Source organism: Singulisphaera chitinilytica (assembly GCF_049331405.1).
Taxonomy (GTDB): Bacteria; Planctomycetota; Planctomycetia; order Isosphaerales; family Isosphaeraceae; genus PoT.
The window spans coordinates 5,629,773-5,687,443 of sequence record NZ_CP186274.1; the positions used below are offsets into that span (position 1 = coordinate 5,629,773).

The window sequence follows — 57,671 nt, forward strand, 5'->3', positions numbered from 1 at the left end:
TGCACTGTTGTGGACGATAGGCATCGAATCCTTGACGGAGAGGTTCCCCATCTTCAGGGTGGAGCCCATATCTTCCGGATTCGGGTTGTATTCGAGGAGCTTGGAGGGATCGACGTGGGCCACGATGGACCGCATGTTCGGGCCGAACGGAGAGTTGGCGACGGTCCCCGGGGAATTCATCCGGGCGCTTCCCGATATCCCTCACACCGCCGGTGAGATGACATGAGCCGCCCATATCCTGCGAGAAATCGCGGTTCCGAGGCTTCCTGGCCAAGCTCCGGTTGAAACGATCGTGGCGGGCCCCAGGACACCGGCGGCCCGCCACGATTCCGGCCTCAAGGGCATATCGTGCGGTTACTTGGCGTCCAAATGCAGGACGTGCGGCCGGGGTTCGGAGTGGCCGCGGACGTCTTCGGATTGGGCGCGGACCTCGAAGGGCTTGCCGGCGGGGGCGTCGAGGGAGATCTCCCACTCGGCGAAGCTGTCGCGGGTCGAGCGCGCCGGGCGGCCGTTGACGGTGACGCGTCGCACGTCGCTGGCGTCGGCCGTCGAGCCCTTGACCACGAGCAGGTTGCCGTCGCGGACGGCGCTGGTGATGACCGTGACGGGCGGCATGTCGTCCCGGAAGCTCGAGAGCCCGCGGAAGGCCCCGCTCTCCCCCTCGGATTTCGAAGGGACGTAGCCCGAGCTGAGCGGGTTGTGGATGTCGTTGACCCGCATGTCGCTGGTCGTCATCCGGCGGAACCCGGAGCGATCCATGATCGACCGCCAGATCGCCACGTCCGAGCGGAAGACGTCCAGGCCGTCGATGAAGACGCCCGTCGTGCCGAGGTGGGTCGCCCAGTTCGCCTCCCAGCAGCGGAAGTCGCGGATCCAGAACGGGTGCTCCCCTTTGGGCATGGCCTCGGCGGCCTCGCGGGCCAGGGTCTCGTTCTGGCTGTAGAAGTCGAGGCCTCGGTCAGGCCGGGTGACGCCCCGGAGGTTGAGGCAGAAGAACTTCATCGTGTGGGCTTCGTTGCCCTGGAACCGGACGAACGGCATGATCCTCGAGTCCTCGGGCTGGATCGAGCCGTCGGGCTGTCGGATCGGTCGGATCGGGTCGTAATTCTCGGTCTTCTTGGTGTCGAAGCGGTAGCCGTACTCGGCGCACTCGACGGCCACGTTCCTGGTGAAGCTGTTCTGGCTGTTCGCCCACCAGAATCCGGCCCCTCGGTTGAGGTCGAAGGGGACATCCTGATCCTTCTGCGGCTTGCCGGGCATCACAAGCGCCGCGAGGTTGTGGTCGAGGATGTTGTTGATCTCGGTGCCGCTCTCGAGGAAGTAGCCGTGGCCGACGCTCTTGTAGCCGACGTTGTCGCGAATCACGAGGTCGTCGGTGCCGTGGATGGTGATCCAGCGGTTGTGGCTGTCCCAGATCGATGCACCGATGACCGAACTGCCCCGCATCGACTCGCCGGCCAGGTGGAAGTGGATGCTGTAGCGCCCCTTCTCGTCGCGCTTGCCGAGGTGCCGGAACTCCGCGTAGTTGATCGAGCCGGCCGAATTCTTGTGGTACATCGTGTGGCCGCGGACCCCGTTGGGATCGGCCGACTCGACGACCACGTTGCGCGTGAGGTTCGCGATCTCGGCGCGGAAGTTCCCCTCGGCGTAGTGCGAGAAGGCGAGCGGCCTGTCCAGCTTGACCGCGTAGCCGCCGGTGAAGTCCCGGGGCGAGAGGCCGGTGATCTGCCGCTCCTCGGTCTGGGCCCCTGCGAGGAAATCGCCACCGACACCGCGGCCGTCGCGCTGGCGGCGGGTGCTCGTGACGATGATCTTGTCCCCTTGCTTCCAGCCCTCGGCCCATTCATCGACGTAGACCGACGTCGCGCCGGCGTCGGCCGTCTTGCGGACCTTGAGCCAGGTCTGGGGCATCGGGGTGCCGTGGAACTCCATCCGGCCGCCGCAGCAGACGATGGCCGGGCACGAGACCTTATCCATCCCCTCGATGTAATGCAGCCGGATCGTCGCGGTGTGGTCGGGGGCGATCGGAGAGCCGGGCTTCCCCACGAGCAGGGCCGGGCGGCTCCCCTCCCCCATCCCCTTCATGTCACCCATCGAGGCGTGGCAGTCGAAGCCATCTTCCGACGGCTTATCGCTGCGGACGATCGTGAGCAGGCCGACCTCGAGCCGGGTGGTGCGATCCCTGGCGAACTCGAGCGTCCCGGCGACCTGGACGAGCCGGATGACCTCCTCGGAAGCGACGTCGTAGCCGACCTCGTGGCCGGACCGGATGACCACCCGGTCGCCCGCCTTCGGGACGCGGCCCACGTCCCAGGTCTCCTTCGCCGACCAGGGCCCCGATTTGGTGGAGCGGACCACCGGGGGCTCCTCGGCCCGGATGGTCGAGTTGAGCGTGAACAAGGTCGTCAGGACGACACCGATGCGGATCGAGAAACTTCTTATCATGAGTTGATCTCGAAAGTGAAAACAACGGCCGACGTGTATAAAGAGAGTGTGGTCCATCGACGAAGCCTCGCCGCCTGTGGCCGGCTCAGTCCTGGACGATCTCGCCGCCATTCCGGCTGACGAAGGACATCAGGGATGAGACGGTCATGGTTTGCCGGAACATCCTGACGCTGCCGTCCCCCATCGCGACGTTCGCCCCCGAAGGGTGGAATCCGAAGACCCCCTGCGAGTTGTTGCAGTTGATCGCGCAGGCGGTCCCGGCGGGGGTGCTCGTGTTCGTCGGCGGCGGGGCGTTGGAATACCCCTGGACCTGGAACGCACACCAACCGAGCCAGGCCCCCCAGGCTCCCGGCTGGTCGAGCGTCAGGTCGGTGTCCGGCATCGGCCAGCCCACGCCCTTGACGTAGTGCTTGTCATACCCCGCGTGCTCGAGGAACAAGGTGGTGTTCGAGAGCCCGTCGCTGACCATCGCCATCGTCGGCGTGGTGCCCTTGAGGATCGGGTCGGGCGCGGTGGCGCCGGGGTATAGCAAGGTGATGGTCGCCGCGCTGATGGCGTGGTTGACCCAGTAGTCGCAGACCCAGCCCGTCATGTTGGCGCCGTTGGCGTCGGTGATGAAGGCCCCATACGACTTCCCGGTCGAGCTGGCTTTCCGCAGTCGGATGGTCTGCTGGTTCGGATTCGATGGGCAGAGGAGGACCGACAGGTTCGTGTTCGAGACCGTCTGGTTGCCGGGGTCGGCGAATCCGCCCGAGAGCGTGACGTTGAACGCGTTGTTGAGCACCCCTTGCTCCAGGAACGGGAGCATCGTGACCATGTGGCCATACTGGGGCTTGCTGGACGGCCTGGCGGAAGGGAAACATCCGTTGACGTCGTGATAGTTGTGCGCGGCCAATGCGATCTGCTTCAGGTTGTTGACGCACTGGATCCGCCTCGCGGCCTCGCGTGCCGCCTGGACGGCCGGCAGCAGCAGGGCGATCAGCACCGCGATGATCGCGATGACCACGAGGAGCTCGATGAGCGTGAAGGCGCCACGGCGTCTTGGACGCCAAACAGGGGAATGCGACACGAGGCAGGATCTCCTTGAGGATGACGAACATCCGTGCCAACCAAACAAGACCGATCCCATGATCGATCACTGATTTCAGGTTGACTTAGTGTCCGAACCAAGGCCCCTAGCGGCCGAGTCGCACCGCACTTGCAATCGTCATACCATGCACCGCAGCCAACGGATCGGAGCGTACGCGCCTGAAGGAATCTACAAAAGACATCATTGGTGAGAGTTGGCCCAATCGATCGCGTGGACAGGAATTCGCCGAAGGAGGCGAATTCCTGTCCACGAGGGATCAAGCGTTGCGTCGAATGATTGGGGCGACGGCGGAAACACGTCCACATGAGTTGCGCTGGTGGAAATCGCCACAGCTCACGTTTTTTTTCGACCGCCGGCTTTGGACGCATTCAAGGCCACGGCATCCCGAATGAGGGTCTTCAGGGCCTCCTCATCCAGGGTGTCGCCCTCGCGGAAATCGATCGCGCGCCGAGTGTTGCCTTCGAGGCTGGAGTTGAAGAGGCCCGAAGGGTCCCCGAGCGAGGCCCCCTTGGCGAACGTCAACTTCACGGCGCCCTTGTACGTCTCGCCGGTGCAGACGATGCCGTCGTGCGAGAAGGTCGGGACCCCGGCCGGATTCGTCGGCTTGATCCACTTCCGCTCCTCGATCATCTCGGGGGCCGCGTCCATGATCAGGGTGCGGATCCGACTGAGCATCTCAACCCGCCAGTCGGCGGCGGGCTCGAGGCTCGCGTCGGCGGGTTCGGATGCAGACTCGGCGATCTTCGATGGGCCCTTCTTCACGCCCCTGCCTCCTTGGTAAAAAGGTTCAAGCCTTCGGCCGGTGCGCCTCCAGGAACCCCTCGACCCACGAGTGGTCGCCGGCCATCGAGCGGGCGACGAGCCCTGGCACAACAACGAAGTACCAGCCGAAATAGGTATCCTGGAACCACCCATCGCCCAGACGCACGCAGTCGCAACTGATCGCCATCCCGTCGGTCAGCTCGCCCGGGCGGGCGTCCTCGGGATCGACCCATTCGCACGCGCCATTCAGAGAGTCGTCGTCGATCTCCAGACCCGAGAGCTGCCGCAGACGTAGACCCTACCGTCGTAGGCATCGACGTTCACGCAGGGCTTGTCCTCGACCCGGAGGATCATCGCCTGAACCGCTTCGCGTTGCTTGGGCTCCCAGAAATCCATCGGCGAGTCCTCCGTCGGATCTCCACGCGCCGAGGCGAGTGGTCACTCCCCAGCTCCTTCGCCCGCATCCCTTCGTCCGCTGGGCGGATTCTACCCACCCGGCCTCTGCGGTTCGAGCGGGACTCCCCTTTGGATGAGGGGCGTCGGGCCGATCCCCACTCCGATGGCATCCCATTCGCTGATTTGATTTTGCGTCTGTATTATTCGTCGAGTCGTTGGAGCCGCGTTCGATGGCCGAGCCTACGGAAATCTTTGATGCGATCCTGATCGGTGCCGGGCAGGCAAACAACCCCCTTGCGCGATCGCTCGCGAGGTCGGGACGTCGCGTCGCCCTGATCGAGAAGGGCAAGATCGGCGGGACCTGCGTCAACACCGGTTGCACGCCGACCAAGACGATGGCCGCCAGCGCCCGAATCGCCTACCTGGCTCGACGCGCCGGCGAGTATGGCGTGCATCCCGGTGCGGTCGAGGTCCGGCTCGACGAGGCCCGGGATCGGACGCGGGCGATCGTCGAGCGGTTCAGCTCCGGGAGCGAGAGGAAGCTCGAGTCGACGGAAGGCCTGGAGCTGATCCGGGGGCGTGGCTCCTTCGCCGCCCCGCGCACGGTGCGCGTGGAGCTCAACGACGGCGGCACCCGCCTGCTCTCCGGCGAGGTGATCGTCATCGACACCGGCTGCCGCCCCGCCCGTCCCGAGATCCCCGGCCTGAATTCCGTCCCATGGCTCGACTCCTCGGGGGTCCTGGAGCTTGGCGAGATCCCCGAGCACCTGCTCGTCCTCGGCGGCGGCTATATCGGCGTCGAGTTCGCCCAGATGTTCCGCCGGTTCGGCAGCCGCGTGACGCTCTTCCAGAAGGGCGGGCAACTGCTCTCGCGAGAAGATCCGGACATGGCCGAGGCCCTCGCCGAGATCCTCCGCGAGGACGGGCTCGACGTCATCCTGAACGGCGAGGCCACGCGGGTCGGGGGTAGCGCCGGGGACATCCAACTGAGCGTGCGGTCGGACGGTCGAGTGCGAGAGGTGACCGGCTCGCACCTCCTTGTCGCCACCGGGCGCGTGCCGAACACGGAAGACCTGAACCTAACCGCCGCGGGGATTCGAGTGGACGACCGGGGCTTCATCCCGGTCGATGAACGTCTGGCGACCAACGTGCCTGGGATCTACGCCCTCGGCGACGTGAACGGCGGCCCGGCCTTCACCCACGTCTCCCACCACGACAACCAGATCCTGCGCGAGAACCTCTTGCACGACGCCGGCCGTACGACCTCCGGGCGCCTGATCCCCTTCACCGTGTTCACCGACCCCCAGTTCGGGCGGGTCGGCCTGACCGAGGAGGAGGCGCGCGAACGTGGACATCAGTTGCGGATCGCGAGGCTGCCCATGACCGACATTGCCAGGGCCGTCGAGATCGGCGAGTCGCGAGGTCTCCTCAAGGCGATCGTGGACGCCCGCACGGACCTCATCCTCGGCTGCACGGCACTCGGGATCGAGGGGGGCGAGATCATGGCGATGGTGCAAATCGCCATGATGGGAAGGCTCTCCTATCGGCGGATCCGCGACGATATGTTCGCCCACCCGACCCTGGCCAGGGGGCTCAATAACCTCTTCGCCCACCTGGAGGAATGATGGACGCCGAGGGCCGGGCGTCCTGGCTGTGTCACTCCTTCGCCTTGATGCCGCGGACGATCCGGTCGAGTTCGTGGGGGTCCGCCGGCTTGACCAGGTGGTGATCGAAACCGGCCTCGCGGGTCCGCCTCCGGTCCTCGTCCTGGCCCCAGCCGGTGAGCGCCGTCAGGATCACGCCGCGCAGTTCCGTGCTCTCGCGGATGCGGTGGGCGACCTCGTATCCGCTCATCCCGGGGAGGCCCAGGTCGAGCAGGATGAGCTGCGGCCGGAAGTTGGCCAGCAGGCGCAATGCTTCGGGCCCGTCGTGGGCGGTCTTGACGCGGTGCCCTCGCATCTTGAGCAGCCTGGCCAGCGTTACCGCCGAGTCGCGATTGTCGTCGACGACCAGGATATCGAGCTGGTCGACGGCCGGGGCGGTGAACGCAGCGGGGGGGGCGTCCATGGCCGGCGAGGCTTCATCGACCACCGGGATTCGCACGGTGAACGTGCTGCCTTCGCCGGGCCCGGGGCTCTCCGCCGCCACGGTCCCGCCATGCATCTCGACGAGCCGCTTGACCAACGTCAGGCCGATCCCCAGCCCCCCTTGCGAGCGCTCCAGCGACGTCCCCACCTGGGTGAACATCTCGAAGACCTTGGGGAGCATCTCGGAGGGGATCCCCAGACCCGTGTCGGCGACCTTGATCGTCGCATGGCCGTCGACGCGCTTGACGCTCAGCACGATCCTCCCGCCGGGCGGGGTGTACTTGGCGGCGTTGTTGAGGAGGTTGGCCAGCACCTGCACCAGGCGAGTGCGATCGGCCTCGACGGTCAATGGTTCGCGCGGCATCCGCAGGGCGAGTTCGTGATCGGCCGCCTCGATCGCCTGCCGGCTCGTCTCCACGGCGGCGTCGACGATCTCTCGCAGCGGCACGCGTTCCATCCTCAAGACGACCTTGCCGCTCGACACGCGGGCGACGTCCATCAGGTCCTCGACGAGATGGGTGATATGCCCGAGCTGCCGATCCATCATCGACATGGTCTGGCCGGCTTCCTCCCCCTCGGTCCCCCCCATGCGCAGGATGTGCAACCCGTTGCGGACCGGGGCGAGTGGGTTCCGCAGCTCGTGGGCGAGGGTCGCCAGGAACTCGTCCTTGCGGCGGTCCTGCTCCTGCAAGGTGCGATAGAGCTGGGCGTTCTCGATCGCCACGTTGACCCGCTCGGCGAGGTTCTGGGCGACCCGCAATTCCTCCTGGCCGAAGCGGCGGCGAGAGGACGAGCTGAGGAAGGTGATCCCGCCGATCACGCGGCCCCGCGAGAGGAGCGGGACGCATAAATAGGAGCGAATCCCGAGGCCGAGGAGCCGGGCCAGCCGCTCGGGCCCCTGCGGGGCGGTGCTGGGGTCGGCCTCGGCGAGGTCGAACATCACCTCCGGCTCGCCGGTCCTCAGGACGTGCGGCACCACCCCGGAGGTCCCGTCGACCGCTCGGAACGTGGCATCGGCGCTGCGGGCATTCGAAACGTCCTCGGCCTCGGCCGCGGTCACCGCCAGCCGTTCCCGTGTCCCATCCTCGCCGATCATGTCGACCACGCACCAGTCGGCGAAGCCGCCGACGGCCAGGTTGGCGATCCGGTTGAGGGTGCTCTGGTAGTCCACCAGCTCGGAGAGCGAGGAGCTCGCGTCGGCCAGGAACCGCACCGAGTCCTCGGCGCGTTTGCGGGCGGTGACGTCGCGGAAGACCTTGCCGAACCCGTGCAGTGCGCCGTCGTCGCCCCAGAGCGGCACCATCACCCCGTCGGCGAAGAACTGGTTTCCATCCTTGCGGAGGTGCCAACGCAGGTCTTCGGCCCGCCCTTCGCGAACGGCCTTCGCCATCTCCATCTCGGGGATTCCGGCCGCCCGGTCCTCGGGGGTGAAGAAGACGTCGGCCGGCTGCCCGAGGATTTCCTCCGGGCCGATGCCGGTGATGCTCTCGGCCCCGCCGGCCCACTCGACCACCGTCCCTTCGCGGTCGGTGACGACCACCGCGTAATCCCTGGCCCGGTCGACCAGGAGCTTGAGCCGCTCATCCTTCTCCCGCAGGAGCGCCTCCGCCCGCTTCCGGTCGGAGATGTCGCTGAATAGCACGCCGACCCTGCGGTCGCTCGCCGAGCCGACCCGGAACGCGGAGACGTCGTACCAGCGTCCGAGGTCGGCCACATAGTCGGCCCGATGGAAGGGCTCGCCGGTCTCCGCGACTCGGGCGTACCCCGCGATCCAATAGCTTTCGTGGTTCGGCATCACCTCGCGGGCGGTCTTGCCCACGATGTCGGCCATCCCCGTCTGCTTCTCGAGCGCGGGGTTGACCAATAGGTAGCGATAGTCGACGGGGCGGCCCTCGTCGTCGAGCACAGGCTCGACGACGCAGTACCCCTCGTCCATGGACTCGAACAGCGACCGGAAGCGCAGCTCGCTCTCCCGCAGCCGTTCCACCGCTCGCCGCCGCTCGGTCACGTCCTGCATCGCCCCGACGAGCCGGATCGTCTTGCCCTCCTGGTGGATGGCATGACCGCGGTCGAGGACGGTGGCATAGGTCCCGTCCGCCTTGAGGAATCGGTACTCGTCCGTCCAGTGGGCCTTGCCGTGGTCGATGGCCGCGTGGATGCCGTCGACCACTCGCTTGCGATCGTCAGGGTGAATATGTTCATACCACCACGAGGCGCCCGGGCCGACGTCCTCCGCGCGGTGGCCGAAGAGTGCGGTCACCCCTTCGTTCCACCAGACGGCGTCGGTCTCCATGTCCCAGTCCCAGACCGCGTCGTTGGTCGCGCGGGCGACGATGGCGAAGCGGTCGTTGCTCTCGCGGACCGCGGCCTCGGCCCGGCGCTGCTCGGTCACGTCGAGCGTCACGCCATCGAATCGCCGGGCAACTCCCGACTCATCGTAATATGTCCCCCCGATCGCCCGTATCCATTTCTCGGCGCCCGTCGCCTCGTCGACGGTCCGGTAGTGGATGTCGTAGCTCGACCGATTGGTGATGCTCCGCTCGATGGCGGCCCGCGTCGGCTCGCGGTCGTCGGGGTGGATTCGTTCGTAGAAGGTGCCGATCGTGACGCGGGCGTCCGGCGGGAGCCAGAAGTGGGCCTTGACCCGTTCATCCCACCGGAGCTCGTCAAACGGCAGGTCGCAGTACCAGAACCCGATCCCCGACACCCTGACCGCGTAATCGAGGCGTGCACGGCTCGCGGCCAGGGCCTCCTCGGCCCGCTTGCGATCGCTGATGTCGACCACCACGCCGGCCCACCCGACGGGCTCACCCTCCGCGGACCGCTCGACCGCCCCGCGTGCGAGCAGCCAGCGCTCGCCCCCCTGCCCGACCACCCGGTACTCGCTGCGAAATGCTGCGTCGGTGTCGAGCGTCCGCTGGATCTCCGCCGCGACTCGCTCTCGATCCTCGGGATGGATGGCGTCCAGGAAGTCGACCACCGGCGCCGAGGCTCGGTCGTCGGCAATCACCCCGAAAATCCCGACGAAGTTGCGGTCCCCGGTGACGCGGTCGGCCTTGATGTCCCAGTAGTAGGTGCCGACCTCCCCGGCCTGGAGGGCGGAAGCCAGGGCCCGCCGGGCACGCTTGGCGTCGGTCACATCGCGGGCGACCTTGGACGCCCCGGTGATGTGACCCTCGGCGTCCATGATGGGCGAGATGATCAGTTCCACGTCGACACGCCGGCCGTCCTTGCGGACGCGTTGCGTCTCGAAGTGCTCGACTCGCTCCCCCCGGCTCAAGCGTTCCTGGATGACGCGTTCCTCGTCGAGCCGATCCTCGGGGATCACGAGCGTGATCGACTTCCCGACGGCCTCCGCGCTGGTGTAGCCGAAGATCCGCCGAGCCCCCGCGTTCCAGGACCGGATGGTGCCGTCCAGGTCCTTGCCGACGATGGCATCCTGGGACGACTCGACGATCGCCGCCAGCCGGGCCTGGGCGATCTCGGCCTCCTTCCGCTCGGTGATGTCGCGGAAGACCAGGACTGCGCCCGAGACGGTCCCCGCCTCGTCCCGGATGGGGGCGGCGGAATCGTCGATCGGCCGCTCGGACCCGTCGCGAGAGATCAGGATGGTGTGATTGGCCAGCCCGACGATGACCCCGGTCTCAAGCGCCCGCAGCGCCGGGTTCTCGACCGCCTCGCGGGTCGTCTCGTTGACGATGCGGAAGACCTCGGTGAGGGGCGTCCCTCGGGCGTCCTCCAGGGGCCACCCGGTCAGCTTCTCGGCCACGGGATTGAGGAAGGTAACGAGTCCGTCGGTATCGGTGGCGATCACGGCGTCGCCGATGCTCGCGAGCGTCGTCCGCCAGAGCTCGTCCTGCCTTGGCTCCCGGGCGGTCGTCCCTCCCCGCTGGCTGTGGAACCGATCGACGAGCGCCGTGACCTTAGCCCGCAGTATGACGGGAGGCAGTTGACCGGCCAGGTGGTCCACCGCCCCGAGGGCGTACGCCTCCTCGAATGGGAAATCATCCGCCACGCCGAGGAAGATGATGGGCGTCTGCCGGTCGAGCTTACGGATGCTCTTCGCCGCCCCCAAACCGGGCAGGTCCAGGCCCGACACCTCGATGAGGATGGCGGCGAACTCGGCCTCGGAGATGCAGCGGAGTGCTTCCTCCGAGGAACCGGCACGGACGAACCTCACCCCCAGGTCGCCGAGGGGATCCTCCGGCGAGTTCTCCGGCCTGGCATCGACGAGCAGTATCTTGACGGGGTCGTTCGTAGTCACCGGTCCCTCTGCCGAGCGGTATTCTGTCCGTCTGCTGGAGCTGCCCAGGCAGCGCGTCCAGGATCCGTCCGCCGACAACGACGGGGCCGATTGCTTCCGTCCAGACGGCTACCGATTCGCACGGCCGCCAAGGGAGAGATTTTATCTTCCGACGCCGCGAATCCCAACGTGGATCAGCATCACATCCCTCCACCTACCCGCCGAGATCTCGTCGCCTTTTTGGCATTCTGGAGAGCGAGACTTCGAAGCCGAACGATCCGAGAAGTTCCTTGCCGATATTCCCGTTCCCGTGCCCACCCCCCTGCAAAGCGAGGGTAATCTTCCCTCTCAAGACGCCCCCTGCTCATGATCGCCGCCTCGCCGCCTGCCGATCTGATTTCCTGGCAATCATAGCTCATCGCTCAAGCACGGCATCCGCCAGGGAGCTTGCGAGCTTCACAATTCCTGGCAACATGCTCAGCCTTGCGCTTCGACTTGCCTCCGCGGGCGACCAAATCACCCCAGTACAGGCAATATCTCTGTAGCGGTGCCTTCACCCGATTCCGCGGAAACTGATGGCGTACGGAACTTGCAAACAGGATGCCGACCCCTTCCTCCGGAATGTGTGCTTACCACCAGGACGACAAGGAACCTCGCCGATCCTTCAGTACCGCGACCGTAGCAAGGCTCTATTCCGCATCCGGCCAGCCTGGCCTTCTCGATTGAGACCATCTACGGCCAAGCCAGCGGGATGGCAAACGACTTCAAAGACGGCGAACCTCCGCGGTCCTGTATTTCGGATTCAACACGGCCGCCGCATCGTGCCGATTATGCCAACACATGGCATATCACGGCTGCCGGGCAGACCAATGAATATGGGCGTGTCGTGTACGGTTGGCATCCTTGCGATCCTGCTATTTCCCGGCCTTACGCTCCAGGGCCGTGGCCAGGAACCCGTCGAGGTGGAACCGGAAATTCCGGACGTCGGGGTGGGACGGGCGCGGTCGCTCACGGACGTCGCCGGTGAATCGTTGTTCGGCGCACTCCAGCCCGAGGCCTGGCGTCCGCTCGGCATCGGCTCGCTGCTGACGGAGGGCTGGGATCAGCCGTATGCCCCCGCGGCCGGAGATGCTCCCCGCCAGACGTGGGTCGGAAGCGCCGATGGGGCTTTCTACCGGCTCTATGTCGCCTCCTTCTCCTTCGCCTCGCTGACCGGGGGCGGGGACGCCTACAACGGCACGGCGATCCTCTTCAGCCCCCTCAGCCGAAGGCTCGAACTCGGCTGGTTCGTGCCCTTCGTCGCCTCCGCGCCCGACGCCTCGCGGCCGTCCGGGGCGGGCAACTTGACGAATTTCGGCGACCTCACGATCGCGCCTCGGGTCCTCCTGGCGGAAGACCGCCGCTACAGCCTGACCAGCAACCTCTTCGTCCGCCTGCCGACCGGCGACGCTCGCAACGGCAACGGCGCGGCCAGCCTGTCTCCCGACGTGGAATTCTGGGCGAATCCGTTCGACCGCTGGGTCATCCGCGGCGGGCTGGGGGTGACGATCCCGACAAACGATTCACCCGCGTCATCGGCCTTGCAGCGGGTCAATCCATGGACGGGATTCAACGCAACGCCCAGCAATTTCACATCCTTCGACGCTCGGCTGGCGGTTGGCCAGTACCTGACCTCGGCCGAGGCCCACATCTTCAAAAGCTTCGTCTATTATGCCGCGGCGAATCTGCACACCGAGTTGAGCGGAGGGAACGCCACCTACCTCAGCATCACGCCCGGATTCCGCTTCGGCATCGGCGGAGACTGGTATGTGCTCGGTGGCCTGGAAGTGCCATTGGTCGGGGCCATGCCGTTCGAAACGCAGACAACGTTTCAATTCATTAGAAATTTCTAAATTCAACACTTGACTTGATAACAAAATCGATCATACCATTTCCCTGCAATACTACTCAAATCATCATGAGCAGGACGATCCCGAATCGCGAGCCGACATGCGAAAGGGCGAGGGGACCAGTCCCTCGCCCTTGCTCTGCATTGCATTCATGAATTGCCGACGCCGATCGCCCTATTTCGTCCTCAGGGCTTCGGCGATCGCCGAACGGATATTGGCCCCTCGCAGGTCCTTGCCCAGGACGGATCCATCGGGGCCGATGAGGATCGCTTGCGGGATGCTGGAGGCGCCGAATTTCGCGGCCACGCCGGCCCCGGATTTGCCGAGGAAGCCCTGCACCCAATCGAGGCCACGGGCCTTCACGTGCTGCTCTGGGGCCTCGACGTCCTCGTCCAGGCTCAGGCTGATCATCGCCAGGCGATCGTCACCCTTGAAGGCCTCGTGGGCCGCCTTCAGGTGCGGTTCCTCCTTGAGGCAAGGGCCGCACCAGGTGGCCCAGAAATCCAGCAGGACATATTTGCCTCGGTAGTCGGACAGCCCGAGCGGCTTGCCGTCGAGCGTCGTCGCGCCGTCGAGTTCCGGGGCCTTCGAGCCGATGGCCAGCGCGTCGAACTGCTGCATCTTGACATCCAGTTCCAGGGTGCCGAGGTCGATCGGCTCGCCGAGGCCGCCAGCGCCGCATCATCGCAGGCATATTCGCGCTGGACGTCGATCATCCGATTCGCCAGCCAGACCGCGGGGTGGAAGAAGTAGGCGATCTGCACCAGCCGCTGGAACAAAGCGATCCAACCGTCGCGGCGCCGGATGTGAGCCCGTTCGTGCAGCAAGACCCAGCGCAACGCGTCCGGCCCGAGGTCCTCCACGAGGCCAGGGGGTACGAGCAAGCAAGGGCGGAAAAGCCCCAGACGGCCGGCGAGGCCGCCCAGGGAGCAGAGATCAATGTCATGGGACGTCTCAGGCCCGAGAGTTGTTGCAGGCCGGCGAGATCGACCGGCAGCGACTCGGGCCCGAGCGCCTCCGAGCGCCGCACGCGACGCTCCATACTCGGGTGGCGTAAGAAGAGCGCCGACAGCAAGGCGCCCACGATGGCGAGCCAACCGAGCATCAGGCAGGCGGCTCGAGTTAATGGAGTTTGATGGGACTCAACCCGCGATCTGGGCCTGATGTTCCCGATCGGCAAGGGCCTCGAACCGGCCGGAGGGACGTCGACCGGCCCCATGATCGGCGAGGCTGCTCGACTCACCTCGAGGTTCGGCAGGACAGGCTCCGCCGCAACCCGGTGATCGAACCGGTCGTCAACCCGATGGGCAGTGAGCAGCGCACTCAAGGCAGCGGGCTCCATCCCCAATGCGATCCAGGCGCCGGCATCCGGCCAGGATCGGGCCACGGCCCCCCCAGGGGATCGTGACCGGGATGGGCAAGGCCAGCTTCAGGGGGACCAGAAGGAACAGTCCGCAGGCGAGGTGCGACGACATCCGCCGACGGAACACCAGCCAGGCCAGGGCCACCAGCAGCAAGAGGATCGAGGCGTCGATCAGGCCCCGATTCATGATGACCGCCCACGATCCCGCCCAGGCGTTGATTGTCGCGGTCGTCATCATGGCTCAATCCTCCTCCTTTTCTTCGCCCGTCTGACATCGATCGAGGATGTCGCGCAACTCCGTCAGCTCCTTGGCGGAGAGCCGACTCTTTCGCACGAGGTGCGAGAGTACCTGGCCGGTGGTCCCCTCCAGGAGGTTGTCCAGCAAGGCATCGGCGGCCCGCAGCAACGAAGAGCGGACGACCGCCGGCGCCGGGCGATAGAGGAAGCTATTGCCGATCTGTTCGGCCGTCAGGTGCCCCTTCTCGACCAGTCGTCGCAGGACGGACTTCGCCGTCGTCGGGGCCCAGCCGAACAGCCGGCCGGCCTCCTTGTAGACGTCCCGGGCGGCGCACTGCTTATGGCGCCAGACGATCTTCATCACCTTCCACTCGGCCGGGGTCAGCGGCTCGGGCATCTCTTCCGCCACGATCGACCTCCGCGAGCTTTCGACTTGGCGATCAGACGATTGACTAGAAATCTAGTCGATTTAATCGAGCCGGTCAACGAAAATCGAATCCGTTCGAAATCGATTTTCCGAGACGCATATCGACCCGTGCTATCTGGGAAGACATGCCCCAGGAACCGAGGCGACCCCCGGCGCGACTTCGAGGCTTCGCCGGCATTCACGACCGGCAAAAGGACGAGGCCGCCGGCCATCCTGGATGGTCGGCGGCCTTGTCGAAACGTTCGTAACCGCGATGACACGGATCAGGCCGCAGAGACGCGGTGGCTCATCTGCGCGACTTGAGGGCCTCCGAGACGGCGGCGGCGATCGAGTCTCCGCTCGGGTCGATGGCCTTGACCGTGCCGTCGGGGGCGATCAGGAACATCGAGGGGATCGCGGTGACGTGATAGGTGGAGGCAGGGCCGTTGTCGGTTCCTTCGCCGAGGAAGCCTTGCTTCCAGCTGAGTCCCTTGTCGGCGACGAACTGGCGAGGGGCTTCTTTCTCGACGTCCAGGCTCAGGCTGAGCATCGCGAACCGCTCGTCCTTCCCGAATCGTTCGTGGAGGGATTTCAGGTCCGGAACCTGGGCCACGCAAGGGCCGCACCAGGTCGCCCAGAAATCCAGCAGGAGGTACTTGCCCCGGAAGTCCTCGAGCTTCACCCGGCCTCCGTCGAGTGTCTCGACGTCGAAGGAGGGGGCGGGCTGGCCGACCTTGAGCGTCTGCCTCGGCTTCGGATGCAGCGTACCCAGGTCGTACGGCTCGTCGCTGCGGCCGCCGGTGATCGGCGGGATCGTGAATTGCTTCGTGGCATGGGCGATTCTCTCCGGGGTGGAGAAGATGCCCCTCATCGCCTCGCCGCAGTAGGACAGGTTCAGGCGATATTCTCCGGCCGGCACGTCCTCGACTCGGATTGAGCCGTCAGGCTGGAGCTTCGCCTGGCTGAATCGGAAGAAGTTGCTCCGATACTCATGGCCCTCGGCCGACACCCACCAATTCTTGATCCAATCGCGACTCGCCCCATCTCTGCTCGCCAATGTTTGCCTTGGGTACGGGATGGTAGGACGGTCGCTCTCGATCGAGAATTGCGAATGGGAGACATAATCCGCTTTCGGGTCGAAGCCGGGCGGCGGGGCAATCCTGGCGATCACCGGACGTCCCTTGCCCCCCAACTCGGCGCGGGCGGTTTCGCCCGGGCTTACCTCCACGAGCATGCCGTAGGAGAAACTGCGATAGTCGTCACCGTCGCCGGATGCAATCGAGACGCGTACATCCCCGGTGATAGCTCGCTCGATGACGAATATCCCTCGGGCGTCGGCCTTCTGTTCCGAGGCGCTGGAGATGGAAGGCGTGTCCGGGTTTCCAAGCCGATCGGCGAATGACCTGATGGTCGCCCCGCTCGCCGGTTTGCTGCCGATCCTCGCCACTCCCTCGATGCGGCCCCAGGGTTTCGCCACGATCGTCGCGTTGGCCTCGAATGCGGCCCGATCCACCTCCGCAAAGAACCGCGGATGGACGACCACCACGGCGAAGTAGCGACCGGCAGGGTCGGGTTCTCGGATCAGGTGGAATCGCCCCGCGGCGTCCGTCTTCACGATGGCGAGGTCGCCTTGCGTCTGGAGCTTCCCATCCTGGATGTGGACAGTGGGGAGCCGGTCGCGTCGGGACGTCATGGGGTAAGTGATCGCGACCTCCGCCCCGGCGAGCGACGAGCCGTCGGGCGCCTGGACGACGCCCGAGAGCACGACCCCGTCGGGCTTATCGGTCGGGTTCAACCTGACGTTCAGTTCGCTCTCGGGGTCGCCCGCGTGGAACGTGCTCGACTCGAATGGCTCATATCCCTTGGCCCTGATCCGGAGCCGGAATTCGGGCGAGCGTTCGACGTCCACCTGCCCCTGCAACGTCCCCTGGTGCGCGAAGACACCGTTGTCGTCTCGCCAGGTGAAACCACGCGACTTCGAGTCGGGGATGCCTAGCTCGACGATCGGAGACTCGATCAACTTGTTGGTCTTCGCGTCACGCACCCAGCCTGAAATGGTCAGCGATCGCTTCAGCGTCAGCAGGGCCTTCTCATCGGGCGACGCCTTCTTGAATGAGACGCTCTCGAACCCGGCATGGGCGGCATTGACGAGCACCGTTTCCGGCGGGGCATCCTCCCAGCGGAAGACGCCGTCCGCCCCCGACTTGAGGTAGACGCCGAGCGATCGATAGGAACGCCAACTGTCGATCACGACCAGGGCATCAGGGATCGGTTGCCCCTTGGAATCGACGACTCGACCTTCGAGCGTGCGAGGCTTCCCCAGCTTGATGGCGACACCTTCGGCGCCGGCCTTCGCATCAATGGTCCGCAACTCCGGGGCGTGCCCCTGCGCCTTGACCTGGAGGACCAGCCGGCCCGGCCTGGCGTGAGGAAAGCGGAAGCGTCCCGCCTCGTCGGTCGCGGCTTTGGGCAAGTCTTGATAAGAGGAATCGAACTGGTCCCCATCGAGCCAGGCGACCTCGGCGCCCGCAATTGGCTTGCCGTCGTCGCCGCGCACCTCGCCCGAGACGCTGACACCCCGCGTCATCACCTGGACGTCGGAGAAGTCGCGGAGCGCGGCCAAAGGCATATCATCGGGCAAGGGCGGGTCGGAAGGCGTGGGTCGCCCGTGGCGTCGGGCGTGCATCGGATCGTCCGAGAGGTAATCCGGATGCTTCAGATAGAGATAGGCGAATTGCATTGAGCGAAAGCTACGGCAGCGCCACTGGCCCTGGTCGTCAGTCGTCGCATCGACCATGGAGGCCAGTTCCTCCTTCTGCTTCTTCTCGCCGAGGTAACCCCAGATATCGACGACGACCCCGGCAATCGGCTTTCCTTGCTCGTCCACCACCTTGCCGCCGAGCGTCTGTTCTCCGGGCAACAGGTCGATGACGACCTGCGTGGGGAACTTCTTGTAACGGGCGTCATTCTGGGCGAAGCGGTATCGCTGCTGGACATACCCCTCGGCCCAGACATCGATGCTCAAGATGTCCTGGAAACTTTGATGAGAGAGGTCGATCCGGACGCGACCCTCGCGATCGGACTTGAGGAGGATGTGTTGCAGGTCGACATAAACCTTGAGCCTCGCCCCCTCCAGCGGCTTCCCGGTATCCTTGGCGCGGATCGTGACCTCGACCGCAGCCGGCTGATCCGGCACCGCCTCGGCCTTCTGCTCCTCCGAGGCCGCCTTCGCCGCCGCGCGGGCGAACTCGATCGAGCCGAGGAACCCGGCCGCGATCGTCACCGCGAGGGCGACCGAGATCCGACCCGGCCAGCGGAGCAAGCAGCGCGAGGCCCCTCGCGTCCGGTCGATCCACGCGAGTCGCTGGACGAGCGTCGCGGGACGGGCCATCGCCAGCCCGAGGGCAGAGTCGGGGCGGCGGACCAGGTTGGACGCGACCTCGATCAGCGAATCCCGATAGGCGGCCGAGCCCCCGAGGCCGTGAACGCAGAGGTCGTCGCAGGCCTGCTCCCGGACCCGCTCGATGATCCGGCCGAGCGGCCAGACCAGCGGATGAGGCCAGTAGACGAGTTGGGCGATCTTCCGCACGAGGTTCCAGCCGAAATCCCCGCGTCGAACATGGCCAAGCTCGTGGAGCAGCACCGCGTCGATGAGCGTGGGGCTCGCCTGCTCGGCCAGCCTCGCTGGGATGATGACCGCGGGGCGCAGCCAGCCGACGACGACGGGGACGGAAAGTCGGCTCGACGCCAGCACCGCCACATGTCGCCCGATCCCCAGGTCGACTCGCAGACGTCCCAGCGGCCCCGACCATCTCGCGTCGTCGATGGGCGAGCCCTCGCGTCTCAAGCGGGCGACGGCCAGGCACGAGACCATCAGGCGGATCGCCAGGAGCGAGGCCCCGGCCAGGTAGGCGGCCAAGGCGATATCGATCCCGCCAGGCCTGGGGATACGCCTCGGGGTCGGAACCCGAACCGGAACCGGAACCTGCACGGATGGCGACCCCGTGCGCAGCGGCAATGGCTCGAGCGCCTCGGGCGCAAACAACGCGGGCGTCGGAGACGGCCCCTCTTCGGAGAGTGGGACGGCGGGAGACGGGACTCGGCGGATCGTTTCCACCTCGGGCGCGATGGGTCGTTCCACCGGCACCGTGATGATCAGCCTGGGGAGGGCCAGGTCAGCGGCCGGGATCAGCAGCAGGCCGATGAGGCAGGCGTTCCACAGAGCCGAGCGCACGAGAGCCCGGCTTCGACCTAACACATAATGCAAGACATAAACAATTCCTATCAATACCGCCACCTTGAGGGCGACATCGAGCGCGATCAATCCCGCTCGCGTCCCGACATAAGTTGCACCGAAGGGCTCAATCACGGCCATCCTCCTTCTTCTTATTGGCCCCCGACCTCTGACGCGTCGTACCCTTCGCCTGCGGCTCGGGGGCCTTCTGGCGCAGCGCCTCGAGTTGCTCGGGGGTGATCCGCTCGTCCTCGATGAGGCGCATGACGAGGTCCTCGACCGATCCGCCGAAGAACCGCGACAGCACATTCCGCAAGACGTGGCGCTGAGCCTTCTCGCGCCCGATGGCCGCGCGATAGGCATACGCCTTGCCGCGAAGCTCGTGCTGCAGATAGCCCTTGGACTCGAGCACGCGCAGGAGCGTGCGGACGGTCGAGTCGTGCAGCGGCTCCGGCAAGGCTTCGCGGACCTGATCCGCGGTGGCATCCCCCAGCCGCCAGACGGCGTCCATGATCTGCGCCTCGCGGGCCGTCAGGGTTTCATTGACCGGCCTGACCATGTCCGTCGCCCTCCTGTTAATTAACTAACCGATTTCACGGAAGGGTACGCCCCCCGGAATCGACCGTCAATAGCCTTCCGTGAACGAAATAACGGATGGCCGGGCCTTCGACTTCGAGTCGCCTTCCCGATCGATGAATCGAATCCGGCGGGCGTGTCGGAGATACGCGGCGAGGCGGGCTGGCGAATGAAACGGCTCAAGCTGCGGAGATTGGCATCGGGCTCGACAATCATATTATATAAATAAAATTCTCTTTATTATTATTTTCAAAATAATTAACATATTTAGAGAAATCAACAAATGTATCAGGAAGATCGAGGTCTCGCGGGCGGCCAGGGTCTCCGCGAGGCCTCGATCTCCAATTCAGCTCGGGCACCCGCTTTTCCGGGACCTTCCGCTATTTCTGCCCTCGCAACTCAGGATGCGAAATTAAGGAAAGTCGGTCGGCCGGGGCTGGGGTTCGGCTACCGGCTCCGGTTGGCGGGAGGGGGCCGGGCCGACGGGCATGCATCGTCAACTTTGAATCGAGGGGAGCCGTAAGTGGGATTTTCGTAGCAAACGGATGTTCGGCTTGATATCGAGCCGCCGATGGACTACGAGCGTGAATTCCGCGCCGAAATGTCGAAATCGGTGTTTCGATCCCTTGTCGTCGGCGCAATTCTAGAATCAGTGCGCCGCAAGTGCGGCATCGATGGAACGAACCCTGGCGCCGGACGGGGGCCTCTGGTGAGAGGCTTCTGCTCCTTTTCGATTCGACCCAGCCGCCATAGGGCTTTCCCTACCTCCCCCCGAGCTGGAGTTGCTTGAACGTGACTGGAATTCGCCCCACCCCCTGCATGCGGGTTGACCTTGCATCTCATCCAGAGAAGGTCGCATCTCAATTCCGCCACCCCGATCTGAAAACGAACGGCGGCATCGACCTCGGATCGAGACGGGCGGTAAATTCGCCCGGTCATTCGCGGCACTGACGACGACGGCCATGCCGCCCACCGCTCGAAATATTCCCTCGACCCGATCGAATGACTCGCAAATGCCGCCGAAGGCTGCCGTCCATGGCGACCGGCACGACGGCGTTCATTTCGCCATTCGTTCAAGGATCGGCTCGGAGCCCCTTGGGCCAAACAATCCCTGAAGTCCGAGATCGCAGCCAAAGGCGAAAGTCAAGAAGCGAGTCTCGCCGCTCGAATCGGAATTGAGCGACGAAGCGCGGCGAGTTGCGGTCTCTCTCGACGTTCGCATGCCAAGTGCCGGCGGCATCCGGGGTTTCGATACGGAATTACGCGGCGGATTTCTCCGGTTGGACCAGTTCCAGCCTCGGAGATCCCGCGTAGGGAATCTCCGTCCCAAGGCCTAGACCCCGCATATTCAACCAGCGCCTACTTCATAGAGAACGCAAATGCTCAACAGGATGCACAGGGCAAGTCAGGGCATTCTTGAACGGCTGGCGAGGACCTCGAAACGTCGCCGCCCCAAACGGCGCGAAGATTGGCTCCATCGGCTTTCCATGGAGTGCCTGGAGGAACGCGTCGTCCTCTCCAACATCACATGGATCAACCCGCAGAGCGGCGATTGGAATGTCGCCTCGAACTGGAGCGAAGGCCGCGTGCCCAATGCCCAGGACGATGTTTTCATCAATGCTTCAAACATCACCATTGCTCATTCATCGAGCGTCAACGATTCCGCCCGCAGCATCACCAGCAACTCTCCGATCACCGTGTCCGGCGGAATCCTGCAACTGGGCGCCGCGTCCAGCATCAATGCTGCGTTAAAGATCTCGGGCGGAAGCCTCATCGCGGGAGGGAGCCTGACGGCGCAGTCCGTCGCCCTCGCCTCGGGGAGCCTGACTTCGAGTGGGTCGATGTCGATCGGGCAATTCGCCTGGACCGGTGGAAATGTCCTGGGTGTCGGCCAGATCGCCGCGACCAGTTTCCAGGCGTCGACATCCAACTTCACGCTTTCCAAGGCGGCCCTTTCGATCAGTGCCGGCGGCCTCATGCTGGCCGGGGACGCAAGCCTGCCTGTGATCGGGAACGCGCGCCTCTCCGGTTCTATCACCAGCGCCACCACCTACAGCCTGACGGCACAGATCCCGAGTTTGAAGGTCGCCGGTTACACGTTCACGAACGATACCGTGACGCTCGCCAATGGCGCCCTCTCGCTCTCGGGCACGGCGACGCTCCCGGTGATCGGGACCGCGACGCTCTCCGGCACCATCACCGATGCCAGCAACTACAGCCTGACCACGCAGGTCGCCTCCCTGAAGCTCGGCGCATACACCTTCAGCAACGACACCGTCGCGCTCACCAACGGCTCACTCTCGGTCAAGGGCACCGCCGACCTCCCCGTCATCGGCCCCGTCACACTCGCAGGCACCTTCAAGGACACCTGGAACTACAACCTCTCCGCCCAGGTCCCCAGCCTGAAGGCCGCAGGGTTCACCTTCTCCAACAGCACCGTCACTCTTGCCCCGGGTGTGCTCGCCCTCTCCGGCAGCGCCGCCCTGCCCGTCGTCGGCTCACTGCCACTCGCCGGCACCATCAATGACGTCTGGAACTATAACCTGACGGCCCAGGTCCCCTCGCTCAAGGTCGCTGGTTTAACCTTCACCGACGACACGGTGACCCTCTCCAGCAAGGGTCTCTCCTTCAAGGGCACCGCCACGCTGCCCGTCGTCGGCTCGGCCACACTCTCCGGCAATATCGTCGACGCCGGCAACTACAGCCTGGCCACACAGGTCGCCTCCCTGAAGCTCGGCGGGTTCAACTTCAGCAGCAACACGATCTCGCTCGCCAACGGGGTACTCTCGATCAAGGGCACCGCCGACTTGCCGGTCATCGGCTCCGTACCGCTCTCGGGCACCTTCAAGGATGCCTGGAACTACACCCTCACGGCCCAGGTCCCCTCGCTCAAGGTCGCTGGTTTCACCTTCTCCAACGACACCGTCACGCTGACCCCGACGGCCCTCGGGTTCTCCGGCACCGCCGCCTTACCCGTCGTCGGCTCCGTACCCCTCTCAGGCAACATCAAGGATACCTGGAACTACAACCTCTCCGCCCAGGTCCCCAGCCTGAAGGTCGCGGGGTTCACCTTCTCCGACGACACCGTCACGCTCTCCAGCAAGGGCCTCTCCTTCAAGGGCACGGCTACACTCCCGGTGGTCGGGACCGCGACGCTCTCCGGCACCATCGTCGACGCCAGCAACTACAGCCTGACCACGCAGGTTCCCAGCGTGAAACTGGGTGCGTTTACCTTCACCGATGACACCATCTCGCTCACCAATGGTGCCCTCTCAATCAAGGGGACGGCCTCGCTGCCCGTCATCGGCCCCGTCACACTCGCAGGCACCTTCAAGGACACCTGGAACTACAACCTCTCCGCCCAGGTCCCCAGCCTGAAGGCCGCAGGGTTCACCTTCTCCAACAGCACCGTCACTCTTGCCCCGGGTGTGCTCGCCCTCTCCGGCAGCGCCGCCCTGCCCGTCGTCGGCTCACTGCCACTCGCCGGCACCATCAATGACGTCTGGAACTATACCCTCACGGCCCAGGTGCCTTCGCTCAAAGTCGCGGGATTCACATTCACCGACGACACCGTCACCCTCTCCAGCAAGGGCCTCTCGCTCAAGGGCACGACTACACTTCCGGTGGTCGGGACCGCGGCGCTCTCGGGGACCATCGTCGACGCCAACAACTACACCCTATCGGCGCAGGTTCCGACCCTGACGCTGGGCGGATATTCCTTCGTCGACGACACCGTCACGCTCGCCAACGGCACGCTCTCGATCAAGGGCACAGCCGACCTCCCCGTCATCGGCTCCGTCACGCTCTCCGGTACCTTCAAGGACACCTGGAACTACAGCCTCTCGGCCCAACTCCCGACGCTCAAGGTCGCCGGATTCGCATTCACGAACGACACCGTCACCTTCACCAAGGGCATCCTCTCGCTCTCCGGCACGGCCACATTGCCGGTCGTCGGGACGGCCATGTTCTCCGGCACGATCAATGATATCTGGAACTATACCCTCACGGCCCAGCTCCCGAGCCTGAAAGTCGCCGGCTTCACCTTCACCGACGACACGGTGACCCTCTCCAATCGGGGAATCTCGCTCAAGGGGACGGCCACGCTTCCGGTGGTCGGGACCGCGACGCTCTCGGGGACCATCACCGATGCCACCCGCTTCAGCCTCACCGGGTCGCCGGGGAACCTGAAGCTCGGCGCGTTCAATGTCACCGAAACCTCCGTGACCTTGAGCAGCGCGGGGAGCGTCGCGACCCTGAGCCTCGGGGGCAAGGCGAAGCTCTCCGACTTCGGCAGTGTGACCCTGATCGGGGCGGTCGACTCGCTCGGGACGTTCATCCTGACCGCCCCCCTGCCCTCCGTCAGCCTGCTCGGCGGCCTCGTCAAGTTCAGCTCGCTGGCGGCGATCATGACGGCGAGTTCCTCAAGCGTCTCGGTCGGCATCACCGGGACGGGCTTGATCGCCAACATTGGGACCGTGAGCTTCAAGGGGACGGTCGACGACGAGGCGAACTACACCCTCACCGGCAAGGGAAGCGTCAATATCGCCGGGTTCTCGATCGACACCGCGAACTTCGCCCTCGGGACCCAGGCCCTCGGCGTCGCCTTCACCCTGCCCGTCCCCGGCATCGGCAACATGGGGTTCACGGGCTCTTACGGCCCGGGGGGACAATGGTCGCTCGGCGCCACGTATCCCGGCCCGGTCCAGGTCGGCCCGGTCACTCTCACGGACCTCGGCTTCGTCCTCGCGACGGATAGCCTGACCCTGAAGGCCACCGGGAGCATCGCCGACCTCCAGGCGCTCGCCAACGTGAAGGTCACGGCCCAGATCTTCTACGACGGCCGCTTCATGATGACCGCCGACGCGACGGTCGTGCAGGTCGGGCCGTTCAGCCTCGCCCAGGCGATCGTCACGATCGGGAACGACCATCCGAACAAGCAGTTCCAGATCAACGTGCATGCCGTGACCGGCTTCCCCAACCTCGGCGCCGGGATGACGCTCGACGGCATCATCATCAACGCGGCGAATTATCGGTTCACGGGGACCGACAACCTCAGCATCGCCGGGCTCACGATCACCACCGTGCAGGCCACGCTGGATAGCTCCACCGGATTCACGTTCACGGGGGCCTGGAACTACGGCGTCCTCAACGCGAAGGTCTCCGGGACGATCTCGGGCGATGGCAAGGCCCACTTCGAGGGGAACGCCTCGACCGGCGTCATCAGCGGCTTCCCGGTCGACTGGCTGATGGTCGGCGTCGACGCGGATCCCGTCAGCAACAACTATTCGATCGACGCCGCGGCGACGGTGAATGCCTACATCGCCTCGCTCTACCTGCAGGCCCATTCCACGATGGGCTCCTCGGGCTGGCAACCGCTCGTCTTCACCGCCGTTGCAAGCCTCGACGGGGCGCTCTCCTCATTCCTGGAGGGGGGTGCGAGCTTCACCGCCGAGATGGACGGCATCTCGTTCTCGGGATGGGTCAGCGCCGCGAACGGCCTGGGGATCTTCGACGTCAGCGGCAAGGTCTATTCCAACGGCTCCTTCGAGATCAACGGCTTCGTCGGCGACACCGCACAGATCCTCGCCGAGGTGGCCGCCAAGATCCTGAATGCGATCGGTGCCGGGGCGGATCAGATCGCCAACGTGCTCAAGTCGGTTTACAACAGCACGAAGGAAGAAGTCGCACGCTTCCTGAGCTCGATCAACACCGAGATCAACCAGATCGCCGACGTGATCCAGAATGTGTTCAACGCAAACCCCGACGAGCTCGCCAAGGCGCTCTGGAACAACGCGACCAGCAACCTCTCCGACCTCGCCAATGTGCTGAAATCCAAGGTGAGCGTCGGAACGGTGGTCGAGTTCTTCGACCAGATCGGGCAACGGATCAACATCGAGTTGAATTTCGGAGGCGGCTATAACACCAAGGTGTTCAGCCAATTGGGCGACCTGCTCTCGCTCGACCAGTTCAGCGCCCAAGGGGTCAAGTGGGTCAGCGGTTGGTTGGAAAGCGGCCGGTGGAACTCGCAGGTCTTCGGTGACTTCGGGTACATGATCTCGAACTCCGTGAACTTCGGCGGCTATGGCTCGCAAGTCCAGAAGGTGTTCGAGTGGGCGAGCGGCGGTATCCAGACTGCGTTCCGGGAGTTCAATCAACTCGGCGGCAAGATCGCGGACGCCTGGCTCGATGGCGGCAAGTGGATCTCGCAGCAGCTCGACGGGCTCGGCCACATCCTGAACCAGTGGACCTACTTCGGCGGCCTCGGCTCGCAGTTGCAGAAGTGGAGCCAGTGGACCTCCGATGGCGTGGCGACCTTGATCCAGGAGTTCAACTCGCTCGGCGGCAAGCTCCGGGACGCCTGGCTCTCGGGCTCCCAGTGGATCTCGCAGAGCCTCGACGGGCTCGGCCACGTCCTGAATCAGTGGGTCTACTTCGGCGGCCTCGGCTCGCAGTTGCAGCGGTGGAACCAGTGGACGTCTGCCGGCGTCATCAATGCCATCCAGGAGTTCAACGTCCTCGGGGGTATGATCGCGGACGCCTGGAATTCCGGCGGTCAGTGGATCTCGCAGGGGCTGGACGGCCTCGGCAACGTCCTGAGCCAGTTCCGCTACTTCGGCGGCTATGGTTCGCAGCTCCAGAAGTGGAGCTCATGGACGGCCAGCGGCGTCGCGACCGCCATCCAGGAGTTCAACTCGGTCGGAGGTAAGATCGCGGACGCCTGGCTCTCCAGCGGCAAGTGGATCTCGCAGAAACTTGACGGCGTGGGCCACGTGCTCGAGCAGTTCCGCTACTTCGGCGGCCTCGGGTCGACGCTGCAGCAATGGAACCAGTGGTCTGTTGCCGGCATTGTGACCGGGATCCAGGAGTTCAACTCGGTCGGCGGTAAGATCCGGGATGCCTGGATCAGCAGCGGCCAGTGGATCTCGCAGCAACTCGACGGCCTGGGGAATGTCCTCGAGCAGTTCAGGTACTTCGGGGGTTACGGCTCGCAGTTGCAGAGGTGGAACCAGTGGACGGCCGCCGGCATCGTGACCGGCATCGAGGAGTTCAACTCCGTGGGCGGCAAGATCCGGGATGCCTGGCTCTCGGCCGGGCGCTGGGTCTCCCAGAACCTCGACGGCATCGGCCACGTCCTGAACCAGTGGTACTACTACGGCGGCTACGGCTCGCAGATCTTCGAGTCCGCATCCTGGAACGCGGCGGGGGTCGTCCAGAGCATCACTCGCTGGACGACCGGCAACCTGCTCACCCTGGACGCCTACATCAGCACCACGGGCAACTGGGTCGAGCGTTATTACAGCAATGGCACGGAATACGCGTTGAGGGTCTGGAACTCCGTCGGCCAGTACCTCGGCGACCAGTACAAGAACTGGAGCGACGCGGCCGCCAACCTGGACCCGACGACCAAGGATTGGTGGCCGTTCTGACCCCGGCATCGCCCGAAACCACGGCCCAACTCGGAGGCTCACGAACCATGAACGCGAACGCGAATGATCCTCGCAAGGTGACGCCGTCATTGACGCCTCGGAGCCGGATCGAGGTCGAGGCGCACGGCGAGGAAGTCCCGTTGAAGTCGCCCCACGAGAGCCCCCCCATCGATCCCACGGCAACCCTGGACGGCGGGGAACTCCCCGCCGTCCGAGGCGCCGGCCTGCCGATCCCCGTCGATCCGTCATCCGACTCCGACCGGCGCCCTGAGAGGAACCCGGGCCTCACATAATTGCGGGCTCATCGTGGCCGGTTTGATCATCCAAGCACCATTCACAATTTCAAGCTCTCTCACTTTTAAACCCAACTCAGTATCGAGTCGACCTACCAGCATCGCTAATGCCGTATTTCTGGCGTTCGCGGGCCATGCCATACTCCCGCCGCGAACTCACGCAATCCGCGAGTCTGACACTGGCCCAACTCCCACGGCATTGCCGATAATTCACGAGAACCCAGCGATATCATCGAACAAACCGGACGTATCTCGCGTAATTCCACCGCGACGATTCCATGGGGCTCAAATATTGGGCGGGCAGGCTCGAAGATCTATCATGGAATTGTGATTGACAGTATCACCCTGCTCAGCTTATGAGTTGTCAGCATCCCCTGGAGAATTTTTCGGATGCGGCGAGGCGGGTCGAACAACCTGGTGAAGAGGCTTTGGGTCGCGCTGCTGATCCTCGGCCTCGCTCCGATACCGATGCCGGTACCGGACTTCCACGCCGTGCGCCACTCGCACGGCGACGGCCAGGATTGTCCGATGCACGCCCATCTCCAGCGGTGGCATGCCGCGGGAGACGCCCCATCCGGCCGATCCATCCTCCACTTCCACTGGGCCTTCTTCGCGGGGCAAGGCGCGGCCGAATCCACCGAGGGCCCCTGCGCCGACGGCCAGTCATCCGACCCGCTCGACTCCGAGCCGGGAGATAGCGACGAGGTCGTGACCTTCTCGGTCCCGTCCCGGCCGCTCCTCGCCAGGGCAAGGGCCATTCGCCGCGACGCCCTCCACCTCGAGGCCGGGACGAACCCGGCTCGACTCGGAACGGGCGTCCCCCCCGCGCGCAACTTCGGCACGACCTATCCTCCCGGCCAATCCTCGGCCGCCCGGCTCCAACGCTGGGCCTGTTGACGCCCCCACGCGGGCGATGCCCCCGATCCTCGGCGCCTGCCCCGCTACGTGCGGGACGTCCCGCTGCGCCCCGTGACACGGCCTGCCTCGCTTCGCGGATCCCTCCTAGATCGTCTCGAATCCGTGCGCGAGGTGCGGACCGTTTCGCGGTCCCTGGGCGCACGGGCGTCGTCACAGCGTATCTCCCGCACCTCGTCGCCGCGCGGCAATTCGTCGCGAACGGCCGGGGTGCGGCCATCCGGATCCATTTTCGGCCCCCCCGCCGGATCGGAGTCGTTCCATGACCTCGAGCACCCTAGGAAGCTCAGGATGCAGCGCAGAATTTCGAACTGATGACGCGAATGCCTGGAAAGTTAACGGACCAGCCCCCGACGAGGCTCCGAAGACGGTCGCGAACGCGAAGAAGCGTTGCTCCGCCGTCAGCGGCTCGCGCGAGGACCTTCTCCGGCTGAACCCGGCCCGGATCTGCATCATCAAGCCCAGCGCCCTGGGCGACGTCGTCCACGCCCTGCCCGTCCTCAACGCCCTTCGCTCCCGGTGGCCGACGGCTCGCCTCTCCTGGGTGGTGAACCGCGGGCTGACCGGGCTGGTCGAAGGCCATCCCGACCTCGATGAGGTCATCCCGTTCGACCGCGAGCAACTGCGCCCGACCCCCGGGGGGATCGCGGTCACGGCCCGGTTCCTGGCCGGCCTCCGCAAACGCCGGTTCGACCTGACGGTCGACCTCCAGGGGCTGCTCCGCACCGGGATCATGACGGCCGCCACCGGCGCCCCGGTGCGCATCGGCCTGGCGGACGCCCGCGAAGGTGCCACCCGCTTCTATACCCATCGCGTTTCCACCGAGCCCGACGCGGTCCATGCCGTGGATAGACTCCTCGCCGTGAGCGAAGCTCTCGGAGCCGAGACGGACGAGCCACGGTTCGTCGTCGCCGCGACCGAGGCTGACCGCCTCTGGGCCCGCCTCACCCTGGCGAGCGTCCCCGGGCCTCGACTCGTGCTGAACCTGGGCGCGCGATGGCTGACGAAGCGCTGGCCCCCCGAGCACTTCGCCGCGATCGGCCGGAAGGCGGTCGACGAGTTGGGCGCGGGCCTGATCGTGGTCGGCGCCCCCGAGGATCGCCCGCTGATCGAGACCTTGCGGGCCGGCCTCGGGCCGAGGCCGTTCCTGGACCTCTGCGGCCGGACGACCTTGCCCCAACTCGCCGCCGTCGCGGCCGAGTCGGATGTCTTCCTCTCGAACGACACCGGGCCGCTCCACCTCGCAGCGGCGGCCGGGGCGAAGGTCGTGGGGATCTACACCTGCACGAGCCCCGAGAAGACCGGCCCCTACGGCCCAAGGGCGACCGCCATCCAGACCGGGATCTGGTGCGCCGGGAGCCGGCTCAAGTGCTGCAGCAACATGGAGTGCATGGACGAGCTGACCCCGGCACGCGTCTGGGGCGCCGTGCGACAAAGCCTGAAGCCGGCCCGGAAAACCGGGCTGCCGGTACTCACCACCGCCTGAAAGCCACTGGCTGCACTCCATTACCACTCGTATTTTCATCCCCGGCCCTGAGACTCGTGGTTCGCCGTGAGATCAGGGCCTTTTCTTTCTCGGAAGTTCGCCGGGCTTCGGGATTCCTTGCGTCTGTAATCATCCCGTCAACGTACCGAGGAGCCCCAGGCACGATTCGGCCGTTCCTTGGCGCGCCTGCTTTGCCAAGGCCGAGTCCATCCCCACCTTGCACGATCCCCAGCTCGGGTGCCGAATGAGACGCGAGGGTAAGAATAGAAGTCGGCATGTCCGCAACCCCTGAACCTCGCGAACGAAGCGGCAAAATTCGTCAAAATAGACTACATCCACAAACCCCACCCAGACCGCAAACCTTTTGCAATTTCGCAAGTTCGCTCCATTGACAGTCGTCTCAACGATCGTTTAGCTTCGTACTTGCGTTCAGGTATTGGTCTCCGGTCTCGGCAGCCTGCCGGGGTCGGGAAACAGGGAATCCGGTGCGAATCCGGAACGGCCCCGCCGCTGTAATCGAGTGATCACGGGCGACGCACCTCCATTTGCCATTGTCGAGTCGGCCGGCTTGGCCGCTTGATGAGAAGGCTCGTTCCCCCAGCTCGAGAGTCAGAAGACCTACCAGTACCGTTGTGGACGATGCTCCGCGAGGGACGGGCACGTCGCTACCAAACTCACCAACGATCCGGAAAATCCGTCGGGAATACGCGGCCTTCGAGCCTCGGCGATCAGTCGCCGGGATCGCTCCGTCGAGTCGTGCATCGGCGATCCGCGTGGCGCGAGGCCGAATGACCGTCATGAGAGCACGGCCTTGGACCTGCTCCGCGAATCCAGGGCGGGCGCGCCGAGATCGTCGACGCCCACGATGTTTGCCAGGTTTGACATCTCTGGATTCGCGAGTGGATATCCCTGTCTCTCTAACCAGAGATCCACGGCATACCCCACGGCGTTCCGGACGGCGAATCGAAGCCACGGCTGGGCGATCGAAGATGACACCGGTCGGGCCGCAAAGTACCGCGGGGTGATCGACCACGAGATGGCTCGCCCCTTTTTATGACGACATTGAGACGTTCGACCTCCTGAACTGAGACGAGCCAGGGATTCCGCGATGAACACGCTGCGAAGATTGACCTCTCTGCGAGATGGCGCCCGGACGCGACGAAAGAGCCGCCGGACGACGGCGATCATGAGCCTGGATGCCGCCTGCCCCGAGTCGCTCGAGGCCCGCCGGCTCCTGTCGACGGTCGTGGCGACGTTCGAAGGCCTGGGCGTCCCCGCGAACTCGTTCAACAATAACGCCGGATCGAGCGGCGAGTTCGTCGACGCAGGAAACGGATTCAACAACAGCTTCAGCAGCACTCAGTTCGGGGACCTCTGGTCGGGGTGGGCCATCTCCACCATGACCGACACCACGACCCCCGGCTACACGAACCAGTACAGCGCGATCACGGGCTCGGGGGCCGACGGCTCGGCGACCTACGGCGTCGGCTTCACCTTCGGCGACACGGCGGATCCGTTCCATCCCGCCAGCTCGTACGTCAACCTGCCCTCGGGCGCATCGCCCGACTCCATCCAGGTGACGAACACCACCTACGCCTATTACACAATGCTGAACGGGAATTTGTTCACACCCAAGTTCGGGGCAGGTGACTATTTCCTCCTGACGATCGAAGGGTTCACGGGGGCCAATGGCACGGGGACCAAGGTCGGCGAGGTCGACTTCTACCTGGCCAACTTCCAGGGGACGAACTCTTACATCATCAACACCTGGCAGACCGTGGACCTGAGCTCCCTCGCGGGCGCCGGGAGCCTGCAGTTCGGCCTCGAGTCGTCGCAGAACGACCCGACCTACGGGATGAACACCCCGGCCTATTTCGCCGCCGACGATCTCACCGAGACGGTCCCCTCACCGACCTCGATCGCCATCACCCCGGCCGATCCCAGCGTCGCCAGCGGCCTCACGACGCAGTTCACGGCGACCGGGACGTATGCTGATGGCTCGACGAAGGACCTGACCGACCTGGTCACCTGGTCGTCGGATACGCAGTCCGTCGCCACGATCGCCGGGGATGGCCTCGCCACGGGCGTCTCCGTCGGGACCTCCACCATCACCGCGTCGCTCGACGGCATCAACGCCTCGACCAAGCTCAACGTCACCGCTCCGGTGTTGACCTCCATCGCCATCACCCCGGCGAACCCGAGCATCGCCGACGGCCTCACCAACCAGTTCACGGCCACGGGCACCTATACCGATAAGTCCACGAAAGACCTCACCGGTAGCGTGACCTGGGCCTCCGCCACGCAGACCGTGGCCACCATCACCGACGCGGGCCTGGCCACCGGCCTTGGGGTCGGCACCTCGTCGATCACGGCCTCGCTCGACGGCGTCAGGGCGTCCACGACCCTGACCGTCACCGCGCCCGTGTTGACTTCGATCGCGATCACGCCGGCGAACCCCAGCGTCGCCGATGGACTCACGACGCAGTTCACCGCCACGGGCACCTATACCGACAAGTCCACCAAGGACCTGACGAGCAGCGTCGCCTGGGCCTCCGCGACGCAGGCCGTGGCGACGATCAACAGCAGCGGCCTCGCCACGGGTCTGGCGGTCGGAACCTCGTCCATCACCGCCTCGCTCGACGGAGTCAACGCCTCGACCACCCTCAACGTCACCGCTCCGGTCCTCGTCTCGATCGCGATCACCCCGGCGAACCCGAGCGTCGCGGCGGGCCTGGCCTCGCAGTTCACGGCGACCGGGACCTACACCGATAAGTCCACCAAGGACCTGACGAGCAGCGTCGCCTGGGCCTCCGCCACTCACTCCACGGCCACGATCACGACCGGCGGCCTCGCCACGGGCGTCGCGGTCGGGACCTCGTCCATCACCGCCTCGCTCGACGGCATCAGGGGCTCCACGACGCTGACGGTCACCGCGGCCGAGTTGGTCTCCATCGCCATCACCCCGACGAACCCCAGCATCGCCGACGGCCTTAAGAACCAGTTCATCGCCACGGGCACCTATACCGACAAGTCCACCAAGGACCTGACGGGTAGCGTCGCCTGGGCCTCCGCCACGGGATCCGTCGCCACCATCAGCACCAGCGGGTTGGCCACGGGCGTCGGCGTCGGGACGTCCTCCATCTCGGCCACCCTCGGCGGCGTCAGCAACTCCACGACCTTGACCGTCACCGCGCCGGAATTGACCTCGATCGCGATCACGCCCGCCAATCCCAGCCTGGCCGATGGACTGACGACGCAGTTCACCGCGACCGGAACGTATACGGATCAGTCCACCAAGGACCTCACCAGCACCGTCGACTGGGCGTCGGCCACGCAAGCCGTCGCGACGATCAACAGCGGCGGACTCGCTACCGGCCTGGCTGTCGGGACGTCGTCGATCACGGCTTCACTCGACGGCGTCAGCGCCTCGACCACCCTCAACGTCACCGCTCCGGTCCTCGTCTCGATCGCCATCACGCCGACCGATCCCAGCATCGCCGACGGCATCACGACGCAGTTCACCGCCACGGGCACCTACACGGACCAGTCCACCAAGGACCTGACGAGCAGCGTCGATTGGGCCTCCGCGACGCAGGCCGTGGCCACCATCACAAGCGGCGGGTTGGCGACCGGCGTCGCCGTCGGTTCCTCCTCGATCACGGCCACGCTCGATGGCGTCAGTGCCTCGACGAACCTCACAGTCACCGCGCCGGTCCTGGCTTCGATCGCGATCACCCCGGCGAATCCGAGCATCGCCGACGGCCTGTCCGCCCAGTTCACCGCGACCGGAACCTACTCCGACAGGTCCACCAAGGACCTGACGGGTAGCGTCACCTGGGCCTCCGCCACGCAAGCCGTCGCGACGATCAACAGCGGCGGGCTCGCCACGGGAGCATCCGTCGGCACGTCCTCCATCTCGGCCACGCTCGACGGCATCAGCACATCCACCACGCTCACCGTCACGGCGGCCAAGCTGGTGTCGATCGCGGTGACGCCCACGACGGCGAGCCTGGCCAAGGGGACTGCGACGCAGTTCGCGGCCGTCGGCACGTACTCCGACCACTCGACGAAGGTCCTGACGAGCCGGGTGACGTGGGCCTCCGCCAATCTGACGGTTGCGGCGATCAACTCAAGAGGCCTCGTGGCGGGCACGGCGCTCGGCACCTCGGCCGTCACCGCCCGGCTCGACGGCGTGAGCGGCTCGGCGTCGGTGACCGTGACGGCCGCGAAGTTGGTTCTCCTCACGATTGTCAACCCGAGCGGCGGCCTCGCGACCGACCAGAGCTCGCAGTTCGTCGCCATCGGGACCTACTCCGACGGCACGACGCAGAACCTGGCGAGCCGGGTCCACTGGGCTTCGAGCAATACGGCCGCCGCGACCATCTCCGCGACCGGCCTGGCGACGGGCGTCGCGACCGGGACCTCGACCATCTCGGCCACGCTCAACGACGTCGGGGCGACGAGCGTGCTGAACGTCACCCCGCCTCCCACCTCGTCCGTCACCGTCGTGGGAATGCAGGTGGAGCCGGTCGTCCTCTCCCTCAACCCGCTCCGGAGGACCCTGGGCCTCGTCGTCCGGTTCAATGGAGCCCTCAACGGCCAGGCGGCCCAGAACCTCGGGGCCTACACCGTCCTGGGAGGCCGGCTGCAGACGATTCGCAGGACGCCCGTCATCACCTTCGACCAGCAGGTCCCGATCCGCAGGGCGATCTACGACTCGTCGAACAACACCGTCACCCTCGTCGCCCGTCAGGGAGCCACCCTGCCCCGCCTCGAGCAGTTGATGGTCGACGTCTCGGCCGTGACCGACCCTCAGGGTCGACCCATCAACAATGGCCAGAACATCAACGTGAAGGCCTGGCGCGGCGACCTGATCGACTGAGTCGAGCATCGCCATTTCAGATGGCTCGACTCCATCTCGCAGGGCCCCACGACGAAACGCCCGGCCCCGTGCCGGGCGTTTCGTCTTTCCAGGCGACCTCGTCCCCCGAACATCGTTGGCGCGATCCGCAGCGTCAGCGATGCCATCACGCCGGTGATGAGGCCATCCCATTTCCTCGCAAGGCCCTCCACAAGCCCACCACGAAGCGATCGCATGATCCGGCCCGGATCATGCGCCGTCGTCTGCTCTAAATTTCGGGATTCCGGGAAAATTCGCGCGCGTCTTGTGAGCGCCGTTGCGTTGTATTATTCGCGAGGCCGGCCATCACGCGGTCATCCCAATCTCCTCGGATTGCCGATGCCTCCATCATTTTCGCACACGACCACTTTTCGATCATTAAATTGATCGCCACTCTGACGCCTGGCCTACGACCCGAGGCCCTCGTGACCCGGCTTCCCTCGCCTCCGACATCTCACATGCCACGGCCCTCTCAGCGTGCTGGACGTGGCAACAACGAAACTGGAGGACTTCAAAACCCGGGAATGCTCATTCCAATCGATAGTTAGCAGCATGTTTCCGATCTAGACACCCGTTCTCAGGAGCCCTTTTGGTATGGATACCAGCGTGACCGTGGGAAATCGACGCGCCGAGTTCGAGTCAGGCCTCGCGACGGAGTGCATCCACGAACTCTTCGAAGCCCAGGTCCGGCTCACGCCCAACGCGATAGCGGTGACTTTCGAAGGCCAGTCCTTGACCTACCTGGAGCTGGACCGTCGAGCCAATCAGCTTGCTCGAGTCTTGCGCCATCGCGGGGTCGGGCCGGGTGTCCTGGTCGGTCATTGCCTCGGGCGAGGGCCGGAGATGGTCGTCGGGATCCTGGGCATCTTGAAGGCGGGAGGCGCATATGTCCCGCTGAATCCGTCCGATCCCGCAAACCGGCTCCAATTTGAGTTCCGAGACTCGGGGATTGGCGTCCTGTTGACCGAAAGCCGACTGCTGCCCTCCCTGCCCGCCCACGGAGCCCAGGTCTTCCTCGTCGACGACCATGAAGCGATAGATTCATGTCCTTACATGTCGTCCTGGCCGAGGACGGCGCCATCCGAGTTGGCCTATGTGATCTACACATCAGGAACGACCGGCCTGCCCAAGGGGGTCGCCATCCCCCACCGGGCCGTGGTCAACCTCTTGAAGTCGATGCGATGGCGGCCGGGGATCGCTCGGTCGGACATCATGCTTGCGGTCACCCCTTTGTCATTCGACATCGCGATCCTCGAACTGCTCCTCCCGCTGACGGTCGGTGCCTCTTGTGAGATCGTCGGCCGCGAGGTCGCCCGAGACGGGGTCAAGCTGGCCGAGCGGCTGACTGCTTCCGGAATCACCGTCATGCAGGCGACCCCCGCGACCTGGCTCATGCTGCTGGAGTCGGGGTGGCAGGGCAATGACTCACTCAAGATCCTCTGCGGTGGGGAGGCCATGACGCGCGAGCTGGCGGACCGCCTGCTACCCCGCTGCGAGTCGCTCTGGAACATGTATGGCCCGACGGAGACGACCGTCTGGTCGACCGTCGAGCGGGTCGAACCCTCCGACGGCCCGATCCCGCTGGGGCTTCCGATCGCCAACACGACGGTCCACATCCTCGGGCCCGACCTCAAGCCGGTCCCGCCCGGCGATGAGGGCGAACTCTACATCGGCGGCGCAGGCCTGGCCCGAGGCTACTGGAATCGACCCGAGCTGACCGCCGAACGGTTCATCCCCAACCCGTTCAAGTCGAGGCGAGGTACTCGCCTGTACAAGACGGGAGACCTCGCGCGACGCCACGCCGGGGGCGTCATTGAGTTCCTCGGGCGGGCCGACCATCAGGTCAAGATCCGCGGCCATCGTATCGAGCTCGGTGCGATCGACTCGTGGTTGTCCAGGCATCCCGCCGTCCTTCGGGCGGTGACCGTGGCCCATCAGGAGGTTCTCGACCAGAAGCGACTCGTCTCGTATGTGGTCCTGAGAAAAACCGAGCGAGAAGAGACGCCCCTCGCGACGGCGGGCCCGCTGCGACGGTTCCTGGCAGAGAGGCTGGAAGAATATATGCTCCCGGGCGCTTTCGTCATGCTGGACGAAATGCCGCTGACGCCGAACGGCAAGGTCGACCGCAACGCGCTGCCCGCACCCGGCAACGACGCTCTTCGGCAGGAGATCCCTTACGTCGCACCGCGCGATGACCTCGAGAGGAATCTGGTCGCCGCTTGGGAGGAGGTGCTCGGAGCCAGCCCTGTCGGCATCGAGGACAACTTCTTCGCCCTCGGGGGACATTCGCTGCTCGCCTTGCGGCTCGCGACGAAGGTGGAGCAAGCCTGCGCCGATCGGTTCGCGGTGGCGGACCTGATCCAGGCGCCGACCGTCCGACGGCTTGCCGTAAGGCTACGTGCAGCCCGCCTCGATGCATCCCGCTCGACGCTGGTCGAGGTGCAAGCCGGGAGCTCGAGGCCGCCTTTCATTTGCCTGCCGGGAGGGACGGGGGTGATCGACGGCCTCGGGGCGCTCTCCATTCGCCACCTGGCGGGGTTGCTCGGGCCTGACCAGCCGGTCATCACCTTCGAGTACCCCGCGGCGAATCTGTGCAGGTCCCACACCGTCGATATCGAGGGCCTGGCGAAGACCTTCGTGCGAGACCTCCGGGAACGCTTCCCGGAAGGACCCTACCACATCGGCGGCTACTCGATCGGCGCCTATTTCGCCTTCGAGATGGCCCGCCTGCTCCGCGAAGAAGGATACGAGGTCGCGCTCTTCGCCGGCATCGATATGTGGGGTCTGAATTTCCCCGCGGTGCTCCCCAGGCGCGATCGCTGGAGGCGAAATCTCGTCACCAACCTGCTGCGTCGGCTTCTTTCCTTCATCCGGAAACGGCCGGTACCGTCAGGCCCATCCGCAAGCGTTCAGGCGCCGGACGTCGACCCAGCGGTCCGGCAATTCGAGCGGATGGTGGATACCTACCGAAAGAGCCTGTGGTCTCGCAAATACAACGGACGAATCACCCTGCTCCGGGCGACCGAAGCGATCGACATGCCCGGATTTTGCCTCGACGATCCCGCCAACGGATGCCTACCACTGGCGGACAAAGTCGAAGTCCTGCCCGCCCTCGGCGATCATCTCTCGCTCATGCGCGAGCCGAACATCCAAACGCTGGCCGCATCGCTGAAATGCCTGCTGGATACCGCCCTGCCGGCGTGCGATCGATGACGCTCCACCGCATGAGTTCTACGAATTGGCGGACCGCTTCTTCGGAATTGTGGATGAACCGAGCCGTGATCGTTGCATCCTGCGTGCCGCCGCCGCGATCATGGCCGCCGCCGCTCGCTACGATGCTCACGGAATACTGACTTTGAACATCGACGCCTGCGAGTAACGGGCGGCCGCGCTGGAGTACCTCGCCCAGCAGTACCGTTCGCTGCTGGAAGAGTATCTTGATCGGATTCAGCAGCCCCGTGGACCGACGACAGAGGCCCAGTCAGGTGCGGCACCTGGCCGGGTCCGCGAAGGCGGCCCGGAGAGTTCGTAGCTCATTCACTCGGTCCGTGCAAATCCACCCGTTGTTAGGCCAATTGGGACAACGCGAGTGGATTGCTCCAGCGGGGCAACCGACGAAGGCCGTCTCAACGGGCCGCGAATGCCATTCGCATAAAAGCGTACGCTCACGCTCATCGCAACCCTTGACATTCAAAGCGTCTTATCGCTTCAATAGATCGACTCGATCGGTGCCTCCTGCCCAGGAACCAGGGCGAGGGGATAATAGGGAAGACGGTGCGAATCCGTCGCGGGGCCGCCGCTGTGATCGGCCAGGCTCCCGGACACGTATGCCACTGCCGCGAGGTGGGAAGGCCGTCCGGGGCCGGAAGAGTCGAGAGCCAGAAGACCTGCCCGTCGAGACTTGTTCCGATGCTTCGGCCGAAAGCATCCGGGCGGGCCGCTCGCAGACCGTCTGCTTCGGGCCTCGTGCCGGTGCGTCGAAGCCCGGACCTCACGCCCGACCCGGCGGAAAGGCTGCGACCCCTGTGCGTAACCGACCCTCGACCGCATCCCCTCGCGGCTTCACCCTGATCGAATTGCTGGTGGTCATCGCCATCATCGCCGTCCTGATCGCATTGCTATTGCCCGCCGTGCAGGCCGCACGCGAGGCCGCCCGGCGTGCGCAGTGCTCCAATAATCTCAAGCAGATCGGCATCGCCTTCCACTCGTATCACAGCATCCAGAATGTCTTCCCCGCCGGCGGATTCGGCATGAGCATGGCCAGCCTCACCGTCGCCAATCAGCCGAACGCCCTGGCCAGGCGCATGGCGAGTTGGGGGACGGCCATCCTGCCGTTCGTCGAGCAAGAACCTCTTTACAACAGCATCAACCAGAGCCTCTGGTACATCGAGCCCGCGAACACGACCGCCGGGGCCATCTCGCTTTCCGTCTTCCTCTGCCCGACCAACGCCTATCAGTCGCCCACTCGGCCCAACGGCGATGCCCCGAGTTCGCCCCTGCAGTTCGGGCGCAATGACTACTCGGGCAACTTCGGGGAGCGTGCCCTGCGGTGCTACCCCGAGATGAACTGCCAGAACAACTACGCCGACCAGGGGGACGCGTCGAACCGACCTCGAGGAGTCATGCTCACGTCTTCCCTGCCGAATAGCTCCGTCACCTCCATGACCGACGGGACGACGTACACCGTCGTCGTGGGCGAGGCCCACGAGGCCATGTTCGGCTACTGGATCGGCCACAAGAACTTCCTCGACCAGAGCGCCCCCATCAGCGCCCGCAACGGCACCGTGCCCGGGACGATCTGGGCCTCCTGCCAGGTGACCAAGACCTCGCCCTTGCTGGGCAAGATCGGCTGCGACTTCACCCAGGAATTCGCCAGCTATCACTCGGGCGGGGCCTACTTCGCCTTCGCCGATGGCTCGGCCCGGTTCCTGAAGGAGAGCATCAACCCGAAGGTCCTGGCCGCGGTCCTCTCCCAGCGCGGCGGAGAGATCGTCGGCGCCGATCAGCTCTGATCCTTCCCATACAAGCCTGCTTCTGGGTCTGACTCCCCAAACAGCTTGAACGCACCATCATACAAGAGATTGATAAATCGAAATCGAAATATTAACCTCGATCGACACGCCGGTCACTTCTCCGAGAAAGAAAGCCCATGCTGGCCGGAATTACCGGTCGGCATGGGCCTCGTCTTGCTCGAAATGAATGAGCATCGACTCCGATCAGAATTCTTCCCCGAAGACGACGTCGCCAGTGACGCCGACCTGGTAGGCCGAGACGCGGCGTTCGAAGAAGTTCGCGAGCTCCTGGACGTCCTGGAGCTCCATGAACGCGAACGGGTTGCGGGAGCCGAAGACGGGCGCGATGTCGAGGGACTCGAGCCGGCGGTCGGCCACGTACTCGAGGTACTTCCGCAGATCCTGGGGGCTCATGCCCACCACGCCGAGCGAGAGCACGTCCTGGGCGAAAGCTGTCTCGCAGTCGACGGCCTCGCGGATCATGGCGATCACGTCATTCTCGAGTTGCTCGTCGAAAAGCTCGGGCTCCTCGCGGCGGGCGGTCGAGATCACGTTGAAGGCGAAGGCGATGTGGGCGCTCTCGTCGCGGAAGACCCAGTTGGTCCCCGTCGCCAGTCCGTGGAGCAGCCCCTTCGACCTCAGGAAATACACATAGGCGAATGCCCCGAAGAAGAAGAGCCCCTCGATGCAGGCGGCGAAGCAGATCAGGTTCAGGAGGAACTGCCTGCGGTGCGCGGCGGTCTCCAAGCGGTCGAGCTTCTCGATCGAATCCATCCAGCGGAAGCAGAAGTCCGCCTTGGTCTTGATCGAGGGGATGTTGTTGATGGCCGCGAAGGCCTGCTCGCGCTCGGCCATGTCCGGCAGGTAGTTGTCGAGCAGCGTGAGGTAGAACTGGACGTGCACCGCCTCTTCGTAGAGTTGGCGCGAGAGGTACATCCTCGCCTCGGGCGAGTTGATGTGCTGGTAGAGGTTCAGCACGAGATTATTGCCGACGATCGAGTCGCCCGTGGCGAAAAAGGCCACGAGTCGCTGGATCAGGTGACGCTCGGCGGGCGTCACGCGGCGGTCGAGGTCGGTGAGGTCCGTGGAGAAGTCGACCTCCTCCACGGTCCACGTATTCTTGATCGCCGACTTGTACATCTCGAAGAAGACTGGGTAACGCATCGGCCGGAGCGTCAGGTCCATCCCTGGGTCGAGAAGCATCGCGAGAGTCCTTTCGGGTTCAAAGAGACGGGATCCATTTGAGAGCGGCGAGACTTACTGGCAAGACTCGCAGGTCTCGGGGTTCTCGAGCGAGCAGGCGATATTCTTCGCGGCCTCGACGACCTTGCCTGTGGTCGTCTTGGCGATCCCGGTCGCCGGGCGCGAGCGCAGGTAGTAGGTCGTCTTGAGGCCCTTCTTCCAGGCGTACATGTACATAGACGAGAGCTTGCCGATGCTCGGGCTCTCGATGAAGAGGTTGAGCGATTGGCTCTGGTCGATGAATGGGGCCCGCTCGGCGGCCATGTCGATCAGCGAACGCATCGGGATCTCCCAGACGGTCCGGAAGAGCTGCTTCAGTTCGGCGGGGATCTCGGAGATCCCCTGGATCGAGCCTTCGGCGATCTTGATCCGGTTGCGGATCTCCTCGGTCCAGAGCCCGATGCGCTTCAGCTCGCGGACGAGGTAGCGGTTCACCTGCATGAACTCGCCCGAGAGGGTCTCGCGCTTGAAGAGGTTCGAGATCTGCGGCTCGATGCACTCATAGGCCCCCACGATCGAGGCGATGGTCGCGGTGGGGGCAATCGCCACGACGAGCGAGTTCCTCAGGCCGAACTGCTTGATCCGCTCGCGGAGTCCCTCCCAGCGCGCCGGATCCTTCGGGGTGATCCCCCAGAGGTCGAACTGGAGTTGCCCCTCGGCGGCGCGGGTGTCGGCGAAGGCAGGGTGCGGGCCGTGGACGCTCGCCAGGTCGCACGAGATGCTCAACGCCTGATAATAGATTTCTTCCTGGATGCGGAGGGAGAGTTCCTTCGCCTCGACGCTGTCGAATGGAAGCCGGAGTTGGAAGAAGACGTCCTGGAGGCCCATGAGGCCCAGGCCCACGGGGCGCCAACGCTGGTTCGACGCGGCCGACTCGGGCGTGGGGTAGAAGTTGATATCGACCACGGCGTCGAGGTAGCGGACGGCAGTGCGGGCCGTCTCCCCCAGCGCCTCGAAGTCGAAGCCCTCCTCGGTGACGTGCCGTCCGAGGTGGATCGAGCCGAGGTTGCAGACGGCCGTCTCGCCCGGGGAGGTCACCTCGACGATCTCGGTGCAGAGGTTCGACGAGTGCAGGACGTTCTGCGGGCGGAGGGTCTGGTTCGACTTGCGGTTGCAGGCGTCCTTGAAGTTCATCCAGCCGTTGCCGGTCTCGGCCAGCGTCTTCATCATGCGAGCGTAGAGGTCTCGCGCCGCGACCTGCTTGACCGCGAGGCCATCGGCCTCGGCCTGGGTATAGGCGACGTTGAATTCCTCGCCGTGGAGGTCGGTGAGGTGCGGCGTGACCTTGGGGTCGAAGAGGGACCATCGCTCGCCCGCCTCGACGCGACGCATGAACAGATCGGGGATCCAGTTTGCGAGATTGAGATTATACGTACGGCGGGCCTCGTCGCCGGTGTTGTCCTTCAGCTCGAGGAACTCCTCGACGTCCGCGTGCCAGGTCTCGAGGTAGACGGCGCAGGCCCCCTTCCTCCTGCCACCTTGATTGACCGCGGCGACGGACGAGTCGAGCGTCTTGAGCCATGGCACGATGCCGTTGCTGTGGCCGTTCGTGCCCTTGATGTGCGAGCCACGCGAGCGGATCCGGTGGTAGGCGAGGCCGATCCCGCCCGCATACTTCGAGAGCCGGGCGACGTCGGCGTAGCGGCCGTAGATCCCCTCGAGGTCATCGGCCGGGGAATCGAGCAGGTAGCAGGACGACATCTGCGGCCGGAGCGTGCCCGAGTTGAAGAGCGTCGGTGACGAGGGCATGTAGCGGTGCGCCGCCAACAGCCGGTAGAGCTCAAGCGCATCTCCAACGGTCGTGGAGAGTCCGCAGGCGACCCGCAGGAAGAAGTATGCAGGGGTCTCGATCACGTTGCGCGTGGTCGGGTGACGGAGCAGGTAGCGGTCGTAGACGGTGCGGAGCCCGAAGAACTCGAAACGCTCGTAGGAGCCGTCGGCGGCCGAGTTCAACTTCCTCGCCGAAGCGGCGACGAGCTGCGCCGTGTCGTCGGCGACCAGGCCGAGCCGCTGGCCCAGGGCGATGGACTGCGAGAATGAATAGATGTCCTGATTCATCACCTCCTTGTCGATGAAGCAGCCGAGGAGCCTGGCGGCGAGCTGGGAGTATTCGGGCTCCTCGGCAATCAAGGACGCGGCGGTCTGGATCGAGAGCTGGTCGAGCTCCTGGGTCGTGGCCCCGTCGAAGAGGCCGCCGATCGTCTTCACGGCAATCCGCATGATATCCACATGCGAGAGGCCGCCGGCGGAGCGCTGCACGGCTCGGACGATCTTGTTGACATCGACCGGCTCGAGGCTCCCGTTGCGCTTGCGGACCCGCATGCTGGTTTCCGTGGTGTTGGGGGTTCGTCCCGGCTCTTTCTTGCGCTCGTGGGTCCCGTTCTCCAGGGGAGATGCAATCGACAAGTCAATAGCCATAAAAATCACCCCACGTAATGATGATGTTTAAATTGAAGGATGTGATGACTGATGCCGGAGGGCTCGATCGCCGTCCGTCCCGGCAAGGAGGACATGCCTCACGACGATCGACCGGAACCGATGGCTGCCCTGGCCGGTTCCGCAAGGCGCGGAGAGGTGGCATGGCCTCGGATCCGACGGAAACGATCACCGCGGAGGCAGACCGAGCTCAACCTCGAAGGCGGTCGACTCTCTCGGAGGACGGGCGGGATTGATCAGGGGACGTGGCGGGGCGACGGCGAGACGATGCAGGCCGCCGGAAGGGATGGTGCGACCGGCAGAGTCGTTGCAATCCGATAATCGAAGCACGGCAATGAACCTTCCTGCCGGTCCGGGCAGTGTATGCCGGTCCCGGTCGTGCAGGAGGCCTCCGCACACGCGGATCTTGCCATGCCTGCGCTGTGCCCGGGTCCGGAGCACGAATGGCGCCACTCGACGGGCAGGTCTTCTGGCTTACGGCTGGAACGAGGTCGGGCGGCCTTCCCGCGGATGGTCCCGCAGTGGCAATTCAAGCCCGAGCCTCTCGCCGATTACAGCAGCGGCCCTGCGCCGGATTCTCACCGGCTTCCCTTTTCATCCGCCCGCATGAACGAGCGGAACCCGTCGATCTTGTGAACCATACCTTGGAAAACCGGGGCCCGCGAGAAACTCCTCGTCAAGATTTGGCGGCCAGTCCGTATAACCAGGAAAATTGTTCAGGAGCAACCTCGGGCATTCGTTCGGCGATCTCGGCGGCGAGGCTCTCGTAGCGTTCCGGCTGTCGGCAGACGTAGTCCTGCGCCTTCGCCGCCTTGCCCGAGAAGGATCGCCCTTCAAGCCCCCAGGCTGCGTTCAGATGGCCGATGATCGAGGCGTAGTCGAAGGTCGTATAAACGCCCGTGCGTTGCGTTATGGCCGCGTAGTGGTCGAAGAGATTGTGGTCGCGGCCGTCCGACATCCGGCTGCCGGGCATGGAGATGAGGCGTTTCAGCATCGTGCGGTAGGTCAGGATCATCTCGTCCGGGTCGCGTTCGAACAACTCGGCGATGACCTTGGTGTAGAAGACCTCGTGGCGGGTCTCGTCGGCGGCGATCTTCCGGCAGATCCGCGCCAGGTTCTCTTCCCCGTGCTCCTGCGCGAGCTTGCCGAGCTTCCCATGCGTCATGCGGGTCGCGCGTTCCTGGAAGGCGGCGTAGAGCAATCCCCCGTAATTGTTGCCATCGCAGCCGGTGGTGAATCCATTCTTGATGAGGTGATGCACCGTCGTCTCGACCGCCCTCATGTCCACCCGCCCGGTCAGGCGGAGGTAGGCATTCAGCAGGTCGCCGTGGCGATTCTCCTCGGCCGTCCAGCCCCTGAGCCATTTCGCCCAGGGGGTCTCCGTCTCGAACGGGTCGTTGACGATGTGCTCGAGGGTGATGGCGTAATTCGGGAGCGCCTCCTCGGTTACCATGTTGCCGACGAGCACGACGAGCAGCTCCTCGGGGAGCCGCGTGGCCGACTCGCGAAAGGCGCGGAGTTGCTCGATCCAGTCCTCGCCGGCGAGGTCGGGGAGATAATCGGTTGGCTGCCAAGCCTGCTCAACTGGCGTGAGCAACGACAATTGACTTGCGACAAATTCTTGCAAATCTTCAATTATTTTCATGATAGATGCTCGAGCAACCCACCCTGCGGGCCATCAGGGGGGGGGTGGCGTTCGAAATCGGCGGGGCTGGTTTGGTTATGTGAATATCGACCTGCCGATTGGGGCGATCGGGAGTCGCCCTGGCCGCGAGGGTGCGGGGTCGGGAGGTCGATCTGATAGGCATCGAGGGGCTTGCATGGGAAGGTTGACCTTCCTGCGGTCCGGGCAAAGTTGATGGACCTGAGACGCAGGAGGTTTCCGCTCGCGCGGTGGTGAACCGACCTGCCGCATGCCCGGGTCCGGGGCATCATGGGCGTCACTCGACGGGCAGGTCTTCTGGCTCTCGGCTCTTCTCGGCACCCGGACCGCCTTCCCGCCCGAGGGCAGTGGCTTCTGGTCCGGGGGCCTCGCCGATCACAGCGGCGGCCCCGCGACGGATTCGCACCGTCTTCCCTATTCTCCCCCGCATCCCCGTTGAGGATCGGGAGCACCTGTCGAGTGTCCGTTATTACACCTCTTCGCACGTTGCAGCGTCAAGACACCTTGGCCATCGGGGCTCGCCCCCCTGCCCTCAGGACCGCCCTCAACCACAAGGTCGAGCAGCAGGCCGCAAGCAATCTTCTGCTCATTTCAACATGTCTACTGGGGCGAGCGGTTACGTTATCCCTTCTAGCCAACCCTTGCATCTTCTGGACCAAGGGGCATCGAGCCGACAAACAAACGACTTTTCGAAGGGGCAAAGCATGCCCTGAAACGAAGGGGAATGGCTCGCCGAGTTTATGAACGATGTGAGCGCGATTCGAGATGCAGAAGCCGCCCGGCCGCGTCAGAACTTCGGGCCGTTCAGCTCGATCGAAAGCGGCAATCGGAGTTGCCGGGCGATCTGCGGCTCCGAATCGGAGTCGAGCGAGGACAGCGTCACGCCGAGCAGCCGGATGCCCTTGCTGACGGGGAAGAGCGGTTCGAGCAGCACGGCCACGACCTCCTCGAGCATGGCCTGCGACTCGACCGGGGCCTCGAGGGTCCGGCTGCGGGTGATCTGCTGGAAGTCGGCGAACTTCGCCTTGAGCGTCGCCGTGCGCCCTCGGATCGCCGAGTTCTCGCAGTAGGACCAGACCTTCCCGATCAGCGGCTCGAGCGAGGCGAGGGCCTCCTCCGCCGAGAAGAGGTCGACGTTGAACGTCGTCTCCGCGCCGATCGACTTGCGCACGCGATCGGCGCAGACGGGGCGTTCGTCGATCCCGCGCGCCAGCGAGTAGTAATAAGGGCCCACCTTGCCGAAGTGCTCCTGGAGGAACAACAGCGTCTGGCCCTTCAGATCCGCGCCGTACAGAATCCCGAGGCTCTCCATCTTCGCCCGCGTGACCGGCCCGATCCCGTGGAACTTCCCCACCGGCAGGGCCTCGACGAATGCGGGCCCCTTCTTCGGCGTGATGACGAAGAGGCCGTCGGGCTTGCGCTCGTCCGAGGCCATCTTCGCGAGGAACTTGTTGTAGGAGACCCCCGCCGACGCCGTCAGGCCGGTCTCGGCGCGGATCTTCGCCCGGATCTCCTCGGCGATCTGGGTCGCCGAGGGGATCGCCTTCCGATTCTCGGTGACGTCGAGGTAGGCCTCGTCGAGCGAGAGCGGCTCGATGAGCGACGTGTACTCGGCGAAGATCGCGCGGATCTGTTGCGAGACGGCCTTGTAGACGTCGAACCTCGGCTTCACGAAGATCAGGTCGGGGCACTTCCGCTTCGCGGTGACCGATGGCATGGCCGACCGGACGCCGAACCGACGTGCCTCATAGCTCGCGGCCGCAACGACCCCCCGCTCGCGCGAGCCCCCGACGGCGACGGGCTTGCCGCGAAGTTCAGGATCATCGCGCTGCTCGACGGACGCATAGAACGCGTCCATGTCGATATGAATGACCTTTCGCTGCCGTTCGGGCCCGCTCACGTTCGCGCCCTCGACCTCCGGGAAGCTCCGACAAGCAATCTACCACACGGATGTCCACGAGTGTACAAAATTACGCCAAATCCTGCACTCGCCCGAGGTTGAATGGGAAGGGGGCCGGACGCGGAAGCCGCCCCCCTTCCCTCCTGACAGACTCAAGCGAACGATCCCGTCGCGCCGGTTTATTGGACCGCGGAGGGGTCCATCCACATGACTTCCCAGATGTGGCCGTCGGGGTCGGTGAAGCCGTGGCCGTACATCATCCCGTAGTCCTTGGCTTCCATGTGGGGCGCACCGCCGGCGGCCACGGCCTTGGAGACGATCTCGTCCACCCTGGCGCGGCTTTCACACGAGAGGCAGATGAGGACCTCGGTGCTCTTGGTCGCGTCGCAGATCTCGCGAGGGGTGAAATCCTTGAACCTGGCGTGGGTCAAGAGCATGGCGTAGATGTGCTCGCTGATGACCATACACGCGGCGTTCTCGTCGGTGAATTGCGGGTTGAACAAGTAGCCGAGGTGGCTGAAGAAGGCCTTCGACTTCTCGAGATCCTTCACCGGCAGATTGAAGAAAACCATCTGGGCCATGTGTGATCGATCCTCCTTGTCGTGTTGGGGGTCGAGGTCGAGATCCGTTCGACCTTACTTGACCAGCGGCTTCAGGCTCAGGGTGACCGTCATCGCGCCGCCGATGGGGCTCGGGGACTTGATGGATCGGACCTGGCTCTCGCCGAAGTGGAAGGTCACCGTGCCGCTCCTCTGGAAGCCTCGATAGGCTCCCGTGCCCGAGGTTGCAGTGACGTTGGTGACGAACGTGCCGTTCGGGACCTGATTGAAGCCTCCGGCGCCGGACAATTCGAGCTTCACGGTCCCCTTGCCGTTGCTCAGGGTGAGCGTGCCGCCCACGTCGTTCATGCCGGCGACCCGGAACCCGCCGAGATCGAGCGAGCCCGAGAGTTTCGCCCGGCCGAGGCCGTTGACCCTTCCATTGCCGTTGAGCTGGACGTGCAACGGGGCATCGGCCGCGCGGTTGTCCTCGGCGGCGAAGTAGTTGCCCTTGACCGAGTTGGTGATCGCCGTAGCGGGGGTCGACCCGCTCCGATCGGCGAGGATCGAGACCTCGGCCGTCGAGGGGGCGGGGGCTCCCATGTAGCTGAGCAGGAGCTTCGATTCCAGTTCCGCGGCCTGAGGCTGGAAGGCCTTGCGTTTCATTTTAGGGCCCCTGGGGGGGAGAGATTGGACTTGGTGCCCGGATCGTGCGCGAAGATGACAAATTTGAACAGGCCGACCGCACCATCCTTATAGTCGCGTGGATTCTCCCGAGCCGGCCACCGACTCCAGCCACCGACACAAGAATACGAGTTTCAAATTTTGACTTCTGTCACCACCCTCCATAAACTTCCCCCGGTTCACCCAGGGAAAGGAGCCAAATCATGTCAGACGTTTCGCTCGGCGGCCGATACGTGTTCCCCGGCACCTCGCTGACGGTCCACCGGATGGGCTACGGCGCGATGCAGCTCTCCGGCCCCGGCATCTATGGGCCGCCCAAGGATCCGAATGAGGCCGTCGCCGTGCTCCGCGAGGCCGTCGCGTCGGGCGTCGACCACATCGACACCAGCGACTTCTACGGCCCGCACGTCACGAACCAGATCATCAAGCAGGCCTTGCACCCGTATCCCGAGAACCTGGTGATCGTCACCAAGCTCGGCGGTAAGCGCCCACCCGACAAGTCATGGCAGCCCGCCGTCTCGCGAGACGAGTTGATCCAGGGGGTCCACGACAACCTGAAGAACCTCGGCCTCGAGGCGCTCGACGTCGTGAACTATCGCCACATGGGCTCGGGCCACGGCCCCGAGGAAGGCTCCATCGCCGAGAAGGTGTCGGTGCTGGCCGAACTGAAACAGCAAGGCCTGATCCGCCACATCGGCCTGAGCAACGTCACGTCGACCCAGGTAGCCGAGGCCCAGGCGATTACCGAGGTCGCCTGCGTCCAGAACCTCTACAACCTGGCCCACCGCCACGACGACGACCTGATCGAGGAACTGGACAGGCAGGGCATCCCCTATGTACCGTTCTTTCCTCTCGGCGGGTTCACCCCGCTGCAGTCGTCCACGCTGTCGGAGGTCGCGAGCCGCCTCGGGTCCACGCCGATGCAGGTCGCGCTGGCCTGGCTGCTGCACCGGTCCCCGAATATCCTCTTGATACCGGGGACGTCGTCCCGGGGCCACCTCCGGGAGAACCTGGCCGCCGCCAGTTTGACCCTGGATCCGGAGACGCTGGCGGAACTGGACGGGATTGCCGCCGCGAAGCCTTGATGCGCTCGAGAGGTTCCCATGCCCCCCGCCGACGCCCCGCTCACCCGTGATCGCATCCTGGCCGCGGCCGAAGACGTCATCAGGCGCTTCGGCCCGGCCAAGGCGACCGTCGTGGACGTGGCGAGGGCCCTGGGCGTGAGCCACACGGCCGTCTACAAGCACGTCGCGAGCAAGGCCGAGCTGCGCGACCTCGTCGTCGGCCGCTGGGTCGAGGCGACCATGGAGCCGCTCCGGGAGATCGTCGCCAGGCCCGGCCCGGCTCCCGAGAGGTTGCGGCAGTTCGTCGATGCGCTCATCGCCGTCAAGCGCCGGAGGGCCACCAACGACTCCGAGCTCTTCACCGCCTACAGGTCGCTGGCGGCCGACGCCAAGTCGATCGTCGCGGCCCACATCGACGAGTTGATCCACCTGCTCGCGACGATCGTCGACGCGGGTGTGCAGGACGGCTCGTTCCGCAAGGTCGACCCCGTCGCCGCCGGCCGAGCGGTCCTGGTGGCCACGTCCCGGTTCCACCACCCGGCGCACGCCTCGGAGTGGGCGGATCCGAGCCTCGACGAGGCCTACGACGACGTCTGGCAACTGCTGATGGAGGGACTCGGCGCCGCCAGGAGCTAGGGGGGAGTCGCTCCCGTCAACGACTTGTCAGACGGCCGACCAGTTCATGTGGTCGAGGTCCTCGATCATCCCGGCCTTCTGGACCGGGTGCCATCCCAGGCGTTCTTGCGTCAGGGCGCTGGAGGCCGGCATATCGAGCCCGGCGAAGAAGGCCATCCAGCCGAAGTGGGCGGCGGCCTCCTCGGGCGAGAGGGAGACGACCGGGATCTTGAGGCCTCGGCCGATGGCCTCGGCGATGGCTTTGGCCGTCACGCCCTCCTCGGCGACGGCGTTGTACCTCGCCCGATTCGGCCCCTTCTCGAGGGCCAGGCGGTAGACGGGGGCGACGTCGAGGACGTGGGCCGCGGGCCAACGGTTCTGACCGTCGCCGACGTAGGCAGAGACCCCCTTCTCGCGGGAGATGGCGATCGTCGGCGTGACGAGGCCTTGCTTCTCCGTGTTGTGCACCTGCGGGAGTCGCACCACCGTCACGCGAACACCGCGGCCGGCGACGGCTTCCGCCGCGATCTCCGAGCCCGCGCGGGGGTTCGGGTGGTGGGGGTCGAAGTGATCCTCGGTCGAGGGCTCGCCGGGCACTTTCGTCCCCATGCCGGTGCCGGACGTGACGACGAAGGGGCGGTCGGAGCCGGCGAGAGCGTCGCCGATGGCCGTGATGGCCTTGCGGTCGGCCTCGCAGACCTCCTGGAACCGCGAGAAGTCGTGGATGAATCCGAGGTGGATCACCCCATCCGAGGCCGCCGCCCCGCTCTTCAGGCTGTCGAGATCCTCGAGGTCGCCCCGATGAACCTCGGCGCCGGCGGCGGAGAGGGCTGATGCCCCCTTGTCCGAGCGGGAAAGGCCCAGGACCGAGTGGCCCGCCTTGAGGAGGTCGCGAACGACCTCGGTTCCGATGAAACCCGTCGCACCCGTGACGAAAACACGCATCAGGAAGTCCCCCCTCCTAGATTTGACTTTCGAGCCAACGATCACCACGGTAGGCTTTCACCCAGAGACGTTCTATGCTCCAGGGTCCAAATAATCTTCGCGATCGTCCAGGAGGCCTCATGGACCCGCTCTCGGGCGTGCTCTCGCTGCTGAAGCCTCAAAACACGATGTGCGGCGGCTTCGACGTCGGCGGCGACTGGTCGCTCCAGTTCGCCGAACACGACGGGATCAAGTGCTATGCGATCGTCTCCGGCCAGTGCTGGCTCGTCGTGGAGGGCGTGGCCGAGGCGGTGCACCTCAAGGCCGGAGATGCCTTCCTCCTGCCGCTGGGTCGTCCGTTCCGCCTGACGAGCGACCTCGCCCTGCCGCCGGTCGACTTCCGGTCGATTTACAAGCGGCCCTTGCAAGGGGCCATCTCCGTCTGGAACGGGGGAGGAGACGTCTCGGGCGTCGGGGGTTACTTCGACTTCGAGAAGAGCCACGCCAGCATCCTGCTCGGGATGCTCCCGCCGATCGTCCACATCAAGAATGAGGCGGACCGGCTGGCGCTCCGCTGGTCGATCGAGCGGATGATGGCGGAGCTGCGCGAGCCCCAGGCCGGCAGCTACCTCGTCCTCCAGCACCTCTCCCACCTGATGCTGGTCCAGGCGCTCCGCGCCCACCTCGCGGAGGGCCTGAACGGGGGGGTCGGCTGGCTCTTCGCCCTGGCGGACGAGCAGATCGGCCCTGCGATCAACGCCATGCACGGCGAGCCAGCCCACCCCTGGACGATCCAGGAGTTGGCGGAAAGCGTGGGGATGTCGCGGTCGGGCTTCGCCGCGAGGTTCAAGGAAACCGTGGGCTCGAGCCCCATCGACTACCTGACGCGCTGGCGAATGCTCCTCGCCGGGGACAGGCTGAGGAACTCGGGCGATTCCGTCTCCGTCATCTCGCTCTCGCTCGGGTACGAATCGGAGAGCGCCTTCAGCACGGCCTTCAAGCGAGTCATGGGTTGCTCGCCTCGGCAATACACCCGTACGCGCGATCTTGTGGCCGCCTCGCACGACTGACTCCTACGAAACGCTCCAGGGCCGGAGACCATGGCCCTGGGGGATCTTCCCGAACGAGAAGGGGGCGGCCATGGCCCCCTGCCCCCACATCGGCCGAGCCTCGTCCCTCCCCCAACCACCCCTGACGCTGCATCCGCCTCGAGTGCGGCCCTGTCGAGTCCCACACCTCGCCGTCGGCCAGGCCCTTCGACATCACAAACGCGAGCACAAACCGGCAGGCTTCGGCGAGGAGTGGGTCTGCCGAGCCGGCCATGATCCAGGTCGTCGCGCCGGCAGGTGGATGCCTCGTCGCGGCCTCGCCGTTTTCACGCACAACACCATATATAATTTTAACTCAATTCTTCCAGAATTCCCAACGAGCCAGCCCTGCAACCCACGGCTTTCTATGAACAGAAAGCTGCAACCCACGGCCTTATATACGACAATAATCGCCTATCAACCCTAGAGCACTCCATCAAAACTGCAACCCACCGCTTATCCCATGCCTCTTATATCATTGCTATACAATTAGGCCATAAGCATTGTAACCCAAGGGTTCCTCGTGAGGAGAGCCTGCAACCCACGATACTCTACGGCCCGGGGGACGCCCTCACGTCGGCGCGAGCTCCAAGTCGGACTGCAACCCACGGCCTATCCCAAGCGGCCGCGACGCTTCGTCTTTGATTTTTAGATCACGCCGCGAGTCGAGGAATGCAACCTCCTGGCACTTTGATGCGAAGGTGCAACATCGAGGAGCCAATAGCAAGTCTATTGCGGACTATTCTCCACCATTCCGGAACAAAACAAGTCATCCGCTCCGCAATTTCGAATTATAAGGTCTCGCACGATATTTACTGTAGCGATCTGATGATCCAACGTTTAAGATGCCGCAGATATAGATACGACTCTGGCAGCGCAACGACCGGCTTGCGGCGAAACCTCCCTCGCCGAGCAACGCCCGGGACGGGCGGCCCGATGATGGGTCGAACACAACCGACGGCTCGATGGCCCCCCGAGGCCGCCGGTTCGCTATTGCATTCACGAGTAGCGATTTCCATCTATTTGCATCACAAGATGAGGCATAAGATGAAGCGCCGGCAATCTCGTCGCGGCATTTCGACGTCCCCTGCCCGTGGCCGACAAGCTGGCCCCCACCAACGCCGACCTAGCCTCGAGTCTCTCGAGGATCGCACGCTGCTCTCGGTGAACCCGATCGTCGCGGAGAACCAGTTGCCCGGCACGCCCGAGAGCGTGTGGCAGGTCCCGGGCGTGGGCGACACGAGCATCCAGGGGTTCACGACCGACATCAGCGTCGACCAGGGCCAGGCCATCGACTTCAGCATCAACGACCCGTCGGGGGCCTCGTACCACATCGACATCTTCCGGATGGGCTATTACCAGGGGGACGGCGCCCGGCTCGTCACGACGATCCCGTCATCGGACACGCTCAGGCAGGACCAGCCCGCCCCCATGACCGACTACGCGACGGGCCTCGTCGACGCGGGCAACTGGGCGGTCTCGGCGTCCTGGGCCGTCCCTTCGGACGCCACCTCGGGCATCTATTTCGCGAACGTCAGGCGCGACGATACCGGCGGTGCGAGCCAGATTTTCTTCGTCGTGCGCGACGATGCCAGCACCTCGGACATCATGTTCCAGACGTCGGACAGCACCTGGCAGGCCTACAACACCTGGGACGGCACGGACAGCTACCAGGGGAGCAGCCTCTACAGCTACGACGGCACCAACCCCGACCTCCAGAACCGCGGCCACGCCCTCGCGGTTAGCTACAACCGCCCGCTGATCCTGAACGCGATCTCCGGCGGCCTCGGCGACTACAACTCGCCGCTCCACGCGGAATACCCGATGGTCCGCTGGATGGAAGCCAACGGCTACGACGTCACCTATACGACGGACGTCGACACCGCCCGATACGGCAACCTCATCCTGAACCACAAGGTCTTCCTGTCGGTCGGACACGACGAATACTGGTCGGCGGAGCAGCGCGACAACATCGAGGCCGCCCTCGACGCGGGGGTCAATCTCGGATTCTTCAGCGGCAACGAGGGCTACTGGAAGACCCGCTGGGCGCCGAGCCTCGCCTCTCCCTCCGGCGACGCCTACCGCACGGTCATCAGCTACAAGGAGTCGCAGGTCGGCGTCGCGATCGACCCGATGGACCAGGCCCCCACCTATATCTCGACCGGGACCTGGCGCGACCAGCGCTTCGGATCCCCCTCCGACGGGGGCCGGCCCGAGAACGCGCTGACCGGCCAGGCCTACATGAACGACCGGACCAACGTCGACCTCGGGATCAGCATGAACGTCCCGGCCTCCGACGGCGACCTGCGCTTCTGGCGGAACACGAGCGTCGCCGACCTCGCCCCGGGGCAGGTGGCCACGCTGGGCCAGTACGTGGTCGGCTACGAGACCGACGAGCCCCTGGACAACGGCTTCCAGCCCGCGGGGCTCATGACCATGTCCTCCACGACGTTCAGCACCACGAGCCACGTCATCGTGCCGTGGGGGACATCGGTCGGCCCGGGGACCTCGACGCACCAGATCTCGCTCTACCGCGCCGCGAGCGGGGCTCTGGTCTTCGGCGCGGGCACGGTCCAGTGGTCATGGGGGCTCGACGGCAACCACAACAACACCCCCACCACGCCCGACCTGGCGATGCAGCAGGCGACGGTGAACCTCTTCGCCGACATGTACGCTCAGCCCTCCACCTTGCAGCCGGGGCTCGTGCCGGCCACCGCGTCGACCGACACGACCCCTCCCGTCTCGACCATCACCACTCCGAGCGCCGGGGCGAGCTTCCCCGTCGGCTCGACGATCACGATCTCCGGCACCGCGGTCGACTCGGGGGGGGGCGTCGTGGCGGGCGTGGAGATCTCCACCGACGGCGGCGCGACCTGGCATCCGGCCGTCGGCCGTGAGGACTGGAGCTACACCTGGACGGTCGATCGCGCCGGGCCGGTCGTGTTCAAGACCCGGGCCGTCGACGACAGCGGCAATCTCGAGACCCCCTCGGCGGGCATCACCGCCACCGCCTACTATCTGCCGACGAGCACGAGCGGGCTGGTCGCGGCCTACGACTTCGACGAGGGGAGCGGGACGACCGTCACCGACCTCTCGGGGAACGGGAACCAGGGGACGGCCTCGAACACGACCTGGGCGCCGGGCCTCTTCGGCCAGGCCCTCTCGTTCAACGGGTCGAATAGCTGGGTCACGGTCGCCGACTCGAGCTCGCTCGACCTGACCGCCGGCATGACGCTCGAGGCCTGGGTCAAGCCCGCGTCGAATCCCTCGGGCAGCACGACGATCCTGGCCAAGGAGAGGTCGGGCGGCCTGGTCTACTCGCTGTCGGGCGCCAGCGGGTCCAACCTGCCCCCGCAGGCCTACACCGGCACTTCCGCCGGCGACCAGAACGCCTCGGGCAGTTCGAGCCTCCCCCTGAACACCTGGAGTTTCCTGACGGCGAGCTACGACGGGACCAACCTGCAGATCTACGTCAACGGCGTCCTCGTGAACACGCTGGCCGGCAGCGGCCCCATCACCACCTCCACGGGGGCCCTCCGCATCGGCGGGGATTCGCAGTGGGGCGACTACTTCAGCGGCCTCATCGACCAGGTCCGCATCTACGACCGGGCGCTGAGCCCCGCCGAGATCCAGGGCGACATGAGCACGCCCATCAACGGGCCGCTCGACTCGACGCCCCCGACCGGCTCGATCACGGGCCCCGCGCCCGGGGCGACCGTCAGCGGCACGACCACCATCAGCGCGGGCGTCTCCGACAACGTGATGGTCGCCGGCGTCCAGTTCCTCCTCAATGGGGCGACGCTGGGCGAGGAGATCACGAGCGCCCCCTACACCCTGGCCTGGGACACCCGGACGCAGTTCAACGGGGCGTACACCCTCTCCGCCGTGGTCCGGGACTCCGCCGGCAACCTGACCACGCTCAATGGCCCGAGCGTCACCATCTCCAACCCGGCGAGCACCACCACGCCCCCGGGGCTCGTCCTCACGAATCCGACCGCGGGGCTGGCGCACGGCACGATCGTCGCCTCGGCCTTCTCCACGGACCCGACGCGGATCGCCGGCGTCCAGTTCCAGCTCAACGGGACGAACATCGGGCCGGTGGTCACGTCGGCCCCCTACCGGATCACCTGGGATTCCTCGGTCGTTGCCGATGGCACATATGTCCTTACGAGCGTCGCGCACGACTTCTCCGGCGACGTCATCAGCTCGAACGCCGTCACCATCAAGGTCGACAACACGCCCCCGACCGCGAGCGGCCTGACGCCGGCGGACTCGTCCGCCGCGGTCCCGACCTCGATCTCGCAGCTCACGGCCATCCTCAGCGAACCCGTCCAGGCGGGGACCATCAAGTTCACCCTGCAGGACTCCGGGGGATACCTCCTGAGCGGAGAGGTGGCCTACGACCCGTCGACGGGCAAGGTCACATTCTCGCCCGACGCGAGGCTGGAACCCTCGACGACGTACACCGCGACCCTCTCCGGTGCGCTCGACCTGGCCGGGAACCCGATGATCCCCGCCTCGTGGACATTCACGACGACGTCCACGGTCGTGAACGCGACCTTGTGGAGCCCCGCGACGACGCCGACACTCACCTCGGTCAACGATTTCTCGGCCAACGAGCTGGGCGTCAGGTTCGAGTCCGACGTCGCCGGCTACATCACTGGGATCCGCTTCTACAAAGGCTCGGCGAGCCTCGGCACGCACGTCGGCCACCTCTGGAATGCCGCCGGGCAATTGCTGGGCACGGTGACGTTCACCAATGAGTCCGCCTCGGGCTGGCAGCAGGCCGACTTCGCCGAGCCGATCGCGATCGACGCGGGCGCGACCTACACCGTCTCGTACTACGCCCCGCAAGGGGGCTACGTCGCCACCGGCGGCTATTTCGCCGGCTCGGGGACCGACTCCGGCGCGCTCCATGCGTTCTCCAACGCGACCCCCGGGGGCAACGGCGTGTACTACGGCGCCGGGACCGGGTTCCCGAATGCCAGCTACAACGCGACCAACTACTGGGTCGACGTCGTCTTCAGCAACGCGCTCGTCCCCACGGCGAGCATCACGCAGCCCTCGGCCAACGCCACGGATGTCCCCTCGATCGGCACCACGATCTCGGCGACATTCAGCAAGCCGGTGCAGCCGGGCTCGATCGTCTTCACGCTGCAGGACGCCTCGGGCAACGTCGTCCCATCATCCTTCAGCTATGAGCCGACGACGGGCGTCGTGACCCTCACCCCCATCTCCCCGCTCGATGTCCTGTCGACCTACACCGCCACCCTCAGCGGAGCCCAGGACGCCGGCGGCCTGGCGATGGCGGCCCCCTTGCAGTGGACGTTCACCACCGCCGCACGCGACGTCACGCCTCCGACCGTGATCTCGAAGTCGCCGACCCCCGGCGCCACCCTCGTTGCCAACGCGGCCCCGGCCCTCAGCGTCATCGCGGTCTTCAGCGAGCCGGTCCAGTCGAGCACGATCGCGTTCACGCTGACCGACCCGGCCGGCAACACCATCGCCACGACCGTCACCTACGACACGGCCAGCCACACCGTCGCGCTGATCCCCAACCAGGCGCTCGATTTCTCGAAGACTTACACGGCCAACCTGAGCGGAGCCCAGGACCTGTCCGGCAACTTGATGGCCCCGATTTCCTGGTCGTTCACGACGAATCAGGTCATCGACGAGACGCTCTTCGGCACGTCGGCGACTCCGGCCGTCGCCTCGGCCAATGACTCGGGCGCCGTGGAGGTCGGCGTCAAGTTCC

32 protein-coding genes, 1 pseudogene and 4 riboswitches (1 of these 37 only partly in view) are annotated in these 57,671 nt (G+C 65.3%); of the genes and pseudogenes, 14 read left to right on the top strand and 19 right to left on the bottom strand.

Annotated features, from left to right (window positions below):
* Positions 1–354: 354 nt before the first annotated feature.
* The 5 genes from ACOYYX_RS22445 to ACOYYX_RS22465 form a co-directional block, all read right to left on the bottom strand.
* Positions 355–2,445 carry a G8 domain-containing protein gene (locus ACOYYX_RS22445; RefSeq protein WP_422923871.1) on the bottom strand — a complete coding sequence of 697 codons (2,091 nt, stop codon included), beginning with the start codon at positions 2,443–2,445 and terminating at the stop codon, positions 355–357.
* Between the two features lie 85 nt (positions 2,446–2,530).
* Positions 2,531–3,514: a DUF1559 domain-containing protein gene (locus tag ACOYYX_RS22450; protein WP_422923873.1), complete on the bottom strand. Its 984-nt coding sequence runs from the start codon at positions 3,512–3,514 to the stop codon at positions 2,531–2,533.
* A gap of 354 nt (positions 3,515–3,868) precedes the next feature.
* Positions 3,869–4,297, bottom strand: coding sequence for a DUF1801 domain-containing protein (locus ACOYYX_RS22455; RefSeq protein ID WP_422923875.1), 429 nt, complete (start codon positions 4,295–4,297; stop codon positions 3,869–3,871).
* A gap of 25 nt (positions 4,298–4,322) precedes the next feature.
* Entirely contained in the window at positions 4,323–4,484 is a 162-nt protein-coding gene (locus ACOYYX_RS22460; RefSeq protein ID WP_422923877.1) for a hypothetical protein, read from the bottom strand.
* A gap of 59 nt (positions 4,485–4,543) precedes the next feature.
* Positions 4,544–4,693 (bottom strand): hypothetical protein, encoded by a 150-nt coding sequence (locus tag ACOYYX_RS22465; RefSeq protein WP_422923879.1) that lies wholly within the window; start codon positions 4,691–4,693, stop codon positions 4,544–4,546.
* A gap of 230 nt (positions 4,694–4,923) precedes the next feature.
* On the opposite strand from ACOYYX_RS22465, the gene ACOYYX_RS22470 reads away from it, so the two are divergent.
* On the top strand, positions 4,924–6,318 hold the full coding sequence (locus ACOYYX_RS22470) for a mercuric reductase (protein WP_422923881.1): 1,395 nt from the start codon (positions 4,924–4,926) through the stop codon (positions 6,316–6,318).
* A gap of 31 nt (positions 6,319–6,349) precedes the next feature.
* Here the strand turns inward: ACOYYX_RS22470 and ACOYYX_RS22475 are convergent, their stop codons facing one another.
* A complete protein-coding gene (locus ACOYYX_RS22475; protein WP_422923883.1) occupies positions 6,350–11,044 on the bottom strand; it encodes a PAS domain S-box protein in 4,695 nt (1,564 codons plus the stop codon).
* Between the two features lie 941 nt (positions 11,045–11,985).
* Here ACOYYX_RS22475 and ACOYYX_RS22480 point away from each other — a divergent pair.
* Complete coding sequence (locus tag ACOYYX_RS22480; RefSeq protein WP_422923885.1) at positions 11,986–12,915, top strand: transporter; 930 nt, start codon at positions 11,986–11,988, stop codon at positions 12,913–12,915.
* 171 nt (positions 12,916–13,086) lie between these two features.
* Here the strand turns inward: ACOYYX_RS22480 and ACOYYX_RS22485 are convergent, their stop codons facing one another.
* From ACOYYX_RS22485 to ACOYYX_RS22510, 6 genes and pseudogenes are all read right to left on the bottom strand, one after another.
* On the bottom strand, positions 13,087–13,533 hold the full coding sequence (locus ACOYYX_RS22485; protein WP_422923886.1) for a TlpA family protein disulfide reductase: 447 nt from the start codon (positions 13,531–13,533) through the stop codon (positions 13,087–13,089).
* 104 nt (positions 13,534–13,637) lie between these two features.
* Positions 13,638–13,775 (bottom strand): annotated as a pseudogene (locus ACOYYX_RS22490) (M56 family metallopeptidase); the annotation flags it as partial.
* A gap of 432 nt (positions 13,776–14,207) precedes the next feature.
* Entirely contained in the window at positions 14,208–14,513 is a 306-nt protein-coding gene (locus ACOYYX_RS22495) for a hypothetical protein (protein ID WP_422923888.1), read from the bottom strand.
* Between the two features lie 3 nt (positions 14,514–14,516).
* The gene (locus ACOYYX_RS22500) at positions 14,517–14,921 is read right to left on the bottom strand and encodes a BlaI/MecI/CopY family transcriptional regulator (protein WP_422923890.1); all 405 of its coding nucleotides are present in this window, start codon (positions 14,919–14,921) and stop codon (positions 14,517–14,519) included.
* Positions 14,922–15,225: 304 nt separating this feature from the next.
* A complete protein-coding gene (locus ACOYYX_RS22505; RefSeq protein WP_422923892.1) occupies positions 15,226–19,287 on the bottom strand; it encodes a carboxypeptidase regulatory-like domain-containing protein in 4,062 nt (1,353 codons plus the stop codon).
* Positions 19,280–19,711, bottom strand: coding sequence for a BlaI/MecI/CopY family transcriptional regulator (locus ACOYYX_RS22510; protein WP_422923893.1), 432 nt, complete (start codon positions 19,709–19,711; stop codon positions 19,280–19,282). The genes ACOYYX_RS22505 and ACOYYX_RS22510 overlap by 8 nt, the downstream gene beginning before the upstream one ends.
* A gap of 1,504 nt (positions 19,712–21,215) precedes the next feature.
* Here ACOYYX_RS22510 and ACOYYX_RS22515 point away from each other — a divergent pair.
* From ACOYYX_RS22515 to ACOYYX_RS22550, 8 genes are all read left to right on the top strand, one after another.
* Positions 21,216–27,155, top strand: a complete 5,940-nt coding sequence (locus ACOYYX_RS22515; RefSeq protein WP_422923895.1) for a beta strand repeat-containing protein — start codon at positions 21,216–21,218, stop codon at positions 27,153–27,155.
* Between the two features lie 47 nt (positions 27,156–27,202).
* Entirely contained in the window at positions 27,203–27,448 is a 246-nt protein-coding gene (locus tag ACOYYX_RS22520; protein WP_422923897.1) for a hypothetical protein, read from the top strand.
* A 390-nt stretch (positions 27,449–27,838) separates the two neighbouring features.
* Entirely contained in the window at positions 27,839–28,345 is a 507-nt protein-coding gene (locus ACOYYX_RS22525; protein WP_422923898.1) for a hypothetical protein, read from the top strand.
* 280 nt (positions 28,346–28,625) lie between these two features.
* A complete protein-coding gene (locus ACOYYX_RS22530; RefSeq protein ID WP_422923900.1) occupies positions 28,626–29,849 on the top strand; it encodes a glycosyltransferase family 9 protein in 1,224 nt (407 codons plus the stop codon).
* Between the two features lie 420 nt (positions 29,850–30,269).
* Positions 30,270–30,489, top strand: a riboswitch (cobalamin riboswitch).
* Between the two features lie 468 nt (positions 30,490–30,957).
* Positions 30,958–34,731: an Ig-like domain-containing protein gene (locus ACOYYX_RS22535; protein WP_422923902.1), complete on the top strand. Its 3,774-nt coding sequence runs from the start codon at positions 30,958–30,960 to the stop codon at positions 34,729–34,731.
* Positions 34,732–35,343: 612 nt separating this feature from the next.
* Positions 35,344–37,962: a non-ribosomal peptide synthetase gene (locus tag ACOYYX_RS22540; protein WP_422923904.1), complete on the top strand. Its 2,619-nt coding sequence runs from the start codon at positions 35,344–35,346 to the stop codon at positions 37,960–37,962.
* Positions 37,963–37,987: 25 nt separating this feature from the next.
* Entirely contained in the window at positions 37,988–38,128 is a 141-nt protein-coding gene (locus tag ACOYYX_RS22545; protein ID WP_422923906.1) for a hypothetical protein, read from the top strand.
* Positions 38,129–38,458: 330 nt separating this feature from the next.
* Positions 38,459–38,658: riboswitch (cobalamin riboswitch) on the top strand.
* 116 nt (positions 38,659–38,774) lie between these two features.
* The gene (locus tag ACOYYX_RS22550) at positions 38,775–39,761 is read left to right on the top strand and encodes a DUF1559 domain-containing protein (RefSeq protein WP_422923908.1); all 987 of its coding nucleotides are present in this window, start codon (positions 38,775–38,777) and stop codon (positions 39,759–39,761) included.
* A gap of 204 nt (positions 39,762–39,965) precedes the next feature.
* Here the strand turns inward: ACOYYX_RS22550 and ACOYYX_RS22555 are convergent, their stop codons facing one another.
* The 6 genes from ACOYYX_RS22555 to ACOYYX_RS22580 form a co-directional block, all read right to left on the bottom strand.
* Positions 39,966–40,964 (bottom strand): ribonucleotide-diphosphate reductase subunit beta, encoded by a 999-nt coding sequence (locus tag ACOYYX_RS22555; RefSeq protein ID WP_422923910.1) that lies wholly within the window; start codon positions 40,962–40,964, stop codon positions 39,966–39,968.
* Positions 40,965–41,018: 54 nt separating this feature from the next.
* Positions 41,019–43,421, bottom strand: coding sequence for a ribonucleoside-diphosphate reductase subunit alpha (locus ACOYYX_RS22560; protein WP_422923912.1), 2,403 nt, complete (start codon positions 43,419–43,421; stop codon positions 41,019–41,021).
* Positions 43,422–43,881: 460 nt separating this feature from the next.
* Positions 43,882–44,079, bottom strand: a riboswitch (cobalamin riboswitch).
* 36 nt (positions 44,080–44,115) lie between these two features.
* Positions 44,116–45,036, bottom strand: coding sequence for an acyl-ACP desaturase (locus tag ACOYYX_RS22565; RefSeq protein ID WP_422923914.1), 921 nt, complete (start codon positions 45,034–45,036; stop codon positions 44,116–44,118).
* A 336-nt stretch (positions 45,037–45,372) separates the two neighbouring features.
* Positions 45,373–45,573, bottom strand: a riboswitch (cobalamin riboswitch).
* A 316-nt stretch (positions 45,574–45,889) separates the two neighbouring features.
* Complete coding sequence (dinB, locus tag ACOYYX_RS22570; protein WP_422931655.1) at positions 45,890–46,960, bottom strand: DNA polymerase IV; 1,071 nt, start codon at positions 46,958–46,960, stop codon at positions 45,890–45,892.
* A gap of 221 nt (positions 46,961–47,181) precedes the next feature.
* Entirely contained in the window at positions 47,182–47,583 is a 402-nt protein-coding gene (locus ACOYYX_RS22575; RefSeq protein WP_422923915.1) for a VOC family protein, read from the bottom strand.
* Between the two features lie 54 nt (positions 47,584–47,637).
* On the bottom strand, positions 47,638–48,207 hold the full coding sequence (locus ACOYYX_RS22580) for a hypothetical protein (RefSeq protein ID WP_422923917.1): 570 nt from the start codon (positions 48,205–48,207) through the stop codon (positions 47,638–47,640).
* Between the two features lie 221 nt (positions 48,208–48,428).
* On the opposite strand from ACOYYX_RS22580, the gene ACOYYX_RS22585 reads away from it, so the two are divergent.
* Positions 48,429–49,310, top strand: coding sequence for an aldo/keto reductase family oxidoreductase (locus ACOYYX_RS22585; protein WP_422923919.1), 882 nt, complete (start codon positions 48,429–48,431; stop codon positions 49,308–49,310).
* An 18-nt stretch (positions 49,311–49,328) separates the two neighbouring features.
* The gene (locus ACOYYX_RS22590) at positions 49,329–49,925 is read left to right on the top strand and encodes a TetR family transcriptional regulator (protein ID WP_422923921.1); all 597 of its coding nucleotides are present in this window, start codon (positions 49,329–49,331) and stop codon (positions 49,923–49,925) included.
* Positions 49,926–49,952: 27 nt separating this feature from the next.
* Here ACOYYX_RS22590 and ACOYYX_RS22595 read toward each other — a convergent pair whose 3' ends face one another.
* Entirely contained in the window at positions 49,953–50,849 is an 897-nt protein-coding gene (locus ACOYYX_RS22595) for an SDR family oxidoreductase (RefSeq protein ID WP_422923922.1), read from the bottom strand.
* Between the two features lie 119 nt (positions 50,850–50,968).
* Here ACOYYX_RS22595 and ACOYYX_RS22600 point away from each other — a divergent pair, with 119 nt between their 5' ends.
* Positions 50,969–51,898: an AraC family transcriptional regulator gene (locus ACOYYX_RS22600; RefSeq protein ID WP_422923923.1), complete on the top strand. Its 930-nt coding sequence runs from the start codon at positions 50,969–50,971 to the stop codon at positions 51,896–51,898.
* A gap of 1,182 nt (positions 51,899–53,080) precedes the next feature.
* Positions 53,081–57,671 carry the 5' portion of a DUF4082 domain-containing protein gene (locus tag ACOYYX_RS22605; RefSeq protein ID WP_422923925.1) on the top strand. Its footprint extends 3,131 nt past the window's final position, so the window shows 4,591 of its 7,722 coding nt (coding positions 1–4,591); it begins with the start codon at positions 53,081–53,083; its stop codon lies off the right edge, out of view.

Coding starts and splice junctions, on each gene's coding strand:
- ACOYYX_RS22540 (WP_422923904.1), top strand. CDS start 35,344: ATGGATACCAGCGTGACCGTGGGAAATCGACGCGCCGAGTTCGAGTCA.
- ACOYYX_RS22555 (WP_422923910.1), bottom strand. CDS start 40,964: ATGCTTCTCGACCCAGGGATGGACCTGACGCTCCGGCCGATGCGTTAC.
- ACOYYX_RS22470 (WP_422923881.1), top strand. CDS start 4,924: ATGGCCGAGCCTACGGAAATCTTTGATGCGATCCTGATCGGTGCCGGG.
- dinB (WP_422931655.1), bottom strand. CDS start 46,960: ATGGACGCGTTCTATGCGTCCGTCGAGCAGCGCGATGATCCTGAACTT.
- ACOYYX_RS22485 (WP_422923886.1), bottom strand. CDS start 13,533: ATGCAGCAGTTCGACGCGCTGGCCATCGGCTCGAAGGCCCCGGAACTC.
- ACOYYX_RS22515 (WP_422923895.1), top strand. CDS start 21,216: ATGGAGTGCCTGGAGGAACGCGTCGTCCTCTCCAACATCACATGGATC.
- ACOYYX_RS22495 (WP_422923888.1), bottom strand. CDS start 14,513: ATGATGACGACCGCGACAATCAACGCCTGGGCGGGATCGTGGGCGGTC.
- ACOYYX_RS22580 (WP_422923917.1), bottom strand. CDS start 48,207: ATGAAACGCAAGGCCTTCCAGCCTCAGGCCGCGGAACTGGAATCGAAG.
- ACOYYX_RS22525 (WP_422923898.1), top strand. CDS start 27,839: ATGCGGCGAGGCGGGTCGAACAACCTGGTGAAGAGGCTTTGGGTCGCG.
- ACOYYX_RS22520 (WP_422923897.1), top strand. CDS start 27,203: ATGAACGCGAACGCGAATGATCCTCGCAAGGTGACGCCGTCATTGACG.
- ACOYYX_RS22575 (WP_422923915.1), bottom strand. CDS start 47,583: ATGGCCCAGATGGTTTTCTTCAATCTGCCGGTGAAGGATCTCGAGAAG.
- ACOYYX_RS22510 (WP_422923893.1), bottom strand. CDS start 19,711: ATGGTCAGGCCGGTCAATGAAACCCTGACGGCCCGCGAGGCGCAGATC.
- ACOYYX_RS22465 (WP_422923879.1), bottom strand. CDS start 4,693: ATGGATTTCTGGGAGCCCAAGCAACGCGAAGCGGTTCAGGCGATGATC.
- ACOYYX_RS22560 (WP_422923912.1), bottom strand. CDS start 43,421: ATGGCTATTGACTTGTCGATTGCATCTCCCCTGGAGAACGGGACCCAC.
- ACOYYX_RS22530 (WP_422923900.1), top strand. CDS start 28,626: ATGACCTCGAGCACCCTAGGAAGCTCAGGATGCAGCGCAGAATTTCGA.
- ACOYYX_RS22595 (WP_422923922.1), bottom strand. CDS start 50,849: ATGCGTGTTTTCGTCACGGGTGCGACGGGTTTCATCGGAACCGAGGTC.
- ACOYYX_RS22535 (WP_422923902.1), top strand. CDS start 30,958: ATGAACACGCTGCGAAGATTGACCTCTCTGCGAGATGGCGCCCGGACG.
- ACOYYX_RS22585 (WP_422923919.1), top strand. CDS start 48,429: ATGTCAGACGTTTCGCTCGGCGGCCGATACGTGTTCCCCGGCACCTCG.
- ACOYYX_RS22445 (WP_422923871.1), bottom strand. CDS start 2,445: ATGATAAGAAGTTTCTCGATCCGCATCGGTGTCGTCCTGACGACCTTG.
- ACOYYX_RS22460 (WP_422923877.1), bottom strand. CDS start 4,484: ATGGCGATCAGTTGCGACTGCGTGCGTCTGGGCGATGGGTGGTTCCAG.
- ACOYYX_RS22600 (WP_422923923.1), top strand. CDS start 50,969: ATGGACCCGCTCTCGGGCGTGCTCTCGCTGCTGAAGCCTCAAAACACG.
- ACOYYX_RS22590 (WP_422923921.1), top strand. CDS start 49,329: ATGCCCCCCGCCGACGCCCCGCTCACCCGTGATCGCATCCTGGCCGCG.